The sequence below is a fragment of the Streptomyces sp. NPDC047515 genome, from assembly GCF_040643055.1.
In the GTDB taxonomy this organism is placed as follows: Bacteria; Actinomycetota; Actinomycetes; order Streptomycetales; family Streptomycetaceae; genus Streptomyces.
In genome coordinates this window covers 1-55,564 of record NZ_JBEYTM010000053.1, presented here as the reverse complement: position 1 = coordinate 55,564, position 55,564 = coordinate 1, and the positions used below count along the sequence as shown (strand labels likewise).

The following is a 55,564-nucleotide window of genomic DNA, read 5'->3' as shown; positions in this document are numbered from 1 at the left end:
CGGCAGGTGGCTTCCACATCGATGACGTTCAGCAGGGCGGATCCGTGGCGCATGGGGCCGAGGGTAGGGATGCGCGCCCGGTCCCGGCACCCCAAAATTCCGCATGCCCACACCGTCACCGCCAACAGCAACCTCTTCGAGCCGGACACCGCACATAGCCATCGATCCCCAGATCTTGACAATTACTCGAAATGAAGCGGTCCTGCTCGGCGGTCTCCACATAGATGTCGTAGAAGGCGGGCACGTCCTCGGATTCACCCTGGAAGGCTTTGACGCCGGCCTCTCCGCCTTCTTGATGTTGCGGCGCCACTGCTGGTTGGGCCCCGCTGGATCTCCTTCAACGACGGCCCCGGGAAAAGCACTTCGAAGACGTAGCACGGCTGGTCCGCGGCGAAGCCGCCCTCGCCGCCTGGCTCGGCCTGCTGCCAGCCCACTGACATTCGGCGACGGGTCCGCTCGTGGGCGGACCCGGCCACCTCAGCTCAGGCGACAGTAGACTCAAGCCAGCAGTCTGCGATCTTGCCGCGATGCCCGGAGCATGACAGATCGGTACACAGCGAGCTGTGGACCAGGGCAGAGACGATCGCGGCCTGTGTCCGCGTCTGCTGTCCCAACTTGGCCACGATGTTCGCGATGTGTGCCTTCACCGTGCGTTCGGCGATCCCCAGTTCCCTTGACAGCTCCCGGTTGCCCAGGCCCGTGCCCAGCAACAGAAGAACCTCTCTTTCGCGGCCGGTCAGGGTCTTCAGCTGCCAGACGCCGGTTTCCGGGTCGTGGCCGGTTCGCCGGTAGGAACATGCGGTGTCTGCCGCGTCGGACCGTGTGGTCATGCCGGTCCCTTTCTGGACGCCGCGATTCCCAGCAGACCCCCGTGGCTTGGTTGCTGCGGCGGCCACCGGCCAACCTACCTGCCAGCTCATACGACGTTCACAACATTCTGGCTGACGCGACTTTCAGGTGACCATAAGGGCATGGCCCGAAAGGGGGCCTGTCAGCCAGCCAGGCGAATAGGGCGACGCCGAAGCCCCGCACCGGACGGTGCGGGGCTCCCATTGCGCAGCGCGCACAGTCGGTTACTTGAACTTGCCGTAGTAGCCCGTGAGATCGGCCTCCGGGCAGGCCGCCGAGCCGATCAGGCAGAGCTCGTTCGCGTAGCTGCGCTTGTAGATGTCCGCGACTTTTCCGCCGTTGTAGATGTATATGTGGTGGTTCGGCATCAGCCGGTGCTTGCCGGATATGATCGACCAGTTCCCGCCGGTCGTCACGTGCATCGAAAGAGCGCCGTCGATCGCACCCTTGACGCCACCCAAGCCCTTGCAGAAGGGGTTCGTGGCATGTGTGAGAAGCCGGACGTCCACGTAGTTGCCGCCCGACCCCATCTTCTTGGCTTTCATGTCCTTGTCGGAGGCGGTCTTGGTGGCGACCAGCTTGCCCGGCTTCTTGACGTAGACATGACTGACCCCGATGTCCTTGTAGCCGTCGACCCTCTTCGACTTCCACGTGATCATCGCGTTCAGGACCGTGCGGTACTTCGACGACTTCCAGTCATAACCGTGACCGTCACCGCCGAACTGGAAGTTGGACCCGTAGTCGCAGCCCGCCTTGGGCGCATTGATCTTCTTCTGGGGGATGAACGTCATCCACGTCACCGTGGTGGTTCTGGCGACCGCCGCCGCCGTCGCCTGCCGCACTGCCTGCCGGCGCAGCGCGCTCAACTGGTCCTCTCCGCCGCGGACCATGGGGATGGACACCTGCATACCCCATACGCGGGCCTTCGGATTGCCACCCTCAGGAAGGATGGGGGCGACCCGGTAGGTGTGGCGGCTGCCCGCCCGCAGTCCGGTGTCGCGGAAGGACGTGACTCCGGCGCCAAGCGACGCGATGTCCTTGCCGTCGCGGCTGACAACGTAGCGGGCCTCCCGGTCGTAGCCCTGCCAGGAGATGTCCACGAAGGAGGTGCCAGTCGCGGCGGCGATGCCCTGGTCGGTCATTGAGCGGTCGACCACCGCCGTACGGCTCGACGAGGTCCGCAGCACGGCGAATCCCTGGCTGTCGAGCAGGCGCCCCGTTGCGCTGGAGGGGGAGAAGCCGCTCACGTCCGTCAGCCCGTGCTCACGTACCGCGGACAGGGAGAAGGCGGAGGCGTCCGGGCGAGGGTAAGGCTCCGGTGAGGCGGAGGCCGGGAACCCGGTCACCAAACGTGCCAGAGTGGCTACAGTCAGTGATGTCAACTTCAGTGCACGACCGTCCAGCTTCACAGACTTCTCCCCGTGTTTCGTGTCTCATGTGGTCGGCGCCACACTAGGGAGAAATTGCATCAGCGGATATTGACCAATCGGGCACTGCCCCAATGGGCATCCCCTGACCGCGCTACCCGCGCCTGCCATGATGGGACTCACGGATACCGTTCCCGCACAACGGAGCCAGGACAAGGACAAAGATATGCCCACCGGACAAACCGACAGCCCCGCGTCGCTCTACGGTGGCGCCTCTTCCGCTCTCGGCATCCTCGCCTGCCTCATCTCCCTGTTCGCCGGCTACATCGGAGCCGGAATCCCCGTCATCTTCGGCGCCCTGGCGGTCACGCTCTCCGTCATCGGCTTCGCCGTCGGGTCCCCGCGCCGCTCCTGCACCCTGGGCCTGTGCACTGGGCTGTTCGGCTTCCTCCTGCCCGTCATCGTCGCGGCAGCCTGAGTGGCTGGTACTCAGGCAATACGCGGCAGGTTCGCTCGCTGCACCCGTGGGAACGCCATATGAGCACCGTGACGTGGACGCCGTGCACACAGGTACGCGACAAATCGCTGGTCTTCGCAGTGCAGTTGAGCAACACACAGCCCTCGCCAACGACCGTGAAGGCGAAGCTTTTCGCGGTCCTGCAAGAGGGTCGCCGGCCTCCGAGCCCGGCATGACTGTTGCCCCCTGTCGAAGTTGGTGACCTGGTGGGTGGCGTCACCGGGCCCGCCGGGCGGGAGCGGCCCCACATGAGGGCAGACGGCCCTGGACTCGTCGTAGCCGCTCGCAAGGAACGCGTCCACGGCCGGGGCGGCGGCGAGCTGGACCGCGGCCGACAAGGCAGCTGCCTCGGTACTGTCGGAGGCCGGGAGCTCGTTTCCCGGCCGTGGCTGCGGTACGACGGCGGCCGCGGCTGCTGGCGGGTCGATGCCTTCCCCTGCCGGGCGGTCTACTGGTCGGGGTGGACGGCCTGGACGCCGGTTCCTTCGTACAACTCGGGTGTGAGGGTGAGGAGGAAGCGGCCGGCTGGGAAGTCGGCGACGGGGCGGGCGGCGTGGATGGCGTGGACGGCCGCCCAGGGGTGTCCGGCGTGCAGCAGCTCTGTGGCAGTGAGCGCGGCGGCGATGTCGAGGGGCTCGATCGTGATGAACCGCAGCCCGTGGATGTAGGCGAGGAGTCCGGGCCGCTCGATGTCGCCGGCGGCGAGGGGGAGCACCGGGGCGTATAGGGTGCCCAGGCCGCCGGAGGCCTGGACGTAGAACGCGGCGACGGTCTCGTTGAACGGGTCCTTACGGTCGTGGAGGGCGGTGGCGGTCGTGTGGTCCAGGACGACCCTTCTACTTCTCCATCAGATCCGGCCAGTCGGTGACGAAGCACCGGCAGAAGTCGGGAAGCTACATGTGCTCCAGCAGCGTCGGCGTGCTGAACTACAGCGGCGGCACCTCACGCGGCCATCCCCACGCCGCCAGTTGTTCCACGGCAAGCAGGCGGGCAAGTCGGGCACCCCGGCGGGTGGCACTGAACAGCTGGGTGAACTGCGGTGCGGAGGCGGCCGGTTGCGGAATTTCGATCTCTACGGATTCGCTCGTCACGGCACTCAGCGTGGCCAAGCGACCGTACGCTGACCAGCAACGACAGCGGTACGTAGCGTGCGTGTACCGGTACTTACGGCGACCGGTACCGGTTGTCCCCCGTACCGGGGCGACGAACGCGGTCGGCCCCATGGAACGAAGGCGGGCAGCGATGGAACTGGACGGTGCGATCGGTGACAACGACGACTCGGAGGAGGCCGCGGACCTGTTCCACGTGATCGGCAGCCAGCTCCGGCTGCTGCGCGAGCGGTCCGGGCTCACCCAGCGCGAGCTGGGCGACCGGCTCGGATACAGCGAGGACCTGATCCGTTCGCTGGAACGGGGACGCAGGACGCCGCAGCCCGAATTCCTGGACGCGGCGGACGACCTGCTGGCGGCGGGCGGCCTGCTGCGGGCGGCGAAGGAGCAGGTGGCACGGGCGAAGGCGCGGGCCCGGGTGAAGCATCCGGCGTGGTTCACGGACTACGCGAAGCTGGAACGCAGAGCTGTCGAACTCCACGACTTCAGCACACTCGCACTTCCTGGATTGCTCCAGACCGAGGAGCATGCTCGCGCGGTCTTCGCGAGTCGTCAGCCACTCCTGCCCGAAGAGGTCGTCGAACAGCGGGTACTCGCTCGGCTGGAGCGCCAGGAAATCCTGACGTGCTGGCCACCGCCGTTGGCAACATTCACCATTGAGGAGTCGGTACTCCGGCGGCCCATCGGAGGGAGAGACGTTCACTGTCCGCAGCTGGAGCAACTGATCAAGTTCGCAGGGCTGCGCAGCGTGGAGCTCCAGGTCATGCCAACCCACGTCGAGGAACACCCGAGCCTTGGAGGTCCGTTCATCCTGCTCACCCCGAGGGGGCGCGCTCAGGTCGGCTATCTGGAAATCCAGAACACCAGCAAGCTGGTCACGGACCTGGAGGAGGTACGTATGCTGTCGGCGCGATACGGCAGCATCCGAGGCCAGGCACTCAGCCCCCGCAAATCCCTGACACTGATCGAGAAGATCCTGGGAGAACAATGAGCAACCGTCAGCCCATCGACGACGCCAACCTCACCTGGTCCAAGAGCAGTTACAGCAGCGGGGAAGGCGGCGCATGCCTGGAGATCGCCACCGCCGGACAGGCAGTCCTCATCCGCGACTCCAAAGACACGACCCTCCCCCACCTCACACTCGACCGCGCCGGCTGGGCACACTTCGTGCGGTACGCGGCCGGGGCCTGAGCGTCGGGACCGCCCGGTGCCGGTCGCACGACGCCGGGCGTTCATCCGCGGGCCGTCGCCCGCCGACAGGAAATCCGGTGGCGGCCGGGCCCGTCCGTGGTGAAGATCGCGGCATGCCCATCTCCCTGGAGACCGACCGGCTCATCCTGCGCGAGTTCACGGCGGACGACACCGACCACCTGGTCGCGCTGGACAACGATCCCGAGGTCATGCGCTTCATCAACGGCGGCCGTCCCACCAGCCGTGAGGCCATCCAAGAGCGGTCCCTGCCCCGGCTCCTGCTCGACCACCCCTGCTGGGGGGCCCGCGGCTACTGGGCCGCTGAGGACGGGGCCACCGGCACCTTCCTGGGCTGGTTCGAGTTCCGGCCGCTGCAGCAGCACAGCCCTGCCGTCGTCGAACTCGGCTACCGGCTGAACCGGACGGCATGGGGGCGCGGCTGGGCCACCGAGGGGTCCCGGGCCCTGATCCACAAGGGGTTCACGGAACTGGGGGTCGAGCGGGTCACGGCGAACACCATGGCCGTCAACGCCCGCTCCCGCCGCGTCATGGAGAAGTCGGGCCTGTCCTTCGTCCGGAACTTCACCGGGGACTGGCCGGAGGCGATCGAGGGTTCCGAGCACGGCGAGGTCGCATACGAACTCACCCGGACCGCGTGGGAGAAGTCTCGATAGACACCGGCGTTCTCCAGGGCCTCGGCCGAGCGGCCGAGGCCACGGTCCTGACCTATTTGGCGGTCCAAAGGCCCAGGTCGTTCGCCTCGGAGTCCGCCGCCCGCTGCAGCGCCTTCGGGGAACCCAGCATGCCGTGCGGCAGATAGCCGGACCGGACGCCCAGCTCCCACCCGTGCACCTGGACCGCGAGGGCGGCCAGGGCAAGGGCACCGAGCGGCAGCAGGGTCCTGGGGGCGGGATCGGGGCCCGCACTCTCCCGGTGCTCGATGAGCCGGGCCACGAGGGCCTGCTCAAATCAGCAATGCCGTCATGAACTGCGCCACGACGTGCAGGAGCAGCAGCCAGGCGCGTGCGCGGACGAACGGCAGCCACCTTCTCGGCCACGCGACCGCCGCGATGCCGAGCACGATCGCCGCCACGAAACTCCCGGGGATCCAGCCCCGGGGGACGTGGGCGCAGTCCACGCCGTACGTCACACAGCCGGACGCCCGGGTTGTGCTCAGCACGAAGAGGCCGCAACCGATCAGCACGGGCACGAGCATGCACAGGGCGATCCAGGAGGCCGCGCGGATATTGCGGTCCGTGCGTTCATGGTCGGCGGGTTCGGCGTGGGCCGTGCGGACCTCGGTGCAGGAGGGTGTGGCGTTCATGCCCTCCACCCAACCCTCCGCGGAGGCCGGAGGGTTGGGGGCCGGTACTCGTTTCCAGTGAGTACGTACGCTCATTCATTTGATGGCTCGAAGAATGTTCGGGAGAACTCAGCTCCCGTCGCGCAGATCCTCAAGTCCCGTCGCACGGAACGCGATCCGGTCGAATGACGCCTCGCAGCCCTCGCCCGTCGGCGACTGGACCAGGAAGCCGACCGACGCGTCGGCCGCGCGCTCCGGCTCGCCGAGGGCGAAGACGCGGACGAAGGTCCACTTCTCGCCGTCGGACGAGGCGTGGAAGGCGAACGCGTCGCCCGTGCGGCTGAGGCGCAGCCAGCAGCTGTTGCCGTCCACGACGAAGGAGTTGACGTCGTCGGAGTGGCCGCGGGTGACGACCGTGCAGACGGTGGGCAGGTCCGGGGAGAGTTCCAGGCAGATCTTGGCCCACTCCCGTTCCCCGACATGGAGGTAGAGGACCCCCGCGTCGAAGGCCGCGGCGAAGTCGACCTCGACCCGGGCGAGCAGCTGGAAGTCGCCCCGGGGTGCGGTGCCGAGGAGGCGGGGTGCGTCGCTCACGGAGTCCAGGGCTTCGCCGCCGGGTGGTACGAACCGGTCCTGGCGGGCTCCGGCCCGGCCGGTCAGTGTGCCGTTCTCGTACGTCCAGTCGGCCTCGGGGCCGAACGGGCGCAGCCTGAAGGGAAGTTCGGGAAGTTGCGGAGTCATGCGCGACGGCCGTTCACTCGGCGGGGCAGGTTCAGGGGGTTGTCTTCGCGAAGTTCCGGAGGGAGCAGGGCCTCGGGGGTGGTCTGGTAGGTGACCGGGCGCAGCCAGCGTTCGACAGCGGTGGCGCCGACCGAGGTGGACGTGGAGGTGGTGGCCGGGTAGGGGCCGCCGTGGTGCTGGGCGGGGGCGACGGCGACGCCGGTCGGCCAGCCGTTGACGAGGACCCGGCCGGCCAGGGGCGTGAGGGCCGCGAGGAGTCCGGGGGCGTCGGCGTCGGTGCCGTCCGCGGCGATCTGGAGGGTGGCGGTGAGATTGCCGGGGAGGCGGGAGAGGACGGCGGTGATCTCGTCCTCGGAGGCGTAGCGGGCGACGACCGTGACCGGCCCGAAGCACTCCTCCAGAAGCGCGTCGTGCGGGCCCTGCGTGGTGAGGAGGTGCGCCGGTACGGTGAGGAAGCCGGCCGAGACGGTGTGGTCGCCGCCCGAGCCGGGGGTGACCGGGGCGTCCACACCGGGGAGTTCGGCACGTTCCCGTACCCCCGCGACGAAGGCGTCACGCATCCGGTGGTCGAGCAGGACCGCGGCCTCGGTGTCGCTGACGGCGTCGGTCAGCGACTTCAGCAGCCGTTCGCCGGTCTCCCCCGCCGGGGCCAGGACGAAGCCGGGCTTGGTGCAGAACTGGCCCGCCCCCATGGTCATCGAACCGGCGAGCCCGGCGCCGATCTGCTCACCGCGTTCGGCGGCTGCCGCCTCCGTGACGACGACAGGGTTGAGCGAGCCCAGCTCACCGTGGAAGGGGATCGGCGCCGGGCGGGCCGCCGCCGCGTCGAACAGGGCACGGCCGCCGCGTACGGAGCCGGTGAAACCGGCGGCGGCGACGAGCGGGTGCTTGATCAGTTCGATGCCCGCCTCGAAGCCGTGCACCAGGGTCAGTACGTCCTCGGGCAGGCCGACCTGCGCCGCCGCCCGGCGCAGGAGGGAGGCGCACAGTTCGGAGGTGGCGGGGTGGTCGGGGTGCGCCTTGACGACGACCGGGCAGCCGGCCGCCAGCGCGCTCGCGGTGTCGCCGCCGGGGACGGAGAAGGCGAGCGGGAAGTTGCTGGCCGCGTACACGGCGACGACGCCGAGCGGGATCTTGTAGCGGCGCAGGTCGGGCCAGGGCGGGGTCCGGGTGGCGTCCTCGTGGTCGATGTGGATGTCGAGGAAGGCGCCCTCGTCGACGACCTCCGCGAAGGCCCTCAGCTGGGCCGCGGTGCGGGCGAGTTCGCCGGTGAGCCGGGCCGGTCCGAGCGCGGTCTCCGCGTCGGCGGCCTCGATGACGTGCTCCCCGGCCCCGGTGAGCAGATCGGCCGCGGCGCGCAGGAACGCGGCGCGCAGGGTGCGGTCGGCGAGCGATTCGCGTACCGCGTGGGAGGCCCGGACCGCGCGGTCGACCTCCTCGGCTGTAGCCTCCACCGCAACCTGCTCACGCGGGTTCCCGGTGCGGGGGTCGACGCTCCAGACTGGTGCTGCTGCCACCGTGATTCCTTCCGCTCCGCTGCCACACATCAGAAGTTGTTCGGTATTCTGAACAGAGTTCTCGATCGTGAATATGAGGCGACTCTATTTCCGGGCGTTCAGCGTTGGCAAGAAGTCGCCGAGGTCAAGAAGTCGCAGGGTTTCATAAGTGGGTTGGAAGGGGCGTAGGGCGATGTCGGCTGCCGAGTCTGGTGGGGCACAGGTCAAATCCGCCGTGCGGACGGTGGAACTGCTCGAATACTTCGCCGGTCGGCCTGGCATGCACTCGCTCGCGGCAGTGCAGGAGGCCGTCGGCTACCCGAAGTCGAGCCTCTACATGCTGCTGCGCACGCTGGTCGAGCTGGGTTGGGTGGAGACCGACGCGACGGGCACACGGTACGGGATCGGTGTACGCGCCCTGCTGGTCGGCACCTCCTACATCGACGGCGACGAGGCCGTCGCGGCCTCCCGCCCGACCCTGGACCGGCTCTCCGACGACACGACGGAGACCATCCACCTGGCCCGCCTCGACGGCACGAACGTGGTGTACCTCGCCACCCGGCAGTCCCAGCACTATCTGCGCCCCTTCACCCGCGTCGGCCGCCGGCTGCCCGCCCACTCCACGTCGCTCGGCAAGGCGCTCCTGGCCACCCACAGCGACGAGCAGGTCCGCAAGATGCTCCCGGAGACTCTGCCCGCGCTGACCGAACACACCATCACCGACCGCGAGAAGCTCATCGAGGAGCTGCACCTCATCCGCGAGCAGGGCTACGCGGTGGACCGCGAGGAGAACACCCTCGGACTGCGCTGCTTCGGCGTGGCCATCCCGTACCGCACCCCCGCCCGCGACGCCATCAGCTGCTCGGTGCCGGTGGCCCGGCTCACGCCCGCGCACGAGCAGATGGTGAAGGACGCGCTGTTCGACGCGCGGGACCGGCTGACGCTGGCCACCCGGAGGCTCTGATCATGCGGGTTGCACTGCGCGAGGTGCGCGACGGAGATCTGTCGCTGTTCTTCGCATTCATGTCCGATCCGGAGTCGGTCAGGACGGCGGCCTTCACCAGCGAGGACCCCACCGACCGGCACGCGTTCGACGCGCACTGGCGAAGGATCCTGGCCGACGGCTCCGTCGTGATGCGGACGGTGGTCGCGGACGGCGTGGTGGTCGGCAACGCCGGGGTGTACGGGCCGCAGGGCGACCGCCAGGTCACCTACTGGATCGACCGGGCGCACTGGGGCCGCGGGCTCGCGACGGCCGCGCTGCGCGCGCTGCTCGACGCCGTACCGGAACGCCCGCTGCACGCACGGGCCGCGGCCGACAACACCGGTTCGCGCCGGGTGCTGGAGAAGTGCGGGTTCGCCGTCACCGGCGAGGATCACGGGTTCTCGCACGTCCGCGGCGAGGAGACCGACGAGTTGCTGTTCACCCTGCCCCGGCGATCACAAGGCAGCCGATCATGAGAAATAGGTGAGAAACGGTACAACCGGGAACCCCGCGCGGAGCCCGGCTCGTCCCTTCGGGGGATGAACAAAACGATCAGGCGCACCTCGGTCTTCTGCCTGCTGCTGGTCCTCGCCCTGCTGGTTCGGGCGACCTGGGTGCAGGCGTACCAGGCACGGGCGCTCGCAGACGACGACCACAACCGGCGGAAGACCATCGCGCAGTACGCGCAGCCGCTCGGCGACATCATCGTGGCCGGGAACCCGGTCACCGGATCGAAGAGGACGGTGGGCAGCGATCTCGCGTACAAACGCACCTACAAGCAGGGCGAGCTCTACGCGGCCGTCACCGGCTACAGCTCGCAGGCCTACGGCGCCACGCAGCTCGAAGGGATCTACGGCCATGTGCTGGACGGCACCGATGACCGGCTGAAGAGCCCGATGGACGTGGTGACGGGCAAGCAGGCGGCCCCCGGGAACGTCCTGACCACGATCGACCCCGATGTGCAGAAGGCGGCGTACGAGGCGCTCGGCGACGACAAGGGCGCGGCGGTCGCGATCGACCCGAAGACCGGGAGGGTCCTGGGCATGGTCTCCACCCCCTCGTACGACCCGTCGAAGATCAGCGGGACGGCGGACGGCGACGCCTGGAAGAAGCTGCTGGACGACAAGGACAAGCCGATGGTCAACCGTGCGCTGCGGCAGCCGCTGGCGCCCGGTTCGACGTTCAAGCTGGTGGTGGCGGCCGCGGCGCTGGAGGACGGGCTGTACAGCTCGGTCGACGTGCCCACGGACAGCCCCAATCCGTACCCGCTGCCCGACACCACCCGGAACCTGGAGAACGAGAGCGCCTCGGCCCCCTGCGAGAACGCCACACTGCGCACCGCGCTCCAGTACTCCTGCAACAACGTCTTCGGGAAGGTCGCCGTCGATCTCGGCCAGGACAAGGTCAGGGCGATGGCGGAGAAGTTCGGCTTCAACACCGAGAAGCTCGACATGCCGGTGCGGGCCTCCAAGAGCATCTACCCGTCCGGCATGGACAAGCCGCAGACGGCCCTGTCGGGCATCGGCCAGTTCGAGGTCACCGCGACGCCGCTGCAGATCGCCATGGTCTCGGCCACCCTCGCCAACGGCGGCGAACTGGCCGCACCCCACATGGTGTCCGCGGTGACGGACTCCAAGGGCAACACGTTGCAGGACTTCGCGGACGGGGACACCAGGCGCGTCGTCTCGCAGTCGACCGCGGAGCAGCTGCGCAGCGCGATGGTGACCGTCGTCGAGCAGGGCACCGGCAGCAACGCCAGGATCTCCGGCGCCGAGGTGGGCGGCAAGACGGGTACCGCGCAGAACGGCGTGGGCAACAGCAAGACCCCGTACGCCTGGTTCACCTCGTACGCGAAGGACAAGTCCAGCGGCAAGGAGGTCGCGGTGGCGGTCGTCGTCGAGGACTCGGGCGCGGCCCGCGCGGAGGTCAGCGGCAACGGTCTGGCGGCGCCGATCGCCCAGAAGATGATGAAGGCGGCGCTGGCGGGTTGAGGGAGTTGGGTGGGAGCCGTCGCCGGGCGGGCCACGGCTCCCGCCCCGCCCCCTCATCCCGCCCGTCGTGCGCGCCGTCCCCGGCAATCCCCTCCCCTGGGGCCGGGGACGGCGCGCATGACGGAATGTTTCGTCAACGATCCTGACAAAAGAACGTCGCCGTCATCCGGCATCCGCCGTAGAACCGGCGGGAGGACGACGGGCCGGGGCGGGAGGGGGTAGGGCATCCGCCCGATGCCGCAGGGCGTCCTTGGTCGCCAGCCTGATGACGTGACGAAAGCGCGGGTCAGGAGGGGTTGTGGTGGATGCGATGTCGGGGTCGGGGTCGGGGTCGGCGACGGTACGGGTGCTGCGGGACCGTACGGCGGGGCTGTTTCTGGCGGCGGTCGTCATCTCCGGTTTCGGGACGTCCGCGATGTGGCTGGCGGCCGGGGTCTGGGTCAAGTCGCTCACCGGGTCGGACAGTCTGGCGGCGCTCGCCGCCTTCGCCATGTGGCTGCCGGTGCTCATCGGGCCCGCGCTCGGGACCATCGCCGACCGGCTTCCCAGAAAACCGCTCCTCGTGTGGTCGAACCTCGTCATGGCCGGGCTGCTGGCCTCCCTGGTCCTGGTCGATTCGGCGGGGCGGATCTGGATCCTGTTCACCGTGCTCGTCCTGTACGGGGCGAGCTTCGTCCTGATGGGCGCGGCCGAGTCGGCACTGATCGCCGGGGCCGTCGACAGCCGGCTGCTGGGTGATTTCAACGGGCTGCGGATGACGGCGAGTGAGGGCATGAAGCTGCTGGCGCCGCTGGCCGGCGCCGGACTGTACGCCCGCTTCGGGGGCGGCACCGTGTCGCTGCTGGACGCGGTGTCGTTCGCGCTGGCGGCCGGGGTCTGCGCGATGCTGCCGGTGCGGGAGCCGGCCGGGACCGCTCCGGCCGCCCGGCGGGGCGAACTCGCCGCCGGCATACAGTTGGTGTGGACATCGCCGGTACTGCGGCCCCTGGTGCTGACGGGTTCGGTGACGATGCTCTGCGCGGGGCTCAACGGGGCCGCGATCTATGCCGTCGTCGATGACGGTCTCGGGCACTCCCCCACGTACGCGGGGGTGCTGTACGCGGTGCAGGGTGTCGGGTCCGTCGCCGTCGGGCTGCTGGCCGGGCCGCTGCTGCGGCGGCTGCCCGAACGGGTGTTCACGGCGGCGGGGGTCGCACTGTTCGCGGTGGCGGTGGCGTCGCGGGCGCTGCCGTACGACGCGGTGGCGCTGGTGGCGAGCGCGGCCATCGGGTTCGGGCTGCCGTGTGTGCTGATCGCCGCGATGACGGCGGTGCAGCGGGAGACTCCGGACGCCGTGCTGGGCCGCACCACCGCGACCGCCGACACGCTGATCATGGTGCCGAACGCGATGGCGCTGGCACTCGGCGCGGGGCTGATCGCGCTGGTGGACATCCGGGTGCTGCTGCCGGTGGTGGGTGCGGCGGCGCTGCTGACCGCGGTCCTGCTGGTCACGGGCAGGCGAACGGCGTCTCCCCTGCTCGAATGGAGTTGAGAGCCCGGGGACGGCCGAAGAACGCCCCACCGGCCCGATCTCCTCATCGACCGAGGCGTGACAGTGCTCCGGCGACGGCTCGAAGGTCCGGGTCGGAGGCCAGCCCGGCGTGGTAGAGGCGCAGTTGGTTCGCGCCGAGCGAGGCCGCGTGCGCCGCGTCCCGCTCCAGCGTGGCGGGGCTGCCCCCCATCCCGGTGACCACGGTGAAGTTGGCCGCGAGCACGCCCTCGCGCCCGGCGAACGGGCCGAGCACCGCCTCGCGCGCCGCGTCACCGCCGGTGCAGGGCAGCACCACACCGTCCGCCACCGACACGATGTGCTCCGGGTCGACTCCGACGTTCGCACCGCAGCGGTACGGCGCGGGGTCGGCGTGCAGCAACACCTGGAAGTCCGGCCCCGCCGCCGCCCGCACAGCGGCGACCACGGACTCCTGGAGCGTACGGGCGACCCTGCCGCGCCACTTGAGGGTGGTGGCGGCGAGGTCGGCGCCGAGGAGCTTCTCCACGCCGGTCCACCCGGCCTCCGGAGAGCCGGAACCGGACCAGGCGGGCTCCAGAGCCCGGCGTACGGAGGCGGCCAGCTCGGCCGCTTCCAGGCCGTGTCCGGCGTAGCCGGTCCGGCAGTCGGGGCAGAAGCAGAGCGACATCAGATACTGCGCCGCGTCCCCGAGACCGACGCCCGCGATCTTGTCGTGGGCGTGCAGATGAGCGAAGCCGTACCAGCCGCAGGACTCCAGCTCGGTGCCGTACGCACCGCCGCGCACCGCCGCCTCCGCCGCCAGGCCCACCAGGTACGCGCGGACCGCGGGCTGCGCGATGCAGGGCGCCCAGGGGTAGCGGTCGCCGTAGGCGTTGACCACGGAGGTGTCCGGGTGCTCGGCGCCCAGCCGGGAGTTGTGCGCGAGCACCACCCAGGTGTGCACCTGAAGGCCGGCGTCGCAAAGGGCCTGTGCGGCCTCCGCGTACGGATCGTCCGAGGCCATCCAGGACTGCTCGTACGGACGCAGTGCGCGCCCGGCCCACCGTGCGGCGTCCGGCGGGTAGAGCACCGCGGCGTGCTCGGCGGTGACGATGCGACGGCCGGGGTGGCGCGGGGTGAGCGCCCGGGTGGAGTGGTAGGCGGCGGCGAGCGTCACCTGCTGGACACCCAGGTCCGCGACGCGGGCGGCCGCGTCCGGGTCGCCGACGACGTCCCAGGGGTAGAGGAAGGCGGAAGTTCTCATCCGCGCCCCTCCTGTCCGTACTTCTCCAGCAGCGCGCGGCCGCGCGCGATGATCTCGGCGAGTTCCTCGATGTGGGCGGCGGGCGGCTCGGTGAGCGGGGTCCGGACCTCGCCCACGTCCAGACCGCCCATCCGGACCGCGGCCTTGACGAGCGAGACGGCGTAGCCGCGGCCCTTGGCGCGCAGTTCGACGAGCGGCCGGTAGAAGCGGTCCAGGAGCGCGCCCGCCAGGTCGTCGTCGCCGGAGTCCAGCGCCCGGTAGAAGGCCAGCGCGATGTCGGGCGCGAAGGCGAAGACGGCGGAGGAGTAGAGCGTCACGCCGATGCCCCGGTAGGCGAGCCCGGTGAGTTCGGCGGTGGGCAGCCCGTTGAAGTACAGGAAGTCCCGGCCGGGCAGTTCGGTGCGGACGGCGCTGACGATGCGCTGCATCAGATCGAGGTCGCCGTAGCCGTCCTTGAGGCCGATGACACCGGGCGTTTCGGCCAGGGCGACGACGGTCTCCGGGGTGAAGACGGCGTTGTCGCGCTGGTAGACGATCGTCTCCAGACCGGTGGCCGCGGCCAGTGTCGCGTAGTGGCTCAGCAGTCCCGCCTGGTCGGCGACGACGAGATACGGGGGCATGGCGAGGAGCCCGTCCGCGCCCGCCTCCTCCGCGAGCCGCGCGTACTGGATCGCGAGCGCCGTACCGTATCCGGCCCCCGCGACGACGGGGACCTCGCCGGCGGTCTCCTCGACGGCCGCGGCGACGAGGAGACGGAACTCCTCCGGTGTCAGCGCGTGGAACTCACCGGTGCCGCAGCAGGCGAAGACGGCCGCCGCACCGGCGTCGACGCCGGTGCGCACATGCGCCCGGAAGACGTCGAGGTCGACGGAGCCGTCCGGTCCGTACGCGGTGACGGGGAAGAAGAGCGGCCCGGCGACACGGCTGAGTCGGGCGGCAAGGGGGGCTGAGGTCACGGGCGCTCCCTGAGCAGGTCCAGGCGTGCACAATTCTGATCGACGTCCATATTCATGAACGCCCTCACGCTAAGGCAGCCGCCTGGCACAGGTCAAGACGGGAGCGCGCGGCCCATCCGGCCACAGACCCGGAGTCACCGACTCCGCGAGCGACTCCACCGGGGAGCGCCCGGCACTTGACGCGAAACGCGATGACTTCTTAGCTTGTCCATGCATATGAATGCCGTCCATGGTTTTGATGTCTCGCGCCGCGTACCGCAGGTACCGCCGGGGTTGTGCACCCGCGCGGGCTGCGCGCGCGTGCACCTGTGTACCGAGGAGATCCGCCGTATGCCCGCTCCCCGCACCGTCCTGCTCACCGGCGCCGCCGGCGGCCTCGGCACCCTGATGCGCGGACTGCTGCCCGCGTACGGCTACGAGCTCCGCCTCCTCGACCTCGTCCCCATCGAGGGCGAACCGGACGCGATCACGGCCGACCTCGGCGACAGGGTGGCACTGCGCGAGGCCGTGCGGGGCGTCGACGCGATCATCCACCTCGCGGGCATCTCCCTGGAGGCCTCGTTCGACAAGATCCTCAGGGCGAACATCGAGGGGACGTACAACCTCTACGAGGCCGCGCGCGAAGAGGGCGTCGGACGCGTCGTGTTCGCCTCCTCGAACCACGTCGTCGGCTACACGCCCCGTCCGCTCGCCGACGATCCGCTGATCCCCGTCGGGACGCCGCGCCGCCCCGACACCTTCTACGGCCTGTCCAAGTCCTTCGGCGAGGACCTCGCCCAGCTGTACTGGGACCGGCACGGCATAGAGACCGTCTCCGTACGCATCGGCTCCTGCTTCCCGGAGCCGACGTCCGTACGGATGCTCTCGGTCTGGATGAGCCCCGAGGACGGCGCCCGGCTCTTCCACGCCGCGCTCACCGCCGAGAACGTGCGGCACACCGTCGTCCACGGCTCCTCCGACAACACCCGGCTGTGGTGGGACCTGACGACGGCCCGTTCGCTCGGATACGAGCCGAAGGACGACTCGGAGCCGTACGCGGCCGCGCTCGTCGCCGAGCAGGGGGAGCTGGACCCGGACAACCCCGACCACGCCCACCTCGGTGGCCACTTCTGCACCAACCCGCCGATCTGGCCGCACTGACGCCGTGGCCGGAGAGCCTTTCCGGCCGCGGCACCGGCCGCAGCGACCGCCCGGTGCGCCCGACGACACCGGCGGGGCCGACCGCACGGCGCACCGCTCCGGGCGGGCGGGACGGTCCGGGCGGTCCTGTCAAGAGTGCGCCAAGGCGGGTGAAGGTAAGGGAACGGCAAAGCCAGGTCGTTCGTTACGTCGTGCATGACCGCAATGACCCCCGGCTCGAACATCCCTCTCTCCGCCGCCCGCGTGGCAGTGGACGTCTCCGCTCCGGTGCGGCTCGACGTCTCGGGCCTGCTGCTCACCGTCGACGGCAAGGTGCGCTCCGACGACGACTTCATCTTCTACAACCAGCCCGTCGGCCCCGGGGTGACCTACCGCTCCGGCGGCGGGACGGCGCCGGACGCGATCCTGGTGGACACCGCCGCGGTCCCGCCCGGCATCGAGAAGATCGTCGTCACGGCGAGCCCGGACGCGGCGGGCCAGACCTTCCAGGGCATCGAGCCCACCGCGACCGTGCGCAACGCCGACGACGGCAGCGTGATGGCCACGTTCACCCCGCCGCGTCTCGGCGCCGAGACGGCGCTCGTGGTCATCGAGGTCTACCTCCGCAACGGCGCCTGGAAGGCCCGCGCGGTCGGCCAGGGCTATGCGAACGGACTGGCCGGTATCGCCACGGACTTCGGCGTCTCGGTGGAGGAGGAGCCCGCCGCCGCACCCGCGCCCGCCGCACCGCCGATGCCGACGGCCCCGCCCGTGGACCCGCGGATCGCCGCGCCTCCGGCCCCCGCCGCACCCCCGGCCCCCGCCGCCCCGCCCGCGCCCGCCGCCTCCGGCAAGATCAACCTCGACAAGGGCCGGGTCAGCCTCCAGAAGAACCAGACGGTCTCGCTGGTCAAGGCCGGCCGGCCGCTGCTCTCCCAGGTCAAGATGGGCCTCGGCTGGGAGCCCGCGTTCCGCGGCAAGGACATCGACCTGGACGCCTCGGTGATCGCCTACGGCCCCGACCGGAACCACCTGGACAGCTGCTACTTCGGCAAGCTCTCCATCCTGAACGGCGCGATCAAGCACTCCGGCGACAACCTCACGGGTGAGGGCGCGGGTGACGACGAGGTGATCGTCGTCGACCTGGGCCGGATCCCGGCGAACGCGACCGGCCTGGTCTTCACGGTCAACTCGTTCACCGGCCAGAAGTTCACCGAGGTCGCCAAGGCCTACTGCCGACTGGTCGACGCCACCACCGACGAGGAGCTGGTCCGCTTCGACCTGACCGGCGCGGAGCCGCAGACCGGCGTGATGATGGCCAAGCTGATCAAGCAGTTCTCCGGCGAGTGGGAGATGACGGCCATGGGTGACTTCGTGAAGTCGCGCACCGTCCGCGGCATGGTGAAGCCCGCCGCCCAGGCGCTCTGACCCGGCGAAGGCCCGCGACGCGACCTCAGGGGCACCTGCGATTGCCAGGTGCCCCTGAGGACCATGGAGTCGGACGGGACGCAGAAGCCCCGCGCGCTCGTCGGCTCGCTCAGAGCTTGGTCAGCTTGGAGTACGGGCTCAGGATCCTCCCCTGTCGCCCCGAGAAGTCGATGAGCACCGCGTCGTTGTCGCCCTCGACGGCAAGGACACGGCCGAGCCCGAACTGATCGTGGGACACCCTGTCGCCCACATCGAACAATTCGACCGGTGGGGCCGCCTGGGCCGGGCGGTTGAAGGGACTGGAGGGCAGGTGGCGCCGGGATCCGGCTGACTGTTTCATTACCTTGAGTATGCGCCCTGGGAAGGCCCGACGCCATGCCCGTCCACTCCTGGGGTGTACGGACGCCGGATTGGTCATCGGCCGTTCCAGGGCCAGTCCGCGTCCCGGCCCGCTTCCAGCAGCGGCACCATGCGGAACGCCGCGTCCGAAAGCCCCCCGAAGGTATGGCGGTTCGCGCTTCCCGACGGAGCGTGTCCCACCCGGTATCCGGCGAGGTTCCAGGTGTACACGGGCACGGTGGACGGCACGGCCGCGGTGGCGTCCGCGGCGTACGAGAACGCCGCCTGCTCGTCCGTGACGATCAGTACGCGGTCGTGGCTCCGGTAGTGCAGGCGCACCGCCTCCGCGGTGTGGGTGCCGCCGAGGTCACCGAAGCGCTCCAGGACCTTCAGCACGGACTCGCCGCGCCGGTACGTCACCCGTGCACTGTTCGTACCGAATTGCACCAAATCGGCATGGGGCGCCCTCAGTGCCAGCGCCGTACCGAAGATCGCGGCGGCGTCGGCCCGGCTGAGCTGTGAACGGTCCGAGAGCGGCGACCACATCGAGCCCGAGCGGTCGACCAGGATCAGCGTCCGCCCCGGCAGTGCGGGCACATTGCGCAGGGAGTGGCCGAGCGCCTTCTCCAGCGGGTGGGCCCAGCGCAGCGAGGGCGCGTGCCGATAGGCGGCGAGATAGCGGAACGGGAACTGCCGCGACGCGGCGACCACCTCCGGGTCGCAGATCCTCGCCGCCACCCGCGCGGCGACCTCGTCCGAGACGCCCGTCTCGTCGAAGTTGCGCAGATTGCGCAGGAGCGCCATCGCGCCCATCGACGGAATGACCGCTTCCCACGCCGCGGCGTCCATGGGCCCCTGCAGCCACCCGGCCAGCGCCTCCCAGGTCATGCCCGCGGCAGCCAGCCGTTCCGCGCCGTCCTCGCCGGTGACGACGGCTCGGCGCTCCTCGACCGGCAGTTCCATCAACGCGCGGTGGGCGGTGAGGGTGCGGTCGGAGACCGGCACCACGGCCGTCTCCGGGTGGTGGCGACGGTCGAGGGCGTACCGGAACAGCTCGCCCTGCCACGGCTTCTGCGGGTCGGGCGAGGCGTGCACCAGATTCAGGATGTCGCCGAAGCGGTAGCCCTTGGACGCGGTGTCGTACTTCAGCAGCGACGTGCTGTGGTAGAGACGGCGTACGGCATCGCCGATGCCGCGCTTGACGGGCTTGGGCACGGCACGGCCGTAGCGTGAGGTCCAGTAGCCGAGGAGCTCCCCGGGTTCGTCGGCGCGCAGCAGGACGGAGTCGACGACCTGCCGGTTGGACGGACCGTCCTCGGCGCCCGCGTCGAGCCGCGCCTTCACGTACTCGGCGGCGCCGACGATCGAAGCGGTACGCATCTGGCCGTCGCGGCGCAGCCAGTGGAGCAGACCGGCGGTCCACTCGGGGTCGCCGACGGCGAGTACCCGCACCAGCTGGGCGAACCGGTCGTCGCGCCGCTCGCCGTCCTCGTAGAAGGTCTGCTGCGAAACGAAGTTGGCGACGGCAAGCAGGAAGAGTTCGGAACGATTGTCGCGGAGATGTCCTCGGCCGCCCTGATGGGTCCGTGCCGTCTGCCCGGTCGACTTCACGGGCGAGTCGGCGCGGGGCCGGGTGGTGCGGGTATTGAAGCGTGCCATCTGAATTCCCCCGAATTCATTGGGAGAAGGCACAGCGGAAAAGGGTGCCCGAGATCAGGGATCGGCGACGGGCTTGCCCGATGCTCTTCCACTTTGAGCTACCGGCCGTGGCCGGGCGGGACTTGAACCCACAACCGTCGGATCCAGAAGTAGCCGTCACCTGCGCACCGGGCACCCCCCGGCGTCTGTGCCTCCCGAGATCAGAGTCGGCGACGGCATTTTCGTGGAAGGAAGTAGCCGTGGCCTGCGCACCGGGAGGTGCGTGCATTTCTTGCTGATGAAGTTGTTGATGTGCCCAGAGATCAGGGTCGGCGGAACCGACGAAGGTGCTCTACCGACTGAGCTACACCGGAACGAGATCCGGTGGCGGGACTCGAACCCGCGACATCCCCATTATCAGTGGAAGTAGGTCCTGCCTGCGCACCTGGGCACAGACAGGACTCTAGAGGGGGAACTCCGGGGCGCGCGAGGGAATTACGCGCGCGAAATGCCCTCCGGAAGGCTTCCGGCGCTACCGGCCGTCAGTGGCGGTTCGGCTGGCGCTTCCACGGGCCGGTGATGGCGAGCATGATGCCCGGCGTCTGGATGTTCGCGTACAGCGTCTTGCCGTCGGGCGAGAAGGTGACACCGGTGAACTCGCTGTACTCCGGCTCCTCTTCGCTGCCGATGTTCAGCTCGTTGCGCGCGATCGGGTACGTGCGACCGCTCTCGGTCGCCCCGAAGAGGTGCTGGATGCCGTTGCCGTCCTCGGCGATGACCAGACCGCCGTACGGCGAGACGGTGATGTTGTCCGGGCCGTCGAAGGCACCGTCCTTCGACGGGTCGGCGTTCACACCCAGGAGCACCTTCAGCGTCAGCGTGCGGCGCTTCGGGTCGTAGAACCAGACCTGGCCGTCGTGCTGGACGGGGCTCTCGGCGCGGGCGAACGAGGAGACGATGTACGCGCCGCCGTCGCCCCACCACATGCCTTCGAGCTTACGGGCGCGGGTGACCTGGCCGTCCGTGAACTGCTTGCGCACCGAGACGGTCTTCGCGTCACGGTCGGGCACATCGGTCCAGTCCACGCCGTACACCGTGCCGATCTTCGTGGCGCGGGACAGGTCGTCGACGAACTTGCCGCCGCTGTCGAAGCACTTGGCGGCCTGGAGGACACCGGCGTCGCCGGCGAGCGTGCGGAGCTTGCCGCGGCCGTGCCGGAAGCCCTGCGGCGGGACCCAGCGGTACAGCAGCCCGTTGGGGCCCGCGGCGTCCTCGGTCAGATAGGCGTGGCCCTGCTTGGGGTCGATGACGACGGCCTCGTGGGCGTACCGGCCGAGCGCCTTGATCGGGCGCGGGTCGCGGTTGGCGCGCCTGTCGTACGGGTCGACCTCGAAGACGTAGCCGTGGTCCTTGAGCAGGCCGTTCTTGCCCGCCTTGTCCTCGGTCTCCTCACAGGTGAGCCAGGTGCCCCACGGGGAGGCGCCACCGGCGCAGTTGGTGGACGTACCGGCGATGCCGACCCACTCGGCGGTACGGCCGTCGCGCCGGGTCTCCACGACGGTGCAGCCGCCCGCCGCGACCGGGTCGTAGACGAGGCCCTCGGCGAGCGGCACCGGGTGCTCCCAGCCGGCGCGGGTACCGCTCAGCTCGTGGTTGTTGACGAGCAGCGTGACACCGCGCGGGCCCTCGAAGGTGGCCGTCCCGTCGTGGTTGGAGGGGGTGTACTCGCCGGTCTCCAGCTTGGTGACACCACTGTGGGTGATGACCTTGTACGAGAATCCGGCGGGCAGCGAGAGAAGGCCCTCGGGGTCGGTTACCAGCGGTCCGTAGCCGGGCCCGTCATGGTGCCCGCGCCCGTTGTCGTGGTCGTGACCGTGCTTCGAGTCCTCGGCGGCCAGGGCGCCGGGCGCGGTGGCCAGCGCGGCGACGGTGCCGGTCAGGGCGATGCCGGCACCGGTGAGGGCGGACTGTCTGGTGAATTCCCTGCGCGTGAAGGGCATCACGTACTCCTGGAGCGACTGGGCGGGTTGTTGGCGCGCCCACAGTCGCGCCCCTGCGCCAACACCAGTTGAACTACGGACGACGTCGAGGGGCATCCTTCCTGTGCAGTTGGCCGGATGCGGTCGGCCTGATGCGAACGGCCGGAGTGACGGCAGCGCCCGCTCCACCCGTCCGCCACGGACCGCCGCACGCGCGCCGCCGCACACCCGCACCGGCACCCGCACCCGCACCCGCACCGCGACGCTCACGCCGCCCGCACGGGCGCGGACCGCCGCGCGCGCGGCCCGCGCGCCCGTCCGGTCTCAGAGCCTGTCGGGCGGCCTTCGATCGCCCGATCAGAGGCCGCCCGACAGGCTCTCAGGCCCCCGTCCGCGACCGCGCCTTGAAGGCCGCCTTGCGGGCCTCCTTGGCCTTCTTCTTGTCGCTGTGCAGCCGCCCCATCGCTTCGAGGACGTCCGCCGTCGCCGGGTGCTCCACACGCCACGCCTCGTCGAAGAAGCCGCCGTGCTGGCCCGCGAGCCCCTCGACCAGGCCCTGGAGCTCGTCCAGATCGCCCTCGGCCGCCAGCTGGGCCGCGATCGTGTCGATGGCGAGCCAGAAGATCATCGGCTCCGGCGGTGCGGGAACGTCCGCCGCACCCAGCTCCGCGAGCCAGACCCGCGCCAGCCCACCGAGCTCGGGGTCGTCCAGCACCGCGCGCACCGCGGGCTCCGCCTCCGCGCCGACCAGCGCGAGCGCCTGCTGGCAGTGGAGCCGGCGCAGCGGCGCCTGCCCGTCCGTTCCGCGTGCCGCCGCCAGGAGTTCGGCCGCGGCGCCGTCCGCACCGCGGTCGGCGAGCCACAGCCGGAACTCGTCGCGGGCCGCCGTCTCGGGGTAGTGGGCGATGCCGCCGAGGAGCGCGTCGGCGCCCTTCTCCGCGAGGTCGCCGACCGCCGGGGCGTCCACTCCGGCCTCCAGCATCCGGGCCCGGATGCCGTACAGGCCGAGGGGGGTCAGTCGCACCAATCCGTACCGGGCGATGTCCTCGTCGTCGGTCCCCGGAGCGGCGTCCTCGCCCTCCTCGACCAGCAACGCCTCGTCCACCGGGCGGTATTCGACGATCCCGATGGGTTCGAGGACCCGGAACTGGTCGTCGAGGCGCATCATCGCCTCGGACACCTGCTCAAGAATGTCGTCGGTGGGCTCGCTCATGTCGTCGGGCACGATCACGGACGCGGCGAGTGCGGGCAGCGGTACGGGGTCCGTGTCCGCGCCGCCGTCGCCGACGGTGAGCAGATACAGATTGGCGAGGACCCCGTCGAGGAACTCCGCCTCCACCTCCGGGTCCCAGTCCAGGGACTCGAAGTCGACCGAGCCGTCCTCGCCGATGAGATCGGCGAAGTCCTCGAAGACAGGAGCGGTGGCGTCGGCGTACACGGCCTCCAGTCCGTCGAGCCAGATCGACAGGACGTCCTGCGGTGAACCGCCGGTGATCAGCGCCAGGTTCTCACCGGCGGCGGCGGTCCCCTCCGCGTCCTCCTCCGCCTGCTCCTGCGGATCGTCGACGTCCACGAGCCCCGCGTCGACCGCGAGCCGCCACGCCTCGCTCGCCTCCGCCGCACCGTCCTCGTCCGCCGTGAGGCCGAGGTGCTCGGCCGCCGCGGGCAGCTGTGCGTCGACGAGCTCGCCACCGGCACCGACCCTCGTCCCGGGGCCCGCCCAGCGGGCGAGTCGGACCGCGCGGGCGAGCAGCGGCGCGGCGAGCGCGTCCCGTGCCAGCTCGGCCTCGGAGTGCAGCCGTACGGGCGGCAGGGTGGAGCGCTCTGCGGACATCAGGTGATTCTCCTCGGGACGTACGGGGCGTACGGGGTCGGGCGGCCCAAGCGTAGACGCATTTCGCCCCATGCCGCCCGGTTCATGCAACGGACAGCCGCAGTCCACCGTGAGGACCTTGACAACCACCTTGCGCACACAAGAGATTGACGCGCGTAGACCTCTACACCACTCTCGATCCCCCCGGAGTCCCTGATGCCCTCCGCATCATCCAGAACCACCGCGGTCACCGCCGTAGTCACCGCCGCGCTCGCTGCGGGTCTGCTCACCGGCGCAGCCACCACCTCCGCGTCCGCCTCCCCGACGCCCTCCCCCTCCTCGTCCGCCGACGGCCAGGTCCGGATCCACGACATCCAGGGCCCCACCCGGATATCCCCGCTCCTCAGCCAACAGGTCAACGGTGTCCCGGGCATCGTCACGGGTGTGCGGACGTTCGGATCGAAGGGCTTCTGGTTCCAGGACCCGAACGCCGACGCCGACCCCGCGACCAGCGAGGGGATCTTCGTCTTCACCAGCTCGGCGCCGACCGTCGCGGTCGGTGACGCGGTCGCCGTCTCCGGCACGGTCGCCGAGTTCGTCCCGGGCGGCGCCTCCTCCGGCAACCAGTCGCTCACCCAGATCAGCAAGCCCGTCGTCACGGTGGTGTCCTCCGGCAACCCCCTGCCCGCACCGGTGACGATCACGGAGCGCTCGGTCCCCTCCCGGTACGCCCCGGCCGGCGACCCCGCGGCGGGCGGCTCCATCAACGCGCTCCCCCTCGACCCTTCGCGCTACGCCCTGGACTACTACGAGTCGCTGGAGGGCATGAACGTCCGCATCGGCACCTCGCGGGTGGTCGGCGCCACCGACCCGTACGCCGAGCTGTGGGTGACGGTGAAGCCGCACGAGAACGCCAGCCACCGCGGCGGTACGGTCTACGGCTCGTACACCGCGCAGAACACCGGCCGCCTCCAGATCCAGTCGCTGGTGCCGCTCGCCGAACAGCCCTTCCCGACCGCCGATGTCGGTGATGTCCTGTCCGGTACGACCGAGGGTCCGCTCGACTTCAACCAGTTCGGCGGCTACACGCTGACCGCCCGCACCCTGGGCAAGGTCACCGCCAAGGGGCTGGGCCGGGAGACGACCCGCAAGCAGCACGCCGACGAGCTGGCGGTGGCGACGTACAACGTCGAGAACCTCGACCCGGGCGACCCGCAGGAGAAGTTCGACGCGCTCGCCGCCGCCGTCGTCCGCAACCTCGCCGCCCCCGACATCGTGGCGCTGGAGGAGATCCAGGACAACAACGGCGCGAAGGACGACGGTACGGTCTCCGCCGAGCAGACGGTCAAGAAGTTCACCGACGCGGTCGTGGCGGCGGGCGGCCCGGCGTACGAGTGGCGTTCCATCGACCCGGAGGACAAGAAGGACGGCGGCGAGCCCGGCGGCAACATCCGCCAGGTGTTCCTCTTCAACCCGAAGCGGGTGTCGTTCACCGACCGCGCGGGCGGCGACGCGACGACCGCGACCGATGCCGTACGGGCAGGGGGCGGGGCGGCCCTGACCCTCTCCCCCGGCCGGATCGACCCGGCGAACACGGCGTGGACGAACAGCCGCAAGCCGCTCGCCGGCGAGTTCAGCTTCCGCGGCCGTACGGTCTTCGTCGTCGCCAACCACTTCGCGTCCAAGGGCGGCGACGAGTCCATCGTGTCGCAGCACCAGCCGCCGACCCGCTCGTCGGAGGTCCAGCGGCACGCGCAGGGCAAGGCGGTCAACACCTTCGTCAAGAAGCTGCTGAGCGTCCAGAAGAACGCGGACGTCCTGGTCGTCGGCGACATCAACGACTTCGAGTTCTCCGGCACGACCGAGGCGCTGACGGCCGGTGGCGTGCTGTACCCGGCGATCAAGTCCCTGCCGCGCGCGGAGCGTTACTCGTACGTCTACCAGGGCAACACCCAGGTGCTGGACCAGATCCTGACCAGCCCGTCGATCCACGGCTTCAGTTACGACAGCGTGCACATCAACGCCGAGTTCGCCGCGCAGAACAGCGATCACGACCCGCAGGTGCTCCGCTTCCGCCCGTAACCCCTCACGCCCCTACACGCCCGCCCTCGGCCTCATGCTGAGCGCGGGCGTGTACCGGTGCACGCCGCCGCCGGTCACACCCGGGTAGGACTGCACCCGCTCCCACTGCGGCGTCCTCGACCCGACCCCGTCACCGGGGGCGGCCAGCGCGTCGACATGGGCCTGCGCGCTCTCCCATTCGGCGTAATTGAGGACGCGCGTTCCGTCCACGCTCACATGGAAGTGCGCGGAGATGCCTCCGGGGGCAGGCGCCGGTTCGGTCCCCAGGGCCTCGAACACGGTGTCCACCCAGTCCCGCTGCCTCGCCTTGTCCGCGCCGTCGAACTCGACGTCGACGATCACGACGCACCCCGGCTCCCGCGCCTCCCCCTCCCCCGGCAGCGTGGAGCGGTACGGCTCAAGGGTGTGCAGACCGAGCCGCCGGATGCCCGGCACGGCGACGTCGATCTCCGCGTTGCGCTCGTCCCGGCCGTGCCGGAAGAACTCCTGGTAGGCCTGCTCCCCACTCCACTGGCTGTAGTGGAACAACGTCTTCCCGTCCTCACCCGCATGGACGGTGTACGAGAACAGCCCCTGGTGCGGCCACTCCCGGCCGTCCCACGCCTTGCGGACGGCCTCGATCGTCCGCCGCTGCCGCTCGGGCGTGCCGACGTCCCAGGTGCTTGCCTTGACCAGTCCGACGTCGTTACGGGCAAGATCGGGACGGGACTGGAACCGGACGGCGCTCATGACGAGTCCTCCTGACCGGCGCACCCCTGCGGCGCGCCACCGCCGACCACACTGGTACGTCAAGTGCGCTTGAGGTCAACACCACTCCCGCGTCGACGCCGTCAGGCCCCCGGACAGAACAGCGAAGGGAACACCTTATGGATCTGCGTCTCAGGGCGATCACCCGCGAGGAACATCTGGCGTTCGTCGCGAGCCGGCCCGCCGTGAGCCATATGCAGGTTCCGTCGTGGGGCGATGTGAAGCCCGACTGGCGTGCGGAGAGCATCGGCTGGTTCGACCGGGACTCCACCGGCCGGGAGCGGATCGTGGGCGCCGGGCTCGTCCTCCACCGACCGATCCCCAAGGTGAGGCGCAGTCTGGCCTATCTGCCGGAAGGCCCCGTCATCGACTGGGACGACGTCGGTCTGAGCCAGTGGCTGGATCCGATGCTGGCGCATCTGAAGGAGCAGCGTGCGTTCTCCGTGCGCATGGGCCCGCCGGTGGTCTCGCGGCGCTGGGACGCCGAGACCGTCAAGGACGCCATCGCCGACCCGGCCGCCGGACGGCTGCGCGACGTGGCGGCGGACGTGAACGAGCCGCAGGCCGCCCAGGTCGTGGAACAACTGCGCCGACTGGGCTGGCAGCAGGCCGAGGACGGCAACGAGGACGGTTTCAGCGCCGGACAGCCCCGTCATGTCTTCCAGGTGCCGTTCGCCGGGCAGTCGCTGGAGGAGATCCGGGGCAGGCTGAACCAGCAGTGGCGGCGCAACATCAAGAAGGCGGAGAAGGCGGGCGTCAAGGTCGTCGAGGGCGGTTACGAGGACCTTCCGGTCTTCTACGAGCTGTACCGCGAGACGGCCGAGCGCGACCGTTTCATCCCCCGCCCGCTCGTCTACTTCCAGCGCATGTGGACCGCGCTGCGGACCGAGGACCCCGGCCGGATGCGGCTCTACCTCGCCCACCACGACGGCGAAACGCTCGCCGCGGCGACGATGCTGACGGTCGGGAACCATGTCTGGTACTCCTACGGCGCCTCGACCGGCCGCAAGCGCGAGGTCCAGCCCAACAACGCCATCCAGTGGCGCATGATGAGCGACGCGCACGAGCGGGGCGCGGCCGTCTACGACCTGCGCGGCATCACCGACACCCTGGACGAGGGCAACCACCTGCTGGGCCTGCTCCGCTTCAAGGTCGGCACCGGCGGCCGGGCCGCCGAATACGTAGGCGAGTGGGACTACCCGATCAACAAGGTGCTCCACAAGGCCTTTTCGCTCTACATGGCACGCCGCTGACCACAGCGGCGGCGGGCAACGGGCCTCCGGTGTCGGGGTGCGCCGACCCACCGGTGCTCGTCCTGGTGGAGGGGGACACCGTGGTGGGCTGTCTGCAGGCGACGTACCTACCGGGGCTCGGCAAGCACGGCGAGGAGCGGGCCCTGATCGAGGCGGTGCGCATCAGGGCCGACCGGCGGGGCGGCGGTCCGGGCCGGGAGCTGATGAAGCAGGCCGTCGACCGGGCCCGGCTGCGGGGGTGCGGACTGATGCAGCTGACCAGCAACAAGCGGCGCGTCGACGCGCACCGGTGCTACGAGTCGCTGGGTTTCACCCGCAGCCACGAGGGCTTCAAGCTCGCCCTCCGATCCGGCTCGTCGCGGCGTCATCTCGCCGGGTCGGTCCGCCAGGCGGTCATGTTCAGCTCGTCGAGCAGCCGTACGTCGCTCCCCTCCAACGGGAAGGTGCGCGCCTCCAGGCCGGGGGCCGGTGCGATCTCCAGCGCGTCGCCCTCGACGAGGTCGCCGCCGGTCGGGGTGGAGACCCAGGCGAGCAGCGACCGCATCGTCCCTCCCGGCTTCAGCAGGACCTCCTGCGGGCCCGCGTCGCTCCCCATGTAGGAGGAGCCCGGATTCACCGGGACGGGCAAGGGGTCACCGGCGTCGTCCAGGGCCCGGACGGACGGATAGCCCTTGACGCGGTACGGCTCGCTCCCGCAGTTGGTGAGGGTGAGGCCGACGGCCCGGTGGCCCAGCGCGGCCTGCACCTCGCCCATGTCGACGACCACCCCGGAGGACGGGCAGCCGGCCCGGCCGGCGGAGGGCGTGGGTCCGGGCCCCTGCGCCGACGGCGGCGGCGGCCGGTCTGGGAGCGGGGCCGAGACGGTGGGGAACGGGGTCGGCAGCTTGTCGGCGTGCACCCTGTAGGGGGCGCGCGATGTGGGTTCCGGCTCGCCCTCGCCCGCCGGCACGAGAAACCCGGCGCAACCCGAGAGCGACAGGCCCAACGCCCCGGTCATGAGCACGACCGCCACCGGTCTGCATCTCCCAGCCCCGGGCCCGGTCCCCGCCCCTGTCAGATCCCGCACGCTCATGCTCCCGCCCCCGCGTCGGCCTTCCGTATAGGCGTTCGATCATGCCAGAGCATGAACCCCTTCCTCACGACTGTTGAGCAATTCTTGCCTTTCATCCCAAGCAGAACTAAGTGGACCTTCACGGTCGGGTCGGCTGACACTTCGGGTATGACAGCACCTTCAGCACCTTTCGGCCGCGCGCTCTGCGCGATGATCACACCGTTCACCGCCTCCGGCGCACTGGACCCGGACGCGGCCGGGAAGCATGCCGCCTCGCTGGTCGCCGACGGCTGCGACGGTCTGGTGCTCAGCGGCACCACGGGCGAGTCCCCGACCACGACCGACGCCGAGAAGACCGCGCTGGTGCGGGCGGTCAGGGCGGCGGTCGGCGACGATGTGCCGATCGTCTCCGGGGTCGGCGGCCCGGACACCCGGCACACCGTGGCCCTTGCCCGGCAGGCCGAACGGGCGGGCGCGGACGGCCTGTTGGTGGTGACGCCCTACTACAGCAGACCGCCGCAGGCCGCAGTCGAGGCGTACTTCCGGCGCGTCGCCGACGCCACCGGCCTGCCGCTGATGCTGTACGACATCCCCGGCCGCACCGGCACCCGCATCGAGCCGGAGACCCTGCTGCGGCTCGCGGAGCACCCGCGCCTCGTGGCCGTGAAGGACTGCGCGTACGACCTGCTCGGCTCCACGAAGGTGATCGGCGCGACCTCGCTGGCGTACTACTCGGGCTGCGAGGAGCTGAATCTGCCGTTGTACGCGGTGGGCGCGGCAGGCTATGTCAGCACGGTCGCCAATGTGGCACCCCGGCAGCTGCGGGCGGTCCTGGACGCCTTCGACGCCGGGGACACCGCCGAGGCCGCCCGGCTCAACCGGCTGACGATCCCGCTCGCCGAGCTGATGATGGCGTCCGGGCTGCCCGGCACGGTCACGGCGAAGGCACTGCTCGACGCCGGACCGGTCCGGGAACCACTGCAGCCCGCCGGGCGCGAGGCTACCGACGGGCTGCGGAGGGTGTACGAGGAACTTCTCGTCGCTGCGAGCCAGGGACTTTCGTTCGGATCAGCCCGGCATGATCCGAACAAGAGGCCCTAGTTGTGGCTGTGCAGGACGTCGTTGAGGCCGTCCCAGACCGCGTTGTTCGGCCGCGCCTCCACGGCTCCGGTGACCGAGTTGCGGCGGAAGAGGATGTTCGAGGCTCCGGAGAGCTCACGGGCCTTGACGATCTGCCCGTCCGGCAGCGAGATGCGGCTGCCGGCCGTGATGTAGAGCCCGGCCTCGACGACGCACTCGTCGCCGAGCGCGATCCCGACACCGGCCTCGGCGCCGATCAGGCAGCGCTCGCCGATGACGATGCGTTCCTTGCCGCCACCGGAGAGGGTGCCCATGGTGGAGGCGCCGCCGCCGATGTCGGAGCCGTTGCCGACGACGACACCCGCGGAGATCCGGCCCTCGACCATCGACGTGCCGAGGGTGCCGGCGTTGAAGTTGACGAAGCCCTCGTGCATGACGGTGGTGCCGGAGGCGAGGTGCGCGCCGAGCCTGACCCGGTCGGCGTCGGCGATCCGCACACCCTTGGGCGCGACGTAGTCCGTCATCCGGGGGAACTTGTCGACCGAGGTGACCTGGAGGTGCAGGCCCTCGGCGCGGGCGTTCAGCCGGACCTTCTCCACATCGTCCACGGCGACCGGGCCGAGCGAGGTCCAGGCGACGTTGGCGAGGAGACCGAAGAGGCCGTCCAGGTTCTGGCCGTGCGGCCGGACGAGACGGTGCGAGAGGAGGTGCAGACGCAGGTACGCGTCGTGGGCGTCGAGCGGCTTGTCGTCGAGCGAGGCGATGACCGTACGTACGGCGACGATCTCGACACCGCGGCGGGCGTCCACACCGATGGCCTTGGCGGCACCTGAGCCCAGGAGGTCGACGGCCCGGTCGGGGGTGAGCCGTTCGGTTCCGGCCGGGCCCGGGTCGGCGGTGAGCTCGGGGGCGGGGAACCAGGTGTCGAGAACGGAACCGTCGCCGGCGATGGTGGCGAGGCCGGCGGCGACGGCGCCGGTGGTGCGAGCAGGAGTCGTGTCGGTCATGACAGGAAACCTAACCGGCGGGGCGCCGTCGGAGCCAACCGGTCTCGCCGGGTGGTCGTCCAGAACCCATGACCACCCGGTCAGCCGGGCTGTGCCCGCCGTTCGGGCGCCGGCGCAAAGACCTCCTCGCGCTGCGCCGACCGCACCGCCGCCGGCCCCGGTCCCGCTCCCCGCAGCCGCCGTGCCGTCAGCACCGCCACCCCCGCGCCGCCGGCCAGCACCGCGCAGGCCGGCCAGAGCAGACCGGGCGCGGCGGAGTAGAGGGCGCCGCCGAGCGGTGGCGCCAGCACCTGGCCGCTGATAGAGGCACCCGCGTACAGGCTCTGGAAGCGGCCCTGCGCATGGTCGGGAGCCCGGTCGGCGACGTACGCCGTCGCGGTGGTCTTGTACAGGATCTCGCCCGCGGTCAGGGACGCCATCATGGTGACGGCGAACAGTGCCCCGGCCCCCGGGATCAGCACCGCGTAGCCCAGCCCCACGAGCAACAGCCCGGTGCCCACGATGCCCAGCGGCTCCCGTCGGCGCAGCGCGTGCGCCGCGGGCAGCTCCAGCAGGAGGATGACACCGCCGTTGATGGCGAGCAGCCAGCCGTAGAACTGGGCGCCGTGACCGTGCTCGGACAGGAAGACGGGCAGGGTCGAGTACTGCTGGCGGTAGACGAGGTCGACGCAGAGGATCGCGGCGAGCAGGACCAGCACCGCGGGCCTGGCCCGCAGCTCCCGCCAGAGCCCGGGTGTGCCGGGCCCGCGGGCCGGCCGGCTGTGCGTGGTGCCGTGCGCCGGCAGCACCATGGCCGCGTATCCCGCGAAGAGCAGCGTCCCGAGACCGTCGGCGACGAACAGCCAGTCGTACGAGAAACGGGCGGCGACCAGCGCGCCGAGCGGCGGGCCCACGGCGAACGCCGCGTTGCCCCCGGCCCGCACGAGGGCAAAGCTCTGGCGCCGGCCGCCCTCGGGGACGGAGACGGCGACGAGTGCGGCGTTGGCGGCGCGCACGACGCCTGCCGCGTACTGCGCGAGCGGCAGCACCCCGTACATCGCCGCGACCGGCAGGACCGGCAGGGTGGCGAGTGCCGCCCCGCCGACCGGCGCACCGGTCAGGAGCATCCGGCGGTGCCCGTAGTGGTCGCCGAACCAACCGCCGGTGAAGTTCCCGGCGACCAGGCCGATGCCGCCGACGCCCGCGATCACCCCGGCCTGGGGGACGGTCAGCCCGCGCGGGCCGGTCAGATAGACGAAGAGATAGACGAAGGTGAAGCTGACGACCCCGTTGAGGAAGGAGCCGAAGGCCAGCAGCCGTACCGTGCGCGGTACGTCCCGCACGATCGCGAAGAACCCCATCCGCAACACCCTCCCCAAGTGAGTTTCTCTTGGGAACGGACTATGGCATCATGCTTTCCCGCAGGTCAATCCGGTGAGATACGGCCGCGGGAGCCCGAAGGAGGACCCATGCCCCAGCGCACCAGCCTGGCCGACGCCGACTGCGCCATCGCCCAGGCGCTCGATGTCGTCGGCGACTGGTGGACTCTGCTGATCGTGCGGGACACGGCGCGCGGGGTGCACCGCTTCGACGCGCTCCAGGAAGAGCTGGGCGTCTCCCGCAAGGTGCTGACCGAGCGGCTGCGGCTGCTGGTCGACGCGGGGGTGCTGTCCCGGGAGCCGTACCAGGACCGGCCGCCCCGGTACGAGTACCGGCTCACCCGCCGCGGACGCGCGCTGCTGCCCGTACTGATCGCGCTCCAGGACTGGGGCGACACCTGGGTGATGGGGGAAGGGGAAACGATGGCAACAGCCGCAGAGGCGTCGAAGGAGGCGGCCCGGGTGCACGCCCTGGTGGGCACGCGCCTGCCCGAGCTACGCCTGCCGGCCCACGACGGCGCGTCGCGCGACCCGGTCGCCGACACCCCGTACACCGTCCTGTACTGCTTCCCCGGCGCCTACGCCCGGCGGGACGCCTACCCGCCCGGCTGGGCCGAGATCCCCGGCGCGCGCGGCTGCACCCTCGAATCCTGCACGTACCGCGACCAGTTGGCCGAGTTCACGGCGGCGGGGGCCACCGTGCACGGGGTCTCGACCCAACGGCCGGACGAGCAGCGCGCGTTCGCGGAGGCGGAACGGCTGCGCTTCCCGCTGCTGTCCGACGCGGGGCTGGACCTGGCGGCGGCCCTGCGGCTGCCGACCTTCCGCGCGGCGGGGACCAGCAGATTGAAGCGGCTGACGCTGGTGGTGGACCGGGACCGGACGGTCCGCGAGGCGCTGTACCCGGTCACGGACATCGAGGCGAGCGTGCGGGCGGCCCTGACCGCGGTCCGGGAGGCAGGCCGGTCCGACGGGTGAGGAAGGACGCGGCGGCAGGCAACCGTGACCGGTCGGCGGGCACGGCCGAGCCCGCCCGGCAACGCGGGACAGGGCGCCCGGCAGGCGCCGCGCCCAGGGCCCGGCCTCGCCCGACCGGGCTCATCCCGCACCCCCGGAGCGGAACCCGCCCCCGACAGCACGGAAGCCAAGGCGCCCGGCAGCGCCGCGCCCAGCCCCGGCCGCGCCCCGCAAGCCGAGTCCGGGGGCGGGCCGCGGTCGGAGCGGTCAGCCGGCGACCCGGCCCAGCATCTCCCGGGCGTACGCCTCGTCGTAGTCCCCGCCGGTGAGCAGCACCTGCAGGCAGATGCCGTCCATGAGCGCGATCAACGCCCGCGCCGTGACCGGATCGGCCCGCCGGGACAGCAACTCGGCCGTGCCGTCGGTCCACTCGGCGGCGACGGGCCGCAGCGCGGGCCTGCGGAGCGCGGCGAGGTACAGCTCGTACTCCAGCTCGGCCCGCCCGCGCCCGCCGGAGAAGTACTCCCCCAGCAGCCTGGCCAGTTCCTCGGCGAGGTCGGCCGCCGGGTCGGCGAGGGCCTCGCTCTCCCGCATGACCTCGGCGAAATTCTCGTTCGAACGGCGCAGCGCGGCGATCAACAGCTCGTCCAGCGAGGCGAAGTGATACGTCGTCGAACCGAGCGGCACATCCGCCTCGGCCGCGACGGAGCGGTGGCTGAGCCCCGCGATGCCCTTGGCACCGACGACCCGGATCGCGGCCTCGATGATCCGGCGGCGCCGCTCGGGATCGTAACGGCGTGTCATCAGTGGGCCCCTCCCAGATTCAGCACCACCACTCCGGCGATGACCAGCGCTATGCCCGCCAGCTTGACCAGGTTGCCGGACTCCCCCATGAAGAGGATGCCGATGGCGGCGACGGCCGCGGTGCCGATCCCGGCCCAGATGGCATAGGCAGTGCCCATGGACAGCGTCTTCAGTGTCTGGGCGAGCAGGGTGAAGGCTATGAGATAGCCCGCGACGGTGATCAGCGAGGGCCAGAGCCGGGTGAAGCCCTCGCTGTACTTCATGGCCGTCGTGCCGGCCACCTCCGCCGCGATGGCCGCGGCAAGCAGTCCATATCCCATGTGTACGAGTGTACGCATCGCCGCCCGCACCACGATACGACGGATTCACGCCACCCGGGACGCTACGGTGTCCCGACCGGCACACAGGACGACGACAAACAACGGAGCAGCAGTGGCGCAGGACGCAGGGTGGGGCGGCGGAGCACCGTACGGAGGGCCACCGGGAGGATGGGGTGGCTGGATGCCACCGCCGAAGCCCGGAGTGATACCGCTGGCGCCCCTGAAGCTCGGGGACATACTCGGCGGCGCCTTCAGCACGATGGGCCGCTACTGGAAGCAGCTCTTCGGTGTCGGCGTGGCCGTGTACGGCGTGGCGCTGGTCGTCGTGGGGGCGGCGACGTTGATCGCGTACTCCGCGATCAGTGACCATCTGCACCGGATCATCTCGCTCAGCGCCGATCAGGAGCCGTCGTCGGACGACCTCACGCCGGTGCTGATCGCCTTCGGCGTCATCTGGCTGATCGCCATGGTCGCCCTCATGCTCTGTACGGCCCTGATGTACGCGGCCGTTCCCGCGATCCTGCAGGAGGCGGTGCTGGGCAGGCCCACCACCTTCTCCGTCATCTGGCGACGGGCCTGGGCCCGCGTGCCGGCGGTGATCGGCACAGTGATCCTGTCCGCCCTGATCGCGATGATCCCGATGGTGCTCATGGTGATCGCCTTCTTCGCCCTCGTGATCGGGGCGATCACCCTGGCCCACGAGTCCGGCGCCGCGATATGGACCGCGCTCGGCCTCCTCGGCGCCCTGGCCACCGCTCCCCTGGCGGCCTGGCTCTGGGTGAAGTTCAGCCTGGCCGCCCCGGCCGCGGTCTTCGAGCGGCAGCGCCCGGTGGCGGCCCTGCGCCGTTCGTCGCAGCTGGTGCGCGGCGACTGGTGGCGGGTCTTCGGGATCAGCCTGCTGGCCTTCGCGATGGCGGCCGTGGCGAACTACGTCATCCAGATCCCGTTCTCGTTCCTCGGCATGTTCTCCGGCGTCATCGGCGGCTCGACCCTGGACGAGGACCCGAACCCCGCGTCGATCGCCTTCGCCATGAGCGGCTACGTGGTGATCCTCCTGCTGGGACAGCTCATCGGTCAGCTCCTCTCCGCGACGTTTCCGCAGCTGGTGACCGGACTTCTCTACGTCGACCGGCGCATGCGCACGGAGAACCTGGGCCCGGTCCTCGCCGAGGCTGCGGCCGTACCCCCGTCCCCGTACGGCACCTATTGAGGGCTGTCCCGTGATCTCGGGGATTACGGGACAGCTCTTGGGCTCTCCCGTTCGGATCAGGCCGGGCTCGCGCGCCCGGCACCGGACCGCGCTCGCCGAGCCGGCCTGATCCGACGAGACCCCGGGGCCCCTCAGTCGATGAGCGAGTTCTTCGGACTCAGCACGCAGAACTCGTTCCCCTCGGGGTCCTCCAGCACCACCCAGCTCACTTCCGCCTGCTTCCCGATGTCCGCCCGCCGCGCTCCGAGCCCGATGATGCGCTCGACCTCGGCGGCCTGGTCATCGGGGGCGAGGTCGATGTGGAGCCGGTTCTTGCCCGCCTTCCGCTCCGGCACGGGGACGAAGCAGATCCCGGGAAGCGCCGACTTGTCGGCGCAAAGGTGCCCGGTCCGTCAGCTGCCGACGGTGAACCAGGTCGCCCGGGACTTCTTCCACTCGGCGTGGTCGAGATCCTTCGCCTCCGTGCCGTCCCCGTACAGATCGGCCGATCCGGCATCCGTGATCAGCTGCGCCCGCGCGCCCGGAACGGTCAGGTCCGGAACGTCGACGACGGCCTCCCAGCCACCCGGGTCGGCGGTCGGCAGATCGGCCCGCTTGACCGGCGCGTGCGCGGCGACCCCGTCCCAGCTGTAGAGGGCGTACGGGGCCGAGTTGTCGTCGGCCGCCCAGGAACCGGCCACGATCAGATACTGGTCGGCCGCGTTCCTACGGATGTCCCGGATGCTGAGTCCGTCGAGGTCCAGCTCGATCGGCGTGCCGATGACCGCCTTCGCCCCGCTGCCGGCCACCTTGTCGAAGTTGGTGACGGGCACGACGAGCGCCTTGCCCCCCGCCTTCGGCGGTACGAGCGGCGCCCGGAAACCGAGGTACGCGGTGCTCGTCGAGCCGGGCGCGAACTCCAGGCCCTCGATGTTGAACCCGTCGATCTGCTTGGGCGCTTCACCGTCCGCCGTCCCCGCGGCGAAGCCGAACCGGTTGCCGTTGGCCTTGTCCCAGGCGACGAGGTCGTCACGGAGCTTCTTGTACGAGCCGCCCACCGTGAGCTGGGTGGCGGCCCCCGAGCCGGTCACCGTCGTGGTGAAGACGGTGTTGCGGTCGGCCTTGTACACACCGTCCTTGTTGTTGCCGAGCGATCCGGTCCAGTAGATGGTGTTCCCGACCCGGGCTCCGGCCTCGATGTCGATCTCCTTCGACACCCCGAGCTTCGAGCCGACGTCCCAGCTCCGCACGGGCGCACCGGACGCCGAACGGTCGTACAGGCGCAGCGTGTTGGACTCGTCATCGGCGACCACCACATAACCGCCGCCCGCGTCGACGGCGGCCGAGGCGTCCGACGAGCCGGTGAGGTAGCGCGTGTCGGCGGCATTCTGCACGGCGGCGGACGCGGCGTAGTGCAGCGTCCGGGTGGCGGCCTTGCCGCCGAGTCCGGTGACCTTGATCGTGAGGTCCGTGTAGCCACGCCCGTGCGCGGCGACCGCGAGCTGCCGGGTGGCGCCGGTGCCGGTCACGGTCACATCGCCGGTTCCGGCGACGGAGGGCTTGGAGCTGGCGGACGCCGTCACCCCGAGCGCGGCGGCATCGGCACCGCTCTGTGCGACGGTGACGGTCACCACGGGGTCACCGGTCGCACCGACGGCCCCGGAGAGATAGGAGGCCGAGAGCCCGATCGTCGGCGTACCGTAACTCGCGGCGTGCGCGGGGGCGTCGACCCCCAGGGTGGCCAGTACGAGAACTCCGCTCGCGGCGATGGCCGCCCGGCGGTCGTGGAGCGAAAGCTGATGCAGCACAGCATGCCTCTCGTCGACGTGGGTTCGCGTTCAGACTCCCGTTCCCTCGCCAACTACGGACACACGTCACGCGTACGGCGGACGAACAACGACGAACGGCCCCCGGCAAAAGCAATGCCGGGGGCCGTTCGCAGGTGCGGGTGGCTCAGACGTTGAAGCCGAGCGCGCGCAGCTGCTCGCGCCCGTCGTCCGTGATCTTGTCCGGACCCCACGGCGGCATCCAGACCCAGTTGATCCGCAGCTCGTTGACGATGCCGTCGGTCGCGGACTTCGCCTGGTCCTCGATGACGTCGGTCAGCGGGCAGGCCGCGGACGTCAGGGTCATGTCGAGGGTGGCGATGTTGGCGTCATCGATGTGGATGCCGTAGATCAGGCCGAGGTTGACGACGTCGATGCCCAGCTCGGGGTCGACGACGTCGTACAGGGCTTCGCGGACCTCCTCCTCGGAGGCCGGCTTGGTCGTCGGGCCCTCGTTGGATGTCACCGTGTTCTCGCTCATGCCGTCTTCCCTTCGGACAGCGCTTTCGCCGTCGCGTCCTTCCACGCCATCCAGCTCAACAGCGCGCATTTCACCCGGGCCGGGTACTTCGAGACACCGGCGAACGCGACCGCGTCCTCCAGTACCTCCTCCATCGCGTCGTCCGGCTCCAGCTGGCCCTTCGACTGCATCAGCTCCAGGAAGGTCTCCTGGATCTTCTGCGCCTCGCCCAGCTCCTTGCCGACCAGCAGATCGTTCAGCACGGAGGCGCTGGCCTGGCTGATGGAACAGCCCTGACCCTCGTACGACACATCGGTGATGGTCTCGCCGTCGTACTTCACCCGGAGAGTGATCTCGTCGCCGCACGTCGGGTTGACGTGGTGCACCTCGGCGTCGCCGTCCCGCAGGCCGCGCCCGTGGGGGTGCTTGTAGTGGTCCAGGATCACTTCCTGGTACATGGAATCAAGCTTCACCAGTCAACCCTCAGCCGCTCTGCCTAGTAACCGCTCTGCCTATTACCCGAAAAAGTTCCGTACGTGCTCCAGACCGTCCACCAGGGCGTCGACCTCGGCGGGCGTGGAGTACAGATAGAACGACGCTCGCGTCGTCGCAGGAATTCCGTACCTCAGGCAGACCGGCCGCGCGCAGTGGTGTCCGACCCGGACCGCGATGCCCTGCTCGTCGAGCACCTGCCCCACGTCGTGGGGATGGATGTCACCGAGCGTGAAGGAGATCGTGGCGCCGCGGTCCTCGGCCGTCGCAGGACCGATGATCCTGAGGTCCGGCACCTCCAGCAGCCGCTTCACCGCGTACTCGGTGATCGCGTGCTCGTGCCGGTAGATGTTCTCCATGCCGATCGCCGAGAGGTAGTCCACGGCCGCGCCGAGGCCGACGGCCTGGGCGATCGGGGGCGTACCGGCCTCGAACTTGTGCGGCGCGGGGGCGTAGGTCGAGGAGTGCATCGAGACGGTCTCGATCATCTCGCCGCCGCCGAGGAACGGCGGCAGGTCCTCCAGGAGCTCCTGCCGTCCCCAGAGCACGCCGATACCGGTCGGGCCGACCATCTTGTGGCCGGTGAAGGCCACGAAGTCGGCCTGCAGCGCCTGCACGTCGAGCACCATGTGCGGGGCGGCCTGCGAGGCGTCGATGCAGACCAGCGCGCCGACCTGCTGGGCCCGGCGGATGATCTTCTCGACCGGGTTGATCGTGCCCATGATGTTGGAGACCAGGGTGAAGGAGACGATCTTCGTCTTCTCCGTGATGATCTCGTCGATGTTGGACAGGTCGAGCCGGCCGTCGTCGGTGATGCCGAACCACTTCAGCTTGGCGCCGGTGCGCTGCGAGAGCAGCTGCCACGGCACGATGTTGGAGTGGTGCTCCATCTCCGTGGTGACGATCTCGGTGTCGTGGTCCACCCGGTAGGGCTCGTCGGCCCAGCCGAGCATGTTGGCCACGAGGTTCAGCGACTCGGAGGCGTTCTTGGTGAAGATCACCTCGTTGCGGCTGGGCGCGTTGATGAACGCGGCGACCTTGTCACGGGCGCCTTCGTACAGCGCCGTGGCCTCCTCCGCGATCGTGTACACGCCGCGGTGCACATTGGCGTTGTGCCGCTCGTAGTACTCGTTGAGCGCGTCGAGCACCTGGCGCGGCTTCTGCGAGGTCGCCGCACTGTCGAGGTAGACGATCTTCTTCCCGTCGTGGACCGTCCGATCCAGCAGGGGGAAGTCCTTGCGGATCGCCTCGGTGTCGAGGAGGCCCGGCAGCTGTGTCACGCGGAAGCGCCACCCTTCACATATGCCTCGTAGCCCTCGTTCTCCAGCTTGTCGGCGAGCTCGGCGCCGCCGGACTCGGCAATGCGGCCGTTGGCGAAGACGTGCACGAAGTCGGGCTTGATGTAGCGGAGGATCCGCGTGTAGTGCGTGATCAGCAGAGTGCCGACCTCGCCGGTCTCGCGGACCCGGTTGACGCCCTCGGAAACGATGCGCAGGGCGTCGACGTCCAGGCCGGAGTCGGTCTCGTCGAGGACCGCGACCTTCGGCTTGAGGAGCTCCAGCTGAAGGATCTCATGGCGCTTCTTCTCACCGCCGGAGAAGCCTTCGTTCACGTTGCGCTCGGCGAACGCCGGGTCCATGTGGAGCCGGCCCATCGTCTCCTTGACCTCCTTCACCCAGGTACGCAGCTTGGGCGCCTCGCCGCGGACGGCGGTGGCGGAGGTGCGCAGGAAGTTGGAGACGGAGACGCCGGGGATCTCGACCGGGTACTGCATCGCGAGGAACAGACCGGCGCGGGCGCGCTCGTCGACGGTCATCTCCAGGACGTCCTCGCCGTCCAGGGTCACCGAACCGCTGGTGATCGTGTACTTGGGGTGACCCGCGAGGGAGTACGCGAGGGTGGACTTGCCGGACCCGTTGGGGCCCATGATGGCGTGGGTCTCGCCCTGCTTCACGATCAGGTCGACGCCCTTGAGGATCTCCTTCGTGGCGTTGTCGGCCTCGACGGAGACGTGCAGGTCGCGGATTTCAAGCGTTGCCATGGGTGACTCAGGACTCCTGGGTGACGGAGACGAGCACATCGTCCCCTTCGATCTTGACGGGGTATACGGGGACGGGGCGCGTCGCGGGAAGGCCGGACGGCTTGCCGGTGCGGAGGTCGAAGCTGGAGCCGTGCAGCCAGCACTCGATCATGCAGTCCTCGACCTCGCCCTCGGACAGGGAGACGTTCGCGTGCGAGCAGATGTCGTTGATCGCGAACACCTCGCCCTCGGTACGGACGACGGACACCGGAATGCCGTCGAGCTCCACCCGCTTCGGGGTGTCGTCCTCCAGCTCGCTCAGCGCACAGGCTTTGACGAAGGCCATCAGACGGACGCCTTCAGCTCGGCCTCGATCTTGTCGAGCAGCCGCGCTTCGACGTCCGGCAGCCCGATCTGCTGGACCAGCTCGGCGAAGAAGCCGCGCACGACGAGCCGACGGGCCTCCTCGGCCGGGATGCCGCGGGACATCAGGTAGAAGAGCTGCTCGTCGTCGAACCGGCCGGTCGCGGAGGCGTGGCCGGCGCCGACGATCTCGCCGGTCTCGATCTCCAGGTTCGGTACCGAGTCGACCCGCGCGCCGTCGGTGAGGACGAGGTTGCGGTTCATCTCGTAGGTGTCGGTGCCCTCGGCCCTGGCCTGGATGAGGACGTCACCGATCCACACCGCGTGTGCGCCGTCGCCCTGGAGCGCGCCCTTGTAGGCGGCGTTGGACTTGCAGTGCGGGGTGTTGTGGTCGACCAGGAGACGGTGCTCCTGGTGCTGGCCCCGGTCGGTGAAGTACAGACCGAAGAGCTCGGCCTCGCCGCCGGTGCCCGCGTAGCTGACCCGCGGGTGGAGACGGACGAGGTCACCGCCGAAGGTGACAACGATCGACTTGAACGAGGCGTCCCGGCCGACCAGCGCGTTGTGCTGGCCGACGTGGACCGCGTGCTCGTCCCAGTCCTGCACGGAGACGACGGTGAGCTTCGCTCCGTCGCCGAGGACGTAGTCCACGTTGGCGGCGAGCACCGCGTCACCGGTGTGGTCGATGACGACGACGGCCTCGGCGAAGGCGCCCAGCTCGACGACCTGGTGGCCGTAGGCCACGCCGCCCTCGCCGTGCACCGCGATGCGGATCGGCTCGGTGAGCACGGCCTCCTTGGCGACCGTGACGACGGACGCCTGCTCGAAGGACGTGTACGCCTGGGCGGCGACGCGGTCCACCGGCGTGCCCGCCTTCCCGAGCCGGGAGTCGTCGCGGCCGACGGTCTCGACCGTGACGCCCTCGGGGGCCTCGATCGCGACCTTCACGGCGCCGCCGGTGGCGACGGCCGTGCCGTCGTGCAGTCCACGCAGCCGCTCCAGCGGCGTGAACCGCCACTCCTCCTCGCGACCGTGCGGGACAGGGAAGTCCGCGACGTCGAAGGACGGGGGCGCGCTCATGCGCGTGGCGACGGTCGACTCGGCGGCCACCGCGATGGACCCGGCGGTGGTGGATCCCGCCGGAAGGGGTCCCCCCGCTCGCGCGGAGCCGAGAGTGGGGGAGTTCTGAGCCTCAGCCATGGCTGTCGTAGTGCTCGCTTTCTCTGTCAGTGGTCGAGGAATTCGGTCGTCAGGCTGCGCTAGCCGACCGAACCCTCCATCTGCAGCTCGATCAGCCGGTTGAGCTCAAGGGCGTACTCCATCGGCAGCTCCTTCGCGATCGGCTCGACGAAGCCGCGCACGATCATCGCCATCGCCTCGAACTCCGTCAGGCCACGGCTCATCAGGTAGAAGAGCTGGTCCTCGGAGACCTTGGAGACGGTGGCCTCGTGCCCCATCGACACGTCGTCCTCGCGGACGTCGACGTACGGGTAGGTGTCGGAGCGCGAGATCGTGTCGACCAGCAGCGCGTCGCACAGGACGTTGGACTTCGCGCCCGGCGCGCCCTCGCCGATCTCGATCAGACCGCGGTAGGAGGTACGGCCGCCGCCTCGCGCCACCGACTTGGAGACGATGTTGGAGGAGGTGTTCGGCGCCATGTGGACCATCTTGGCGCCGGCGTCCTGGTGCTGGCCCTCGCCCGCGAAGGCGATGGACAGGGTCTCGCCCTTGGCGTGCTCGCCCATCAGGTAGACGGCCGGGTACTTCATGGTGACCTTGGAGCCGATGTTGCCGTCGACCCACTCCATGGTCGCGCCCTCGTAGGCCACGGCGCGCTTGGTGACCAGGTTGTAGACGTTGTTCGACCAGTTCTGGATCGTCGTGTAGCGGCAGCGGCCGCCCTTCTTCACGATGATCTCGACGACCGCGGAGTGCAGCGAGTCGGAGGAGTAGATCGGGGCGGTGCAGCCCTCGACGTAGTGGACGTAGGCGTCCTCGTCGACGATGATCAGCGTCCGCTCGAACTGGCCCATGTTCTCCGTGTTGATACGGAAGTAGGCCTGCAGCGGAATGTCGACGTGGACACCCTTGGGCACGTAGATGAACGAGCCGCCGGACCACACGGCCGAGTTCAGCGAGGCGAACTTGTTGTCGCCGACCGGGATGACGGTGCCGAAGTACTCCTTGAAGAGCTCCGGGTGCTCCTTCAGCGCGGTGTCGGTGTCGAGGAAGATGACGCCCTGCTCCTCCAGGTCCTCACGGATCTGGTGGTAGACGACCTCGGACTCGTACTGGGCGGCGACACCGGCGACCAGGCGCTGCTTCTCCGCCTCCGGGATGCCGAGCTTGTCGTAGGTGTTCTTGATGTCCTCGGGCAGGTCCTCCCAGGACTCCGCCTGCTTCTCCGTGGACCGCACGAAGTACTTGATGTTGTCGAAGTCGATGCCCGACAGGTCGGAGCCCCAGTTCGGCATGGGCTTCTTGTCGAAGAGCCTGAGGCCCTTGAGGCGCAGCTTCAGCATCCACTCGGGCTCGTTCTTCTTCCCCGAGATGTCGCGGACGACCTCCTCGGAGAGCCCGCGCTTGGCTGCGGCGCCTGCCGCGTCGGAGTCGGCCCAGCCGAATTCGTACGTGCCCAGACCCTCGAGCTCAGGGTGGGCAGTCTCCGTAGGGAGCGTCATGCGGGGTTCCTCCCGGCCGTGCTTGCAGATGCTGAATTGATGGTCTGTGGTGCTGAGTGGCCGCTGCGCGGAATGTACGTCGTGCACACACCGTCGCCGTGGGCGATGGTGGCCAGACGCTGCACATGCGTCCCGAGGAGGCTGGAGAAGAACTCCGTCTCCGCCTCGCACAGCTGCGGATACTGCTCGGCGACATGAGCGACCGGGCAGTGGTGCTGGCACAGCTGCTCGCCCTGCTGCGGGCCGGGCGCGCTACGCGCCGTAGCAGCGTACCCGTCGGCGGACAACGCCTTGGCCAACGCCTCCGTGCGCGCCTCGGGGTCGGCGGCCTCGATCGCCGAGCGGTAGGCCTCGGACTGGGCCGCGATCCTGGCCCGCGCGAAAGCGACGACCGCTTCGTCGCCCGAGGTCTCGGCGATCCAACGCAGGGCGTCCGCCGCGAGCTTGTCGTAGGACTGGTCGAAGGCGTCGCGCCCGCAGTCGGTCAGGGCGAACACCTTGGCCGGGCGGCCCCGGGTCCGCGCGCCGTACACCCGCTGCTCACGGGCCTCGACGACACCGTCGGAGACAAGGGCGTCGAGATGGCGACGGACGGCGGCCTGGGTGAGGCCGAGGCGCTTCGCCAGATCGGCGACCGTGGACGGGCCGTGGTCCAGGATGGACCGCGCGACCCGGTTGCGCGTCGAGCGCTCACCGGTCGCGAGTTCCTCCTGCGGAACCTCGCCAACGTTTTTCACAACGCCATTGTTGCGTAATTCATCGGGCCCTGACAACCACGGTCCGAAACGATCAACGGTGCGGTGCGTCACTTAGGGTTACCTAATTCGGCCCCGCGACACCGCCCCTTTCCGCCGCTGCCTAGACTTACCGGCCATGAAGAGCGAGTCCGTCGTACAGGTCAGGAACCTGGTGAAGCGGTACGGCCCCAAGACCGCTGTGGACGGCCTCGACCTGTGTGTACGCACCGGCACCGTCACCGCCGTCCTCGGCCCCAACGGCGCCGGCAAGACCACCACCATAGAAACCTGCGAGGGGTACCGCCGTCCGGATGGCGGGACGGTACGGGTCCTAGGCCTCGACCCGGTGGCCGACGCCGCGGAGCTCCGCCCCCGGATCGGTGTGATGCTCCAGTCAGGTGGTGTCTACTCCGGCGCACGCGCCGACGAGATGCTCCGCCACATGGCGAAGCTCCACGCCCACCCGCTGGACGTCGACGCCCTGATCGAGCGCCTCGGCCTCGGCAGCTGCGGCCGGACGACCTACCGCCGGCTCTCCGGCGGCCAGCAGCAGAGGCTCGCCCTGGCGATGGCCGTCGTCGGCCGCCCCGAGCTGGTCTTCCTGGACGAGCCGACCGCCGGCCTCGATCCGCAGGCCCGCCGCTCCACCTGGGACCTCGTGCGCGAGCTGCGCGCCGACGGCGTGTCGATCGTCCTCACCACCCACTTCATGGACGAGGCCGAGGAGCTCGCCGACGACGTCGCCGTCATCGACGCGGGCAAGGTCATCGCCCAGGGCAGTCCCGAGACGCTCTGCCGCGGCGGCGCCGAGAACACCCTGCGCTTCACCGGCCGCCCCGGTCTCGACCTGGGTTCCCTCCTGAAGGCCCTGCCCGACGGCTCGGAAGCGGCGGAGCTCACCCCGGGCACGTACCGCATCACCGGCGACGTCGACCCGCAGCTGCTGGCCACCGTCACCTCCTGGTGCGCGCAGCACGGAGTGATGCCGTCCGGCATCTCCGTGGAGCGTCACACCCTGGAGGACGTCTTCCTGGAACTGACCGGCAAGGAGCTGCGCGCATGAGCGCCGGTACGTACACCCCGCGGCCGGGCGCCGCCCCGCTCTCCCGCATGATCACCACGCAGACCGCGCTGGAGACGCGGATGCTGCTGCGCAACGGCGAGCAGCTGCTGCTGACCGTGATCATCCCGACGCTGCTGCTGGTGCTGTTCAGCGCGGTCGACATCGTGGACACCGGCGCGGGCAGGTCCGTCGACTTCCTGGCGCCCGGCATCCTCGCGCTCGCCGTGATGTCCACGGCCTTCACCGGCCAGGCCATCGCCACCGGTTTCGAGCGGCGGTACGGGGTACTCAAGCGGCTGGGCGCCTCGCCGCTGCCCCGCTGGGCACTGATGACCGCCAAGACGCTCTCCGTGCTGGTCACCGAGGTGTTGCAGGTGGTGCTGCTGACGGTGATCGCGTTCGCGCTGGGCTGGTCGCCGCACGGCAACGCCTTCGCCGTCCTGCTGCTGCTCGTGCTCGGCACCGCGGCCTTCTCCGGGCTCGGGCTGCTGATGGCCGGGACGCTGAAGGCGGAGGCGACGCTCGCCGCCGCCAATCTGGTCTTTCTGCTGCTGCTGGTCGGCGGCGGGGTCATCGTGCCGCTCGACAAGTTCCCGGACGCGGTGCAGTCGGCGCTGGGGCTGCTGCCGATCGCGGCCCTCTCGGACGGGCTGCGCGACGTGCTCCAGCACGGCGCGTCGCTGCCGTGGGGCGACCTCGGGATCCTCGCGGTGTGGGCGGTGCTCGGGCTGGGCGCGGCGGCGAGGTTCTTCCGCTGGGAGTGAACCCGCGAGCGCGCTCCGTCGGCGTTTCGGGGTAACTCGTCCCCCTCGTGAAAGCTTGCACAAGCCGCCGCCTACGATAGTGCGCGTGCCCAAGCTGACCCGAGCCGAAGTCGCTCAAGCCGTGCGGAACCCGCTCCTCTACATCGCCGAGCGATGGACTCCGTCCCCCCGCACGGTCCGCCGTGCGGCCATGTCCGCCGTCGTCATGGCCGTGCTCATCGTCGTGACCGGCGGCGCGGTGCGGCTGACCGGCTCCGGCCTCGGCTGCCCGACCTGGCCCAAGTGCACCGACGAGAGCCTCACGGCGACCAGCGAGATGGGCTTCCACGGCGCCATCGAGTTCGGCAACCGGATGCTGACCTACGTCCTGTGCGCCGCGGTCGGGTGGGCGATCATCGCCGTCCGGTCCGCCAAGCCCTGGCGGCGCAGCCTCACCCGGCTCGGCTGGACGCAGTTCTGGATCGTCATGGGCAACGCGGTGCTCGGCGGCATCGTGGTGCTGGTCGGCCTCAACCCGTACACCGTGGCGGCGCACTTCCTGCTCTCCACGGCGCTGCTCACCGTCGCGGTGGTGACCTGGCAGCGGGTCCGCGAGGGCGACGAGGCACCCCGGCCTCTGGTGGGCAAGGCGGTGTCGCAGCTGACCTGGCTGCTCGTGGTCGTGGCCGGGCTGCTGATCACGGTCGGCACGGTCGTCACGGGCGCCGGACGGCACGCGGGTGACTCCAGCGACGTCCACCGCATTCCGATCGACTGGAAGATGATCGCGCAGCTGCACGCCGATCTGGCCTGGGCCGTCGTGGCGCTGACCGTCGCCCTCTGGTTCGTGCTGAAGGCCGTGGACGCGCCGGCCGGCCCGCTCCACCGCACCCGTGACCTCTTCCTGGTGCTGATGGGTCAGGGCGTCATCGGTTACGTCCAGTACTTCACCGACACCCCGGAGATCCTCGTCGGCCTGCACATGTTCGGCTCGTGCCTGGTGTGGATCGCGGTCATGCGGGTGCTGCTGTCGCTGCGTGAGCGCCCGGTGGCCGTCGCCCCGGTGCCCGGCCCCGCCGTCGAGCGGCCGGAGCCGGCCGCGGCGGGCTGAACCCAGGGCGCCCGCCCTCATACGTCGATCGCCGGACCGGCCTGAACGCAGGCGGGTCCGGCGATCAACGTATGAGGGTCCGTTCGGTCAGGCCCTGTCGGACGGGCCGCCCAGCTGAATGCCGGCCATCCGCGTCCACTCGTACGGGCCGGTGCGGACCTTCGCCGCGAACTCTCCGTCGAAGGACTCGTGCATCGTGATCCCGGCCTTCTGAGTGGCACTCTCGGCGATCGCGTACGACGGGGCGACCAGATCACCCCAGCCGCCGTCCTCGCCCACGAGCACGATGCGGGTGCCCATCTGCCCGATGTAGGCAAGCTGCCCCTCCGCACCACCGTGCGCCTTGGAGAAGGCACCGATCTGCTTGGCCAGCTTCGCCGCCCTGCGCTCCGCGCGGGCCGCCTGCTTGCCGCTCTCCACCTGGGTCTCTGCCGTCTCTGCCATGGTCACGATGCTACCGATGGGTACACAAACGTGCGACGGGCGGGGCGCGTGGCCCAGGCCACGCACCCCGCCCGTCGGCAGGTGTCGGTGAAGCGGGACTACCTCAGGAAGGGGTCGACCGCCACGGCGACGAAGAGCAGCGAGACATAGGTGATCGACCAGTGGAACAGCCGCATCTCCTTGAGCTTCCCGCCGGTCACCCCGGCCTTGGCCCGGTTGAGCAGGCCGTGTGCCTCCCAGAGCCAGAAACCGCCGGTCAGCAACGCCACCGCCGTGTAGAACCAGCCGGTGTAGCCCAGCGGGGTCAGCAGCAGCGAGACGGCGACCATCACCCAGCTGTAGATGACGATCTGGCGGGCCACCACCCGGTTCGAGGCGATGACCGGGAGCATCGGGACGCCGACCCGGGCGTAGTCGTCCTTCACCTTCATGGACAGCGGCCAGTAGTGCGGCGGCGTCCAGAAGAAGATGACGGCGAAGAGGATGACCGCGGCCCAGGACATCGAATTGGTCACGGCGGACCAGCCGATGAGGACCGGCATGCAGCCCGCGATGCCGCCCCAGACGATGTTCTGCGAGGTGCGGCGCTTCAGCAGCATCGTGTAGACGACGACGTAGAAGAGCAGCGCACCGAGCGACAGCGCCGCCGACAGCCAGTTGACCAACAGTCCGAACCAGACTGTGGAGATCACCGCGAGGGCGATACCGAAGGCCAGGCACTCACGCGCGGTCACCATGCCGGTGACCAGCGGACGCTGCGACGTACGGTCCATCAACGCGTCGATGTCGCGGTCGATGTACATGTTCAGCGCGTTGGCGCCGCCTGCGGAGAGATATCCCCCGATGGTGGTGGTGAGAACGAGCCACAGATCGGGTACACCCTGAGCGGCCAGGAACATCACCGGAACAGTGGTGATCAGCAACAGCTCGATGATCCGAGGCTTGGTCAGCGCCACGAATGCCTTGACACGGGCCCCGAACGGGCGGTGGCCCTCCGGGCTGGGAGTCAAGGCGACCCCTGCGGGTCGGGACTCGACGGCCGTCACGCACACCCCTGACAGAGAAATCCCAGCAAGCTCCGGGCGTGAGGGCCCGGTAAAGACTTGCGCGAACCAGACCACTGTAGACGTTGGCGGACAGGCCACCCTTCGCGGGGGTGGGGTCGTGTTGAAGTGGCGCGGGAGCACGGCGTCCGGCCCATCGGAGCGACGCGGGAGCGGGTACGCGCGCGCTCGTCGGAGTGACGCCGGAGCGGGGTGACGGCACACGCGGAGAACGCCGATAAGGGGACAAGCCCATCGATGCGCATCAGTAGGAGGATGCGCTCATCGGAGGGCGCATCGGTAACAGGACGCGCTCATCGGAGGGCCCAGAAGTGAGCCGTTGCGCTCATACGGGAGGCGAAGTCCGCAGGCCGCCCGCACCCTGGAAAGCAGCCGGAAAATGCTTGTTCCGACGGGGGTAGGCTCGACAACGCCCGGTGCGGTCACCGTCACCGGTTTTCAAACAGTGGAGAGGAGCCCTGACTCAGGGTGAGCACCAAGCCGACCACCACAGATCTCCAGTGGACCGAATTGGACCAGCGGGCCGTGGACACTGTCCGCGTCCTTGCCGCCGACGCCGTACAGAAGGTCGGAAACGGCCACCCGGGCACGGCGATGAGCCTGGCTCCCGCCGCGTACACCCTCTTCCAGAAGGTGATGCGGCACGACCCCGCCGACGCGGAGTGGGCCGGTCGCGACCGGTTCGTGCTCTCCGCGGGTCACAGCAGCCTGACCCTCTACATCCAGCTCTACCTGGCCGGCTACGGCCTGGAGCTCGATGACCTCAAGGCTTTCCGCACCTGGGGCTCGAAGACCCCCGGTCACCCGGAGTACGGCCACACCGCCGGCGTCGAGACGACCACGGGCCCGCTGGGCCAGGGTGTCGCCAACGGTGTCGGCATGGCGATGGCCGCCCGGTACGAGCGCGGTCTGTTCGACCCGGAGGCGGCCCCCGGCACCTCCCCGTTCGACCACATGATCTGGGTCGTCGCCGGTGACGGCTGCCTCCAGGAGGGCATCTCGGCGGAGGCGTCCTCGCTGGCCGGCCACCAGAAGCTGGGCAACCTGGTCCTGCTGTGGGACGACAACCACATCTCCATCGAGGGCGACACGGAGACCGCGGTCTCCGAGGACACCGTGAAGCGGTACGAGGCGTACGGCTGGCACGTCCAGCGCGTCGACCAGCTGCCCAACGGCGACCTGGACCCGGCGGGTCTGTACGAGGCGTTGCAGGCCGCCAAGGCCGAGACCGAGCGGCCCTCGTTCATCGCGGCCCGCTCGATCATCGCCTGGCCCGCCCCGAACGCCCAGAACACCGAGGCCTCGCACGGCTCGGCGCTCGGTGACGAAGAGGTCGCCGCGACGAAGAGGGTCCTCGGCTTCGACCCGGAGAAGTCCTTCGAGGTCTCCGACGAAGTCATCTCGCACACCCGTGAGGCGCTGGACCGCGGCCGCGAGGCCAAGGCCGAGTGGGAGAAGTCCCTCGCCGCCTGGCGCACCGCCAACCCGGAGCGCGCCGCCGAGTTCGACCGGATCTCCGCGGGCGAGCTGCCCACGGGCTGGGAGGACAAGCTTCCGGTCTTCGAGCCGGGCAAGAGCGTCGCCACCCGTGCCGCCTCCGGCAAGGTGCTCCAGTCGCTCGGCGAGGTCATCCCCGAACTGTGGGGCGGCTCCGCCGACCTGGCGGGCTCGAACAACACGACGATCGACAAGTCCTCGTCGTTCCTCCCGGCGGGCAACCCGCTGCCCGGCGCGGACCCGTACGGCCGCACGATCCACTTCGGTATCCGCGAGCACGCCATGGCCGCGGCCATGAACGGCATCGCGCTGCACGGCCACACCCGGATCTACGGCGGCACGTTCCTGGTGTTCTCCGACTACATGCGCAACGCCGTGCGGCTGTCCGCGTTGATGCACCTGCCGGTGACGTACGTGTGGACGCACGACTCGATCGGTCTCGGCGAGGACGGCCCGACCCACCAGCCGGTGGAGCACCTGGCCTCGCTGCGCGCCATCCCGGGCCTGAACATCGTCCGCCCGGCCGACGCCAACGAGACCTCCATCGCCTGGCGCGAGATCCTGCGCCGCTACACCAAGGTGTTCGGCAAGGGGGCCCCGCACGGTCTGGCGCTGACCCGCCAGGGCGTACCGACGTACGAGGCGAACGAGGACGCGGCCAAGGGCGGCTACGTGCTCTTCGAGGCCGAAAGGTCCGATGGGCAGAACGCGGCGCCGCAGGTCCTCCTGATCGGCACGGGCTCCGAGGTACACCTCGCCGTCGAGGCGCGCGAGGAGCTGCAGGCGGCCGGCATCCCGACCCGGGTGGTGTCGATGCCGTCGGTCGAGTGGTTCGAGGAGCAGGACCAGGCCTACAAGGACAGCGTTCTGCCGCCGTCCGTGCAGGCCCGGGTCGCGGTCGAGGCCGGTATCGGTCTGACCTGGCACCGGTACGTGGGAGACGCCGGCCGGATCGTCTCGCTGGAGCACTTCGGTGCCTCGGCCGACGCCAAGGTCCTCTTCCGTGAGTTCGGCTTCACCGGCGAGCACGTCGCCGCCGCAGCGCGGGAATCTCTCGCCGCCGCCACGCGCTGACGCCGTTATACGACTAGTAGGAGATGCAATTCTCATGACAGACGCACTCAAGCGCCTCTCCGACGAGGGCGTGGCGATCTGGCTCGATGACCTGTCGCGCAAGCGGATCACCTCGGGCAACCTCGCCGAGCTGATCGACGAGCAGCACGTCGTGGGCGTCACCACCAACCCGTCGATCTTCCAGAAGGCGATCTCGCACGGCGACGGCTACGAGCAGCAGCTCACCGACCTCGCCACCCGCAAGGTCACGGTCGACGAGGCCATCCGCATGATCACGACGGCCGATGTGCGGGACGCGGCGGACATCCTGCGTCCGGTCTTCGACGCCACCGACGGCCAGGACGGCCGGGTCTCCATCGAGGTCGACCCGCGTCTGGCGCACCGCACCGCCGCCACCGTCGCCGAGGCCAAGCAGCTGGCGTGGTTGGTGGACCGGCCCAACACGCTCATCAAGATCCCGGCGACGAAGGCCGGTCTCCCGGCGATCACCGAGGTCATCGGCAAGGGCATCAGCGTCAATGTCACGCTGATCTTCTCGCTGGAGCGCTACCGCGAGGTCATGGACGCCTACCTGGCGGGTCTGGAGAAGGCGAAGGCCGCGGGCCTGGACCTCTCCAAGATCCACTCGGTGGCCTCCTTCTTCGTGTCCCGCGTGGACACCGAGATCGACAAGCGTCTCGACGCGATCGGCACCGACGAGGCCAAGGCACTCAAGGGCAAGGCGGCGCTCGCCAACGCCCGTCTCGCCTACCAGGCGTACGAGGAGGTCTTCGGCTCGGAGCGCTGGGCCGCCCTGGACAAGGCGCAGGCCAACAAGCAGCGTCCGCTGTGGGCCTCGACCGGTGTCAAGGACCCCGCGTACAAGGACACCCTGTACGTCGACGACCTGGTCGCCCCCGGCACGGTGAACACCATGCCCGAGGCCACTCTGGACGCCACGGCGGACCACGGGCAGATCATCGGCAACACCATCGCCGGCACCTACGAGCAGGCCCGTGCCGAGCTCGACGCGGTCGCGAAGCTCGGGATCTCCTACGACGACGTCGTCCAGCTTCTTGAGGACGAGGGCGTCGAGAAGTTCGAGGCGTCCTGGATCGACCTGCTCAACTCGACCGAGGCGGAGCTCAAGCGCCTCGCCCCTTCGGAGGGCTGACCACATTGTCTGGTGTTCCCGGAGCCAACCCGCTTCGTGACCCCCAGGACCGACGGCTCCCGCGCATCGCGGGACCGTCGGGTCTGGTGATCTTTGGCGTCACGGGCGATTTGTCCCGTAAAAAGCTGATGCCTGCCGTCTACGACCTGGCCAACCGCGGCCTGCTGCCGCCGGGCTTCTCACTCATCGGCTTCGCACGCCGCGAGTGGCACGACGAGGACTTCGCACAGGAGGTCCACGACGCCGTCAAGCAACACGCGCGTACCCCGTTCCGCGAAGAGGTCTGGCAGCAGCTCATCCAGGGGATGCGCTTCGTCCAGGGCAACTTCGACGACGACGACGCCTTCGAGACCCTGAAGGCCACGATCCAGGACCTCGACAAGGCACAGGGCACGGGCGGCAACTTCGCCTTCTACCTCTCCGTGCCGCCGAAGTTCTTCCCCAAGGTCGTCCAGCAGCTCAAGAAGCACGGGCTCGCCGACCAGAAGGAGGGTTCCTGGCGGCGTGCCGTCATCGAGAAGCCCTTCGGCCACGATCTGAAGAGCGCGCAGGAGCTCAACCAGATCGTCCACGACGTGTTCCCGCCCAACGAGGTCTTCCGGATCGACCACTACCTGGGCAAGGAGACGGTCCAGAACATCCTGGCGCTGCGGTTCGCCAACACGATGTTCGAGCCGATCTGGAACAGGTCGTACGTCGACCACGTCCAGATCACGATGGCCGAGGACATCGGCATCGGCGGCCGGGCCGGCTACTACGACGGCATCGGCGCCGCCCGTGACGTCATCCAGAACCACCTGCTCCAGTTGCTGGCGCTGACGGCAATGGAGGAGCCCGGCTCCTTCCACCCGAAGGCCCTGGTCGCCGAGAAGCTCAAGGTGCTCACGGCGGTGGAGCTGCCGGAGGACCTGGGCAAGCACACGGTGCGCGGCCAGTACGCGCACGCGTGGCAGGGCGGCGAGGAGGTCCCCGGCTATCTGGAGGAGGACGGCATCGACCCCAAGTCGACGACCGACACCTTCGCCGCGATCAAGCTGACGATCAACAACCGCCGCTGGGCGGGCGTGCCGTTCTACCTGCGGACCGGAAAGCGGCTCGGCCGCCGGGTCACGGAGATCGCGGTCGTCTTCAAGCGCGCCCCGTATCTGCCCTTCGAGTCCGGCGCCACGGAGGAGCTGGGCGGCAACGCCCTGGTCATCCGGGTCCAGCCGGACGAGGGCGTGACCGTGCGGTTCGGCTCCAAGGTGCCCGGCACTTCGATGGAGGTGCGGGACGTCACGATGGACTTCGCGTACGGCGAGTCCTTCACGGAGTCCAGCCCGGAGGCGTACGAGCGGCTCATCCTCGATGTGCTGCTCGGCGACGCCAACCTCTTCCCGCGGCACCAGGAGGTCGAACTCTCCTGGAACATCCTCGACCCGATCGAGGAGTACTGGGACAAGCACGGCAAGCCCGCGCAGTACCCGGCGGGCACCTGGGGCCCGGCCGAGGCGGACGAGATGCTTGCACGAGACGGACGGAGCTGGCGCCGGCCATGAAGATCGATCTGACGGAAACCACTTCCAGCAAGATCAACCAGGCGCTGGTGTCGGCCCGCCGCGCCATCGGCACCCCGGCCATCGGCATGGTGCTGACCCTGGTCATCGTCACCGACGAGGAGAACGCGTACGACGCGCTCAAATCGGCCGGTGACGCCTCGCGCGAGCACCCCTCACGGATCATCGCGGTGATCAAGCGGGTCAGCCGCTCGCCGCGCAGCCGCCGGGACGCCCGGCTCGACGCCGAGGTGCGGGTCGGCTCCGACGCGGGCACCGGCGAGACCGTCGTGCTGCGCCTCCACGGCGAGCTGGCCAACCACGCCCAGTCGGTGGTCCTGCCGCTGCTGCTGCCGGACGCCCCGGTCGTGGTCTGGTGGCCCGAGGACGCGCCCGACGACCCGGCGAAGGACCCACTGGGCGCGCTCGCCCAGCGCCGGATCACGGACGCGTACTCCTCGGCGCACCCGGGTGACGAACTCGCGGTGCGCGCCCGGTCCTACACCCCGGGCGACACCGATCTGGCCTGGACCCGCATCACGCCGTGGCGCTCGATGCTGGCGGCCGCGCTCGACCAGCAGCAGGTCGAGGTGGTCTCGGCGACGGTCGAGGGCGAGTCGGAGAACCCGAGCTGTGAGCTGCTCGCCATGTGGCTCGCGGACCGGCTCCAGGTTCCGGTGGCGCGCACCCTGTCCGACGGCCCCGGTCTGACGGCCGTGCGGATGGAGACCAAGAACGGCGTCATCGTCCTGGACCGGCCGGACGGTTCGCTGGCCACGCTCTCGATGCAGGGCCAGCCGGACCGTGCGGTGGCCCTCAAGCGGCGGGAAACGGCCGAACTGCTCGCCGAGGAGCTGCGCCGCCTGGACCCGGACAACACCTATGCGGCGACGGTGAAGTTCGGTGTGGAGAAGCTCGCCGGGCCGGAGCAGAAGCCGTCCGAGCCCGCTCCCGCCGCTGCCCCGGCCGCCGCGAAGAAGACCGCGGCCAAGAAGGCGGCGGCGAAGTGAGTGCCCCTCAGCTTGTCGTGCACCGCGACAAGGAGCTGATGGCACAGGCCGCCGCGGCCCGGCTGATCACGAAGATCGTGGACGCCCAGGCCGCGCGCGGCTACGCCTCGGTGGTCCTCACCGGCGGGCGCAACGGCAACGGCCTGCTGGCCGCCCTCGCCGACGCGCCCGCCCGGGACGCGATCGACTGGTCGCGGCTCGACCTGTGGTGGGGCGACGAGCGGTTCCTGCCGGAGGGCGATCCGGAGCGCAATGTCACGCAGGCCCGCGAGGCCCTGCTGGACTCGGTGCCGCTCACCCCGTCACGGGTGCACGCGATGCCCGCCTCGGACGGTCCCTGCGGCAGTGACGCCGACGCGGCGGCGGCCTCGTACGCCGCTGAACTGGCCGCGGCGGCGGGCCCCGAGGACCACGGTCCGGTGCCGACGTTCGACGTCCTGATGCTGGGCGTCGGCCCGGACACGCATGTCGCTTCGCTCTTCCCGGAGCTGCCCGCGGTACGGGAGACCGAGCGCACAGTCGTCGGTGTGCACGGCGCCCCCAAGCCGCCGCCCACCCGCGTCTCGCTCACACTGCCCGCGATCCGGGCGGCGCGCGAGGTGTGGCTGCTCGCCGCGGGTGAGGACAAGGCGGAGGCCGCGGAGATCGCGCTCTCGGGCGCCGGGGAGATCCAGGCCCCGGCGGCCGGTGCGTACGGACGCAGCCGCACCCTGTGGCTGATGGACGCGGCGGCGGCCTCGCGGCTGCCGCGCGCGCTGTATCCGCCGGCCTCTTCCTGAGAGCCTGTCGGGCGGCCTCTGATCGGGCGGCCACGCCCTGGCACGCACTCCCCCAAGGCCTCAAGGGCCAGGGGGGACCCCCTCCCGCGT

52 protein-coding genes, 1 tRNA gene and 6 pseudogenes (1 of these 59 cut by a window edge) are annotated in these 55,564 nt (G+C 70.0%); 24 read left to right on the top strand and 35 right to left on the bottom strand.

Annotated features, from left to right (window positions below):
• From ABZ826_RS31330 to ABZ826_RS31315, 4 genes and pseudogenes are all read right to left on the bottom strand, one after another.
• A pseudogene (locus tag ABZ826_RS31330) lies at window positions 1–53 on the bottom strand (3'-5' exonuclease) (its annotated part extends 373 nt beyond the left edge of the window); the annotation flags it as partial.
• Window positions 54–190: 137 nt separating this feature from the next.
• Window positions 191–434: pseudogene (locus ABZ826_RS31325) on the bottom strand (peptidoglycan bridge formation glycyltransferase FemA/FemB family protein); the annotation flags it as partial.
• Window positions 435–482: 48 nt separating this feature from the next.
• Window positions 483–830 (bottom strand): helix-turn-helix transcriptional regulator, encoded by a 348-nt coding sequence (locus ABZ826_RS31320; protein ID WP_361455752.1) that lies wholly within the window; start codon window positions 828–830, stop codon window positions 483–485.
• Between the two features lie 243 nt (window positions 831–1,073).
• Window positions 1,074–2,195 carry a hypothetical protein gene (locus ABZ826_RS31315; protein WP_361455768.1) on the bottom strand — a complete coding sequence of 374 codons (1,122 nt, stop codon included), beginning with the start codon at window positions 2,193–2,195 and terminating at the stop codon, window positions 1,074–1,076.
• A gap of 247 nt (window positions 2,196–2,442) precedes the next feature.
• On the opposite strand from ABZ826_RS31315, the gene ABZ826_RS31310 reads away from it, so the two are divergent.
• Window positions 2,443–2,694: a hypothetical protein gene (locus ABZ826_RS31310; RefSeq protein WP_361455749.1), complete on the top strand. Its 252-nt coding sequence runs from the start codon at window positions 2,443–2,445 to the stop codon at window positions 2,692–2,694.
• 487 nt (window positions 2,695–3,181) lie between these two features.
• Here the strand turns inward: ABZ826_RS31310 and ABZ826_RS31305 are convergent, their stop codons facing one another.
• Window positions 3,182–3,448 carry a hypothetical protein gene (locus ABZ826_RS31305; RefSeq protein ID WP_361455746.1) on the bottom strand — a complete coding sequence of 89 codons (267 nt, stop codon included), beginning with the start codon at window positions 3,446–3,448 and terminating at the stop codon, window positions 3,182–3,184.
• Between the two features lie 226 nt (window positions 3,449–3,674).
• Window positions 3,675–3,803, bottom strand: a pseudogene (locus ABZ826_RS31300) (ATP-binding protein); the annotation flags it as partial.
• Between the two features lie 172 nt (window positions 3,804–3,975).
• Here ABZ826_RS31300 and ABZ826_RS31295 point away from each other — a divergent pair.
• From ABZ826_RS31295 to ABZ826_RS31285, 3 genes are all read left to right on the top strand, one after another.
• Window positions 3,976–4,833, top strand: a complete 858-nt coding sequence (locus tag ABZ826_RS31295) for a helix-turn-helix transcriptional regulator (RefSeq protein ID WP_361455743.1) — start codon at window positions 3,976–3,978, stop codon at window positions 4,831–4,833.
• Window positions 4,830–5,033 (top strand): DUF397 domain-containing protein, encoded by a 204-nt coding sequence (locus ABZ826_RS31290; RefSeq protein ID WP_361455741.1) that lies wholly within the window; start codon window positions 4,830–4,832, stop codon window positions 5,031–5,033. The genes ABZ826_RS31295 and ABZ826_RS31290 overlap by 4 nt, the downstream gene beginning before the upstream one ends.
• A gap of 113 nt (window positions 5,034–5,146) precedes the next feature.
• Window positions 5,147–5,707, top strand: coding sequence for a GNAT family N-acetyltransferase (locus ABZ826_RS31285; RefSeq protein WP_361455738.1), 561 nt, complete (start codon window positions 5,147–5,149; stop codon window positions 5,705–5,707).
• Between the two features lie 52 nt (window positions 5,708–5,759).
• On the opposite strand, the pseudogene ABZ826_RS31280 reads toward ABZ826_RS31285, so the two are convergent.
• The 4 genes and pseudogenes from ABZ826_RS31280 to ABZ826_RS31265 all read right to left on the bottom strand — a co-directional run.
• A pseudogene (locus ABZ826_RS31280) lies at window positions 5,760–6,002 on the bottom strand (Imm49 family immunity protein); the annotation flags it as partial.
• The gene (locus tag ABZ826_RS31275) at window positions 5,998–6,357 is read right to left on the bottom strand and encodes a hypothetical protein (protein ID WP_361455735.1); all 360 of its coding nucleotides are present in this window, start codon (window positions 6,355–6,357) and stop codon (window positions 5,998–6,000) included. The gene ABZ826_RS31275 and the pseudogene ABZ826_RS31280, both read right to left, overlap by 5 nt.
• A 108-nt stretch (window positions 6,358–6,465) precedes the next feature.
• Complete coding sequence (locus ABZ826_RS31270; RefSeq protein WP_361455732.1) at window positions 6,466–7,077, bottom strand: DUF1349 domain-containing protein; 612 nt, start codon at window positions 7,075–7,077, stop codon at window positions 6,466–6,468.
• The gene (locus ABZ826_RS31265) at window positions 7,074–8,594 is read right to left on the bottom strand and encodes an aldehyde dehydrogenase (NADP(+)) (RefSeq protein ID WP_361455729.1); all 1,521 of its coding nucleotides are present in this window, start codon (window positions 8,592–8,594) and stop codon (window positions 7,074–7,076) included. The genes ABZ826_RS31270 and ABZ826_RS31265 overlap by 4 nt, the downstream gene beginning before the upstream one ends.
• Before the next feature lie 172 nt (window positions 8,595–8,766).
• Here ABZ826_RS31265 and ABZ826_RS31260 point away from each other — a divergent pair, with 172 nt between their 5' ends.
• From ABZ826_RS31260 to ABZ826_RS31245, 4 genes are all read left to right on the top strand, one after another.
• Window positions 8,767–9,537, top strand: a complete 771-nt coding sequence (locus ABZ826_RS31260; protein WP_361455726.1) for an IclR family transcriptional regulator — start codon at window positions 8,767–8,769, stop codon at window positions 9,535–9,537.
• Between the two features lie 2 nt (window positions 9,538–9,539).
• Window positions 9,540–10,034, top strand: a complete 495-nt coding sequence (locus ABZ826_RS31255; protein WP_361455723.1) for a GNAT family N-acetyltransferase — start codon at window positions 9,540–9,542, stop codon at window positions 10,032–10,034.
• A gap of 63 nt (window positions 10,035–10,097) precedes the next feature.
• The gene (locus ABZ826_RS31250) at window positions 10,098–11,549 is read left to right on the top strand and encodes a penicillin-binding transpeptidase domain-containing protein (RefSeq protein ID WP_361455720.1); all 1,452 of its coding nucleotides are present in this window, start codon (window positions 10,098–10,100) and stop codon (window positions 11,547–11,549) included.
• Window positions 11,550–11,859: 310 nt separating this feature from the next.
• On the top strand, window positions 11,860–13,080 hold the full coding sequence (locus ABZ826_RS31245; RefSeq protein WP_361455765.1) for an MFS transporter: 1,221 nt from the start codon (window positions 11,860–11,862) through the stop codon (window positions 13,078–13,080).
• A gap of 43 nt (window positions 13,081–13,123) precedes the next feature.
• On the opposite strand, the gene ABZ826_RS31240 is transcribed toward ABZ826_RS31245, so the two are convergent.
• Entirely contained in the window at window positions 13,124–14,302 is a 1,179-nt protein-coding gene (locus ABZ826_RS31240) for a hypothetical protein (RefSeq protein ID WP_361455717.1), read from the bottom strand.
• The gene (locus ABZ826_RS31235; RefSeq protein ID WP_361455714.1) at window positions 14,299–15,258 is read right to left on the bottom strand and encodes a 5-dehydro-4-deoxyglucarate dehydratase; all 960 of its coding nucleotides are present in this window, start codon (window positions 15,256–15,258) and stop codon (window positions 14,299–14,301) included. The genes ABZ826_RS31240 and ABZ826_RS31235 overlap by 4 nt, the downstream gene beginning before the upstream one ends.
• Before the next feature lie 330 nt (window positions 15,259–15,588).
• On the opposite strand from ABZ826_RS31235, the gene ABZ826_RS31230 reads away from it, so the two are divergent.
• Both ABZ826_RS31230 and ABZ826_RS31225 read left to right on the top strand, forming a co-directional pair.
• Window positions 15,589–16,398 (top strand): NAD(P)-dependent oxidoreductase, encoded by an 810-nt coding sequence (locus tag ABZ826_RS31230; protein WP_361455711.1) that lies wholly within the window; start codon window positions 15,589–15,591, stop codon window positions 16,396–16,398.
• Between the two features lie 195 nt (window positions 16,399–16,593).
• Window positions 16,594–17,805: a TerD family protein gene (locus tag ABZ826_RS31225; RefSeq protein ID WP_361455708.1), complete on the top strand. Its 1,212-nt coding sequence runs from the start codon at window positions 16,594–16,596 to the stop codon at window positions 17,803–17,805.
• Between the two features lie 109 nt (window positions 17,806–17,914).
• On the opposite strand, the gene ABZ826_RS31220 is transcribed toward ABZ826_RS31225, so the two are convergent.
• The 5 genes from ABZ826_RS31220 to ABZ826_RS31200 all read right to left on the bottom strand — a co-directional run bounded on the left by ABZ826_RS31220 (window position 17,915) and on the right by ABZ826_RS31200 (window position 23,595).
• The gene (locus ABZ826_RS31220) at window positions 17,915–18,145 is read right to left on the bottom strand and encodes a hypothetical protein (RefSeq protein ID WP_037711258.1); all 231 of its coding nucleotides are present in this window, start codon (window positions 18,143–18,145) and stop codon (window positions 17,915–17,917) included.
• A 74-nt stretch (window positions 18,146–18,219) separates the two neighbouring features.
• The gene (locus tag ABZ826_RS31215; protein WP_361455705.1) at window positions 18,220–19,803 is read right to left on the bottom strand and encodes a TROVE domain-containing protein; all 1,584 of its coding nucleotides are present in this window, start codon (window positions 19,801–19,803) and stop codon (window positions 18,220–18,222) included.
• 358 nt (window positions 19,804–20,161) lie between these two features.
• Window positions 20,162–20,231, bottom strand: a tRNA-Ile gene (locus ABZ826_RS31210).
• Window positions 20,232–20,324: 93 nt separating this feature from the next.
• Window positions 20,325–21,782 (bottom strand): alkaline phosphatase PhoX, encoded by a 1,458-nt coding sequence (locus ABZ826_RS31205; RefSeq protein WP_361455702.1) that lies wholly within the window; start codon window positions 21,780–21,782, stop codon window positions 20,325–20,327.
• Between the two features lie 358 nt (window positions 21,783–22,140).
• Entirely contained in the window at window positions 22,141–23,595 is a 1,455-nt protein-coding gene (locus ABZ826_RS31200; RefSeq protein ID WP_361455699.1) for a hypothetical protein, read from the bottom strand.
• Between the two features lie 195 nt (window positions 23,596–23,790).
• On the opposite strand from ABZ826_RS31200, the gene ABZ826_RS31195 reads away from it, so the two are divergent.
• A complete protein-coding gene (locus ABZ826_RS31195) occupies window positions 23,791–25,656 on the top strand; it encodes an endonuclease/exonuclease/phosphatase family protein (protein WP_361455696.1) in 1,866 nt (621 codons plus the stop codon).
• A 12-nt stretch (window positions 25,657–25,668) separates the two neighbouring features.
• Here ABZ826_RS31195 and ABZ826_RS31190 read toward each other — a convergent pair whose 3' ends face one another.
• Entirely contained in the window at window positions 25,669–26,385 is a 717-nt protein-coding gene (locus tag ABZ826_RS31190) for an antibiotic biosynthesis monooxygenase (RefSeq protein WP_361455693.1), read from the bottom strand.
• 137 nt (window positions 26,386–26,522) lie between these two features.
• Between ABZ826_RS31190 and ABZ826_RS31185 the strand changes: the two genes are divergently transcribed.
• Together ABZ826_RS31185 and ABZ826_RS31180 are read left to right on the top strand one after the other, a co-directional pair.
• Window positions 26,523–27,656 (top strand): peptidoglycan bridge formation glycyltransferase FemA/FemB family protein, encoded by a 1,134-nt coding sequence (locus tag ABZ826_RS31185; RefSeq protein WP_361455690.1) that lies wholly within the window; start codon window positions 26,523–26,525, stop codon window positions 27,654–27,656.
• Window positions 27,593–27,970 (top strand): annotated as a pseudogene (locus tag ABZ826_RS31180) (GNAT family N-acetyltransferase); the annotation flags it as partial. The gene ABZ826_RS31185 and the pseudogene ABZ826_RS31180, both read left to right, overlap by 64 nt.
• Before the next feature lie 50 nt (window positions 27,971–28,020).
• Here the strand turns inward: ABZ826_RS31180 and ABZ826_RS31175 are convergent.
• Window positions 28,021–28,653 carry a DUF4232 domain-containing protein gene (locus tag ABZ826_RS31175; protein WP_361455762.1) on the bottom strand — a complete coding sequence of 211 codons (633 nt, stop codon included), beginning with the start codon at window positions 28,651–28,653 and terminating at the stop codon, window positions 28,021–28,023.
• Between the two features lie 222 nt (window positions 28,654–28,875).
• On the opposite strand from ABZ826_RS31175, the gene dapA reads away from it, so the two are divergent.
• Entirely contained in the window at window positions 28,876–29,808 is a 933-nt protein-coding gene (gene dapA, locus ABZ826_RS31170) for a 4-hydroxy-tetrahydrodipicolinate synthase (protein ID WP_361455687.1), read from the top strand.
• On the opposite strand, the gene dapD is transcribed toward dapA, so the two are convergent.
• Window positions 29,805–30,794: a 2,3,4,5-tetrahydropyridine-2,6-dicarboxylate N-succinyltransferase gene (gene dapD / locus ABZ826_RS31165; RefSeq protein WP_361455684.1), complete on the bottom strand. Its 990-nt coding sequence runs from the start codon at window positions 30,792–30,794 to the stop codon at window positions 29,805–29,807. The two genes, dapA and dapD, sit on opposite strands and share 4 nt — an antisense overlap.
• Window positions 30,795–30,874: 80 nt before the next feature.
• Complete coding sequence (locus ABZ826_RS31160; RefSeq protein ID WP_361455681.1) at window positions 30,875–32,134, bottom strand: MFS transporter; 1,260 nt, start codon at window positions 32,132–32,134, stop codon at window positions 30,875–30,877.
• Window positions 32,135–32,242: 108 nt separating this feature from the next.
• Between ABZ826_RS31160 and ABZ826_RS31155 the strand changes: the two genes are divergently transcribed.
• Complete coding sequence (locus ABZ826_RS31155) at window positions 32,243–33,130, top strand: winged helix-turn-helix transcriptional regulator (protein WP_361455678.1); 888 nt, start codon at window positions 32,243–32,245, stop codon at window positions 33,128–33,130.
• A 246-nt stretch (window positions 33,131–33,376) separates the two neighbouring features.
• Here the strand turns inward: ABZ826_RS31155 and ABZ826_RS31150 are convergent, their stop codons facing one another.
• Both ABZ826_RS31150 and ABZ826_RS31145 read right to left on the bottom strand, forming a co-directional pair.
• Window positions 33,377–33,913, bottom strand: a complete 537-nt coding sequence (locus tag ABZ826_RS31150; RefSeq protein WP_361455675.1) for a TetR family transcriptional regulator — start codon at window positions 33,911–33,913, stop codon at window positions 33,377–33,379.
• Window positions 33,913–34,233 (bottom strand): multidrug efflux SMR transporter, encoded by a 321-nt coding sequence (locus ABZ826_RS31145; protein ID WP_351078852.1) that lies wholly within the window; start codon window positions 34,231–34,233, stop codon window positions 33,913–33,915. Before ABZ826_RS31145 ends, ABZ826_RS31150 begins: the two co-directional genes overlap by 1 nt.
• Window positions 34,234–34,414: 181 nt before the next feature.
• Here ABZ826_RS31145 and ABZ826_RS31140 point away from each other — a divergent pair, with 181 nt between their 5' ends.
• A complete protein-coding gene (locus ABZ826_RS31140; RefSeq protein WP_361455672.1) occupies window positions 34,415–35,443 on the top strand; it encodes a hypothetical protein in 1,029 nt (342 codons plus the stop codon).
• Window positions 35,444–35,574: 131 nt separating this feature from the next.
• Here ABZ826_RS31140 and ABZ826_RS31135 read toward each other — a convergent pair.
• The 10 genes and pseudogenes from ABZ826_RS31135 to ABZ826_RS31090 all read right to left on the bottom strand — a co-directional run.
• A pseudogene (locus tag ABZ826_RS31135) lies at window positions 35,575–35,817 on the bottom strand (VOC family protein); the annotation flags it as partial.
• Between the two features lie 18 nt (window positions 35,818–35,835).
• Complete coding sequence (locus ABZ826_RS31130) at window positions 35,836–37,230, bottom strand: DUF3616 domain-containing protein (RefSeq protein WP_361455669.1); 1,395 nt, start codon at window positions 37,228–37,230, stop codon at window positions 35,836–35,838.
• Window positions 37,231–37,375: 145 nt separating this feature from the next.
• Window positions 37,376–37,714: a metal-sulfur cluster assembly factor gene (locus ABZ826_RS31125; RefSeq protein ID WP_361455758.1), complete on the bottom strand. Its 339-nt coding sequence runs from the start codon at window positions 37,712–37,714 to the stop codon at window positions 37,376–37,378.
• 11 nt (window positions 37,715–37,725) lie between these two features.
• Window positions 37,726–38,181, bottom strand: a complete 456-nt coding sequence (gene sufU / locus ABZ826_RS31120; protein WP_114243911.1) for a Fe-S cluster assembly sulfur transfer protein SufU — start codon at window positions 38,179–38,181, stop codon at window positions 37,726–37,728.
• A gap of 42 nt (window positions 38,182–38,223) precedes the next feature.
• Window positions 38,224–39,480 carry a cysteine desulfurase gene (locus tag ABZ826_RS31115; RefSeq protein WP_361455666.1) on the bottom strand — a complete coding sequence of 419 codons (1,257 nt, stop codon included), beginning with the start codon at window positions 39,478–39,480 and terminating at the stop codon, window positions 38,224–38,226.
• Complete coding sequence (gene sufC / locus ABZ826_RS31110) at window positions 39,477–40,241, bottom strand: Fe-S cluster assembly ATPase SufC (RefSeq protein WP_361455663.1); 765 nt, start codon at window positions 40,239–40,241, stop codon at window positions 39,477–39,479. The genes ABZ826_RS31115 and sufC overlap by 4 nt, the downstream gene beginning before the upstream one ends.
• 7 nt (window positions 40,242–40,248) lie before the next feature.
• Window positions 40,249–40,566: a bifunctional 3-phenylpropionate/cinnamic acid dioxygenase ferredoxin subunit gene (locus ABZ826_RS31105; RefSeq protein ID WP_093899509.1), complete on the bottom strand. Its 318-nt coding sequence runs from the start codon at window positions 40,564–40,566 to the stop codon at window positions 40,249–40,251.
• Window positions 40,566–41,783, bottom strand: coding sequence for a Fe-S cluster assembly protein SufD (gene sufD / locus ABZ826_RS31100; RefSeq protein WP_361455660.1), 1,218 nt, complete (start codon window positions 41,781–41,783; stop codon window positions 40,566–40,568). Before sufD ends, ABZ826_RS31105 begins: the two co-directional genes overlap by 1 nt.
• 59 nt (window positions 41,784–41,842) lie before the next feature.
• Window positions 41,843–43,264, bottom strand: a complete 1,422-nt coding sequence (sufB, locus tag ABZ826_RS31095; protein ID WP_361455657.1) for a Fe-S cluster assembly protein SufB — start codon at window positions 43,262–43,264, stop codon at window positions 41,843–41,845.
• Entirely contained in the window at window positions 43,261–44,001 is a 741-nt protein-coding gene (locus ABZ826_RS31090) for a metalloregulator ArsR/SmtB family transcription factor (RefSeq protein WP_361455654.1), read from the bottom strand. The genes sufB and ABZ826_RS31090 overlap by 4 nt, the downstream gene beginning before the upstream one ends.
• 136 nt (window positions 44,002–44,137) lie before the next feature.
• On the opposite strand from ABZ826_RS31090, the gene ABZ826_RS31085 reads away from it, so the two are divergent.
• The 3 genes from ABZ826_RS31085 (at window position 44,138) to ABZ826_RS31075 (ending at window position 46,918) form a co-directional block, all read left to right on the top strand.
• Window positions 44,138–45,064, top strand: coding sequence for an ABC transporter ATP-binding protein (locus tag ABZ826_RS31085; RefSeq protein ID WP_361455651.1), 927 nt, complete (start codon window positions 44,138–44,140; stop codon window positions 45,062–45,064).
• A complete protein-coding gene (locus ABZ826_RS31080) occupies window positions 45,061–45,828 on the top strand; it encodes an ABC transporter permease (protein ID WP_361455648.1) in 768 nt (255 codons plus the stop codon). The genes ABZ826_RS31085 and ABZ826_RS31080 overlap by 4 nt, the downstream gene beginning before the upstream one ends.
• Before the next feature lie 76 nt (window positions 45,829–45,904).
• Window positions 45,905–46,918: a COX15/CtaA family protein gene (locus ABZ826_RS31075; protein ID WP_361455755.1), complete on the top strand. Its 1,014-nt coding sequence runs from the start codon at window positions 45,905–45,907 to the stop codon at window positions 46,916–46,918.
• 87 nt (window positions 46,919–47,005) lie between these two features.
• Here ABZ826_RS31075 and ABZ826_RS31070 read toward each other — a convergent pair whose 3' ends face one another.
• Both ABZ826_RS31070 and ABZ826_RS31065 read right to left on the bottom strand, forming a co-directional pair.
• A complete protein-coding gene (locus ABZ826_RS31070; RefSeq protein WP_361455645.1) occupies window positions 47,006–47,362 on the bottom strand; it encodes a hypothetical protein in 357 nt (118 codons plus the stop codon).
• A gap of 98 nt (window positions 47,363–47,460) precedes the next feature.
• On the bottom strand, window positions 47,461–48,414 hold the full coding sequence (locus ABZ826_RS31065) for a heme o synthase (RefSeq protein WP_361455642.1): 954 nt from the start codon (window positions 48,412–48,414) through the stop codon (window positions 47,461–47,463).
• 480 nt (window positions 48,415–48,894) lie between these two features.
• Here ABZ826_RS31065 and tkt point away from each other — a divergent pair, with 480 nt between their 5' ends.
• Genes tkt through pgl form a run of 5 tightly spaced genes read left to right on the top strand, consistent with a single transcriptional unit; the run spans window position 48,895 to window position 55,474 of the window.
• A complete protein-coding gene (gene tkt / locus ABZ826_RS31060) occupies window positions 48,895–50,997 on the top strand; it encodes a transketolase (protein WP_361455639.1) in 2,103 nt (700 codons plus the stop codon).
• Window positions 50,998–51,031: 34 nt separating this feature from the next.
• Window positions 51,032–52,150, top strand: coding sequence for a transaldolase (gene tal, locus ABZ826_RS31055; protein ID WP_361455636.1), 1,119 nt, complete (start codon window positions 51,032–51,034; stop codon window positions 52,148–52,150).
• Window positions 52,151–52,155: 5 nt separating this feature from the next.
• Window positions 52,156–53,688 (top strand): glucose-6-phosphate dehydrogenase, encoded by a 1,533-nt coding sequence (zwf, locus tag ABZ826_RS31050; RefSeq protein ID WP_361455633.1) that lies wholly within the window; start codon window positions 52,156–52,158, stop codon window positions 53,686–53,688.
• A complete protein-coding gene (gene opcA, locus ABZ826_RS31045) occupies window positions 53,685–54,695 on the top strand; it encodes a glucose-6-phosphate dehydrogenase assembly protein OpcA (RefSeq protein ID WP_361455630.1) in 1,011 nt (336 codons plus the stop codon). The genes zwf and opcA overlap by 4 nt, the downstream gene beginning before the upstream one ends.
• Entirely contained in the window at window positions 54,692–55,474 is a 783-nt protein-coding gene (pgl, locus tag ABZ826_RS31040; protein WP_361455627.1) for a 6-phosphogluconolactonase, read from the top strand. The genes opcA and pgl overlap by 4 nt, the downstream gene beginning before the upstream one ends.
• Window positions 55,475–55,564 lie beyond the last annotated feature (90 nt).

Coding starts and splice junctions, on each gene's coding strand:
- ABZ826_RS31320 (WP_361455752.1), bottom strand. CDS start 830: ATGACCACACGGTCCGACGCGGCAGACACCGCATGTTCCTACCGGCGA.
- ABZ826_RS31310 (WP_361455749.1), top strand. CDS start 2,443: ATGCCCACCGGACAAACCGACAGCCCCGCGTCGCTCTACGGTGGCGCC.
- ABZ826_RS31295 (WP_361455743.1), top strand. CDS start 3,976: ATGGAACTGGACGGTGCGATCGGTGACAACGACGACTCGGAGGAGGCC.
- ABZ826_RS31290 (WP_361455741.1), top strand. CDS start 4,830: ATGAGCAACCGTCAGCCCATCGACGACGCCAACCTCACCTGGTCCAAG.
- ABZ826_RS31285 (WP_361455738.1), top strand. CDS start 5,147: ATGCCCATCTCCCTGGAGACCGACCGGCTCATCCTGCGCGAGTTCACG.
- ABZ826_RS31275 (WP_361455735.1), bottom strand. CDS start 6,357: ATGAACGCCACACCCTCCTGCACCGAGGTCCGCACGGCCCACGCCGAA.
- ABZ826_RS31270 (WP_361455732.1), bottom strand. CDS start 7,077: ATGACTCCGCAACTTCCCGAACTTCCCTTCAGGCTGCGCCCGTTCGGC.
- ABZ826_RS31260 (WP_361455726.1), top strand. CDS start 8,767: ATGTCGGCTGCCGAGTCTGGTGGGGCACAGGTCAAATCCGCCGTGCGG.
- ABZ826_RS31255 (WP_361455723.1), top strand. CDS start 9,540: ATGCGGGTTGCACTGCGCGAGGTGCGCGACGGAGATCTGTCGCTGTTC.
- ABZ826_RS31250 (WP_361455720.1), top strand. CDS start 10,098: ATGAACAAAACGATCAGGCGCACCTCGGTCTTCTGCCTGCTGCTGGTC.
- ABZ826_RS31245 (WP_361455765.1), top strand. CDS start 11,860: ATGTCGGGGTCGGGGTCGGGGTCGGCGACGGTACGGGTGCTGCGGGAC.
- ABZ826_RS31240 (WP_361455717.1), bottom strand. CDS start 14,302: ATGAGAACTTCCGCCTTCCTCTACCCCTGGGACGTCGTCGGCGACCCG.
- ABZ826_RS31230 (WP_361455711.1), top strand. CDS start 15,589: ATGCCCGCTCCCCGCACCGTCCTGCTCACCGGCGCCGCCGGCGGCCTC.
- ABZ826_RS31225 (WP_361455708.1), top strand. CDS start 16,594: ATGACCGCAATGACCCCCGGCTCGAACATCCCTCTCTCCGCCGCCCGC.
- ABZ826_RS31220 (WP_037711258.1), bottom strand. CDS start 18,145: ATGAAACAGTCAGCCGGATCCCGGCGCCACCTGCCCTCCAGTCCCTTC.
- ABZ826_RS31215 (WP_361455705.1), bottom strand. CDS start 19,803: ATGGCACGCTTCAATACCCGCACCACCCGGCCCCGCGCCGACTCGCCC.
- ABZ826_RS31205 (WP_361455702.1), bottom strand. CDS start 21,782: ATGCCCTTCACGCGCAGGGAATTCACCAGACAGTCCGCCCTCACCGGT.
- ABZ826_RS31200 (WP_361455699.1), bottom strand. CDS start 23,595: ATGTCCGCAGAGCGCTCCACCCTGCCGCCCGTACGGCTGCACTCCGAG.
- ABZ826_RS31195 (WP_361455696.1), top strand. CDS start 23,791: ATGCCCTCCGCATCATCCAGAACCACCGCGGTCACCGCCGTAGTCACC.
- ABZ826_RS31190 (WP_361455693.1), bottom strand. CDS start 26,385: ATGAGCGCCGTCCGGTTCCAGTCCCGTCCCGATCTTGCCCGTAACGAC.
- ABZ826_RS31185 (WP_361455690.1), top strand. CDS start 26,523: ATGGATCTGCGTCTCAGGGCGATCACCCGCGAGGAACATCTGGCGTTC.
- ABZ826_RS31175 (WP_361455762.1), bottom strand. CDS start 28,653: ATGACCGGGGCGTTGGGCCTGTCGCTCTCGGGTTGCGCCGGGTTTCTC.
- dapA (WP_361455687.1), top strand. CDS start 28,876: ATGACAGCACCTTCAGCACCTTTCGGCCGCGCGCTCTGCGCGATGATC.
- dapD (WP_361455684.1), bottom strand. CDS start 30,794: ATGACCGACACGACTCCTGCTCGCACCACCGGCGCCGTCGCCGCCGGC.
- ABZ826_RS31160 (WP_361455681.1), bottom strand. CDS start 32,134: ATGGGGTTCTTCGCGATCGTGCGGGACGTACCGCGCACGGTACGGCTG.
- ABZ826_RS31155 (WP_361455678.1), top strand. CDS start 32,243: ATGCCCCAGCGCACCAGCCTGGCCGACGCCGACTGCGCCATCGCCCAG.
- ABZ826_RS31150 (WP_361455675.1), bottom strand. CDS start 33,913: ATGACACGCCGTTACGATCCCGAGCGGCGCCGCCGGATCATCGAGGCC.
- ABZ826_RS31145 (WP_351078852.1), bottom strand. CDS start 34,233: ATGGGATATGGACTGCTTGCCGCGGCCATCGCGGCGGAGGTGGCCGGC.
- ABZ826_RS31140 (WP_361455672.1), top strand. CDS start 34,415: ATGCCACCGCCGAAGCCCGGAGTGATACCGCTGGCGCCCCTGAAGCTC.
- sufC (WP_361455663.1), bottom strand. CDS start 40,241: ATGGCAACGCTTGAAATCCGCGACCTGCACGTCTCCGTCGAGGCCGAC.
- ABZ826_RS31105 (WP_093899509.1), bottom strand. CDS start 40,566: ATGGCCTTCGTCAAAGCCTGTGCGCTGAGCGAGCTGGAGGACGACACC.
- sufD (WP_361455660.1), bottom strand. CDS start 41,783: ATGGCTGAGGCTCAGAACTCCCCCACTCTCGGCTCCGCGCGAGCGGGG.
- sufB (WP_361455657.1), bottom strand. CDS start 43,264: ATGACGCTCCCTACGGAGACTGCCCACCCTGAGCTCGAGGGTCTGGGC.
- ABZ826_RS31085 (WP_361455651.1), top strand. CDS start 44,138: ATGAAGAGCGAGTCCGTCGTACAGGTCAGGAACCTGGTGAAGCGGTAC.
- ABZ826_RS31080 (WP_361455648.1), top strand. CDS start 45,061: ATGAGCGCCGGTACGTACACCCCGCGGCCGGGCGCCGCCCCGCTCTCC.
- ABZ826_RS31070 (WP_361455645.1), bottom strand. CDS start 47,362: ATGGCAGAGACGGCAGAGACCCAGGTGGAGAGCGGCAAGCAGGCGGCC.
- tal (WP_361455636.1), top strand. CDS start 51,032: ATGACAGACGCACTCAAGCGCCTCTCCGACGAGGGCGTGGCGATCTGG.
- opcA (WP_361455630.1), top strand. CDS start 53,685: ATGAAGATCGATCTGACGGAAACCACTTCCAGCAAGATCAACCAGGCG.